41 protein-coding genes and 2 other annotated features (1 of these 43 only partly in view) are annotated in these 40646 nt (G+C 38.4%); of the genes, 5 read left to right on the top strand and 36 right to left on the bottom strand.

The window, feature by feature from the left end; all coding sequences use genetic code 11:
- Positions 1–358 (bottom strand): dUTP diphosphatase (locus tag AC4NPH_RS24245; RefSeq protein WP_491939027.1); only part of this gene is annotated, 358 nt, incomplete at its 3' end.
- 132 nt (positions 359–490) lie between these two features.
- Here AC4NPH_RS24245 and AC4NPH_RS24240 point away from each other — a divergent pair.
- Entirely contained in the window at positions 491–868 is a 378-nt protein-coding gene (locus tag AC4NPH_RS24240) for a hypothetical protein (RefSeq protein ID WP_063672753.1), read from the top strand.
- A gap of 18 nt (positions 869–886) precedes the next feature.
- Here the strand turns inward: AC4NPH_RS24240 and AC4NPH_RS24235 are convergent, their stop codons facing one another.
- From AC4NPH_RS24235 to AC4NPH_RS24125, 23 genes are all read right to left on the bottom strand, one after another.
- Positions 887–1147 carry a DUF1294 domain-containing protein gene (locus tag AC4NPH_RS24235; RefSeq protein WP_013059424.1) on the bottom strand — a complete coding sequence of 87 codons (261 nt, stop codon included), beginning with the start codon at positions 1145–1147 and terminating at the stop codon, positions 887–889.
- A 60-nt stretch (positions 1148–1207) separates the two neighbouring features.
- Entirely contained in the window at positions 1208–1567 is a 360-nt protein-coding gene (rplT, locus tag AC4NPH_RS24230; protein ID WP_013059425.1) for a 50S ribosomal protein L20, read from the bottom strand.
- Positions 1568–1606: 39 nt separating this feature from the next.
- On the bottom strand, positions 1607–1807 hold the full coding sequence (gene rpmI / locus AC4NPH_RS24225; protein ID WP_013059426.1) for a 50S ribosomal protein L35: 201 nt from the start codon (positions 1805–1807) through the stop codon (positions 1607–1609).
- Between the two features lie 21 nt (positions 1808–1828).
- On the bottom strand, positions 1829–2332 hold the full coding sequence (gene infC / locus AC4NPH_RS24220; protein ID WP_013059427.1) for a translation initiation factor IF-3: 504 nt from the start codon (positions 2330–2332) through the stop codon (positions 1829–1831).
- 69 nt (positions 2333–2401) lie between these two features.
- Positions 2402–2524, bottom strand: a sequence feature (ribosomal protein L20 leader region).
- Positions 2525–2695: 171 nt separating this feature from the next.
- Entirely contained in the window at positions 2696–4654 is a 1959-nt protein-coding gene (thrS, locus tag AC4NPH_RS24215; RefSeq protein ID WP_194719240.1) for a threonine--tRNA ligase, read from the bottom strand.
- 44 nt (positions 4655–4698) lie between these two features.
- Positions 4699–4947: a binding site (T-box leader), on the bottom strand.
- A gap of 60 nt (positions 4948–5007) precedes the next feature.
- A complete protein-coding gene (gene ytxC, locus AC4NPH_RS24210) occupies positions 5008–5868 on the bottom strand; it encodes a sporulation protein YtxC (protein ID WP_013059429.1) in 861 nt (286 codons plus the stop codon).
- Between the two features lie 96 nt (positions 5869–5964).
- Positions 5965–6897, bottom strand: a complete 933-nt coding sequence (gene dnaI, locus AC4NPH_RS24205) for a primosomal protein DnaI (RefSeq protein ID WP_013059430.1) — start codon at positions 6895–6897, stop codon at positions 5965–5967.
- Positions 6898–6929: 32 nt separating this feature from the next.
- Complete coding sequence (locus AC4NPH_RS24200) at positions 6930–8357, bottom strand: replication initiation and membrane attachment family protein (RefSeq protein WP_013059431.1); 1428 nt, start codon at positions 8355–8357, stop codon at positions 6930–6932.
- A 72-nt stretch (positions 8358–8429) separates the two neighbouring features.
- Complete coding sequence (gene nrdR, locus AC4NPH_RS24195; protein ID WP_013059432.1) at positions 8430–8891, bottom strand: transcriptional regulator NrdR; 462 nt, start codon at positions 8889–8891, stop codon at positions 8430–8432.
- Between the two features lie 243 nt (positions 8892–9134).
- Entirely contained in the window at positions 9135–9521 is a 387-nt protein-coding gene (locus AC4NPH_RS24190) for a hypothetical protein (RefSeq protein WP_013059433.1), read from the bottom strand.
- A gap of 93 nt (positions 9522–9614) precedes the next feature.
- The gene (gene speD / locus AC4NPH_RS24185) at positions 9615–9995 is read right to left on the bottom strand and encodes an adenosylmethionine decarboxylase (RefSeq protein ID WP_013059434.1); all 381 of its coding nucleotides are present in this window, start codon (positions 9993–9995) and stop codon (positions 9615–9617) included.
- Positions 9996–10420: 425 nt separating this feature from the next.
- Positions 10421–11452: a glyceraldehyde-3-phosphate dehydrogenase gene (locus tag AC4NPH_RS24180; protein ID WP_013059435.1), complete on the bottom strand. Its 1032-nt coding sequence runs from the start codon at positions 11450–11452 to the stop codon at positions 10421–10423.
- A gap of 218 nt (positions 11453–11670) precedes the next feature.
- Positions 11671–12267: a dephospho-CoA kinase gene (coaE, locus tag AC4NPH_RS24175; RefSeq protein ID WP_013059436.1), complete on the bottom strand. Its 597-nt coding sequence runs from the start codon at positions 12265–12267 to the stop codon at positions 11671–11673.
- 23 nt (positions 12268–12290) lie between these two features.
- Positions 12291–12920: a sporulation membrane protein YtaF gene (gene ytaF / locus AC4NPH_RS24170; protein ID WP_013059437.1), complete on the bottom strand. Its 630-nt coding sequence runs from the start codon at positions 12918–12920 to the stop codon at positions 12291–12293.
- Between the two features lie 60 nt (positions 12921–12980).
- Positions 12981–13814 (bottom strand): DNA-formamidopyrimidine glycosylase, encoded by an 834-nt coding sequence (gene mutM / locus AC4NPH_RS24165; RefSeq protein WP_013059438.1) that lies wholly within the window; start codon positions 13812–13814, stop codon positions 12981–12983.
- Positions 13815–13835: 21 nt separating this feature from the next.
- Positions 13836–16463: a DNA polymerase I gene (gene polA, locus AC4NPH_RS24160; RefSeq protein ID WP_013059439.1), complete on the bottom strand. Its 2628-nt coding sequence runs from the start codon at positions 16461–16463 to the stop codon at positions 13836–13838.
- 328 nt (positions 16464–16791) lie between these two features.
- Positions 16792–18564 (bottom strand): two-component system histidine kinase PnpS, encoded by a 1773-nt coding sequence (gene pnpS, locus AC4NPH_RS24155; RefSeq protein WP_013059440.1) that lies wholly within the window; start codon positions 18562–18564, stop codon positions 16792–16794.
- Positions 18557–19273, bottom strand: a complete 717-nt coding sequence (locus tag AC4NPH_RS24150) for a response regulator transcription factor (protein ID WP_013059441.1) — start codon at positions 19271–19273, stop codon at positions 18557–18559. Before AC4NPH_RS24150 ends, pnpS begins: the two co-directional genes overlap by 8 nt.
- Before the next feature lie 178 nt (positions 19274–19451).
- Positions 19452–19928: a MaoC family dehydratase gene (locus tag AC4NPH_RS24145; RefSeq protein WP_013059442.1), complete on the bottom strand. Its 477-nt coding sequence runs from the start codon at positions 19926–19928 to the stop codon at positions 19452–19454.
- A 133-nt stretch (positions 19929–20061) separates the two neighbouring features.
- Entirely contained in the window at positions 20062–21000 is a 939-nt protein-coding gene (mdh, locus tag AC4NPH_RS24140) for a malate dehydrogenase (protein ID WP_013059443.1), read from the bottom strand.
- Between the two features lie 28 nt (positions 21001–21028).
- Entirely contained in the window at positions 21029–22321 is a 1293-nt protein-coding gene (icd, locus tag AC4NPH_RS24135; protein WP_255255780.1) for an NADP-dependent isocitrate dehydrogenase, read from the bottom strand.
- 75 nt (positions 22322–22396) lie between these two features.
- Positions 22397–23515, bottom strand: a complete 1119-nt coding sequence (gene citZ, locus AC4NPH_RS24130) for a citrate synthase (RefSeq protein WP_013059445.1) — start codon at positions 23513–23515, stop codon at positions 22397–22399.
- Between the two features lie 360 nt (positions 23516–23875).
- Positions 23876–24337, bottom strand: a complete 462-nt coding sequence (locus AC4NPH_RS24125) for a DUF441 domain-containing protein (protein ID WP_013059446.1) — start codon at positions 24335–24337, stop codon at positions 23876–23878.
- Positions 24338–24450: 113 nt separating this feature from the next.
- Between AC4NPH_RS24125 and ytvI the strand changes: the two genes are divergently transcribed.
- On the top strand, positions 24451–25560 hold the full coding sequence (gene ytvI / locus AC4NPH_RS24120) for a sporulation integral membrane protein YtvI (RefSeq protein ID WP_013059447.1): 1110 nt from the start codon (positions 24451–24453) through the stop codon (positions 25558–25560).
- A gap of 39 nt (positions 25561–25599) precedes the next feature.
- Here the strand turns inward: ytvI and AC4NPH_RS24115 are convergent, their stop codons facing one another.
- From AC4NPH_RS24115 to dnaE, 7 genes are all read right to left on the bottom strand, one after another.
- Positions 25600–25995 carry an FxsA family protein gene (locus tag AC4NPH_RS24115; protein WP_429582122.1) on the bottom strand — a complete coding sequence of 132 codons (396 nt, stop codon included), beginning with the start codon at positions 25993–25995 and terminating at the stop codon, positions 25600–25602.
- A 76-nt stretch (positions 25996–26071) separates the two neighbouring features.
- Entirely contained in the window at positions 26072–27832 is a 1761-nt protein-coding gene (gene pyk / locus AC4NPH_RS24110) for a pyruvate kinase (protein WP_013059449.1), read from the bottom strand.
- Positions 27833–28311: 479 nt separating this feature from the next.
- Positions 28312–29289 carry an acetyl-CoA carboxylase carboxyl transferase subunit alpha gene (gene accA / locus AC4NPH_RS24105; protein ID WP_063672759.1) on the bottom strand — a complete coding sequence of 326 codons (978 nt, stop codon included), beginning with the start codon at positions 29287–29289 and terminating at the stop codon, positions 28312–28314.
- A complete protein-coding gene (gene accD, locus AC4NPH_RS24100) occupies positions 29283–30164 on the bottom strand; it encodes an acetyl-CoA carboxylase, carboxyltransferase subunit beta (protein ID WP_013059451.1) in 882 nt (293 codons plus the stop codon). The genes accA and accD overlap by 7 nt, the downstream gene beginning before the upstream one ends.
- A 227-nt stretch (positions 30165–30391) precedes the next feature.
- Positions 30392–30994 (bottom strand): FadR/GntR family transcriptional regulator, encoded by a 603-nt coding sequence (locus tag AC4NPH_RS24095; protein ID WP_029320009.1) that lies wholly within the window; start codon positions 30992–30994, stop codon positions 30392–30394.
- Positions 30995–31073: 79 nt separating this feature from the next.
- Positions 31074–32303 (bottom strand): NADP-dependent malic enzyme, encoded by a 1230-nt coding sequence (gene ystJ, locus AC4NPH_RS24090; protein WP_013059453.1) that lies wholly within the window; start codon positions 32301–32303, stop codon positions 31074–31076.
- 200 nt (positions 32304–32503) lie between these two features.
- Positions 32504–35860, bottom strand: a complete 3357-nt coding sequence (dnaE, locus tag AC4NPH_RS24085; RefSeq protein WP_029320008.1) for a DNA polymerase III subunit alpha — start codon at positions 35858–35860, stop codon at positions 32504–32506.
- Positions 35861–36001: 141 nt separating this feature from the next.
- Between dnaE and ytrH the strand changes: the two genes are divergently transcribed.
- Together ytrH and ytrI are read left to right on the top strand one after the other, a co-directional pair.
- Entirely contained in the window at positions 36002–36337 is a 336-nt protein-coding gene (gene ytrH, locus AC4NPH_RS24080) for a sporulation membrane protein YtrH (protein ID WP_013059455.1), read from the top strand.
- Complete coding sequence (gene ytrI / locus AC4NPH_RS24075) at positions 36334–36852, top strand: sporulation membrane protein YtrI (protein WP_029320005.1); 519 nt, start codon at positions 36334–36336, stop codon at positions 36850–36852. Before ytrH ends, ytrI begins: the two co-directional genes overlap by 4 nt.
- Before the next feature lie 38 nt (positions 36853–36890).
- On the opposite strand, the gene AC4NPH_RS24070 is transcribed toward ytrI, so the two are convergent.
- Positions 36891–37829, bottom strand: a complete 939-nt coding sequence (locus tag AC4NPH_RS24070; RefSeq protein ID WP_013059457.1) for a DHH family phosphoesterase — start codon at positions 37827–37829, stop codon at positions 36891–36893.
- 251 nt (positions 37830–38080) lie between these two features.
- Here AC4NPH_RS24070 and AC4NPH_RS24065 point away from each other — a divergent pair, with 251 nt between their 5' ends.
- Complete coding sequence (locus AC4NPH_RS24065; RefSeq protein WP_013059458.1) at positions 38081–38377, top strand: YtpI family protein; 297 nt, start codon at positions 38081–38083, stop codon at positions 38375–38377.
- Between the two features lie 25 nt (positions 38378–38402).
- Here AC4NPH_RS24065 and AC4NPH_RS24060 read toward each other — a convergent pair whose 3' ends face one another.
- The 4 genes from AC4NPH_RS24060 to AC4NPH_RS24045 form a co-directional block, all read right to left on the bottom strand.
- Positions 38403–39719, bottom strand: a complete 1317-nt coding sequence (locus AC4NPH_RS24060) for a CBS domain-containing protein (RefSeq protein ID WP_013059459.1) — start codon at positions 39717–39719, stop codon at positions 38403–38405.
- 81 nt (positions 39720–39800) lie between these two features.
- Positions 39801–40037 carry a hypothetical protein gene (locus tag AC4NPH_RS24055; protein ID WP_013059460.1) on the bottom strand — a complete coding sequence of 79 codons (237 nt, stop codon included), beginning with the start codon at positions 40035–40037 and terminating at the stop codon, positions 39801–39803.
- A gap of 98 nt (positions 40038–40135) precedes the next feature.
- Positions 40136–40315 carry a hypothetical protein gene (locus AC4NPH_RS24050; protein WP_155727973.1) on the bottom strand — a complete coding sequence of 60 codons (180 nt, stop codon included), beginning with the start codon at positions 40313–40315 and terminating at the stop codon, positions 40136–40138.
- Between the two features lie 134 nt (positions 40316–40449).
- Positions 40450–40646: the end of a metal-dependent hydrolase gene (locus tag AC4NPH_RS24045; protein ID WP_013059461.1), read on the bottom strand. It continues 481 nt past the right edge of the window; only the last 197 of its 678 coding nucleotides appear in the window; the start codon falls outside the window, past its right edge — the gene reads right to left on this strand; the stop codon is at positions 40450–40452.

Raw genomic sequence — 40646 nt, 5'->3', positions numbered from 1 at the left:
CTTTCGACTGATCCTGCTCGAAAGCAGCAACTTGTGCAAATACCTGTAAAAATTGTGCTGTTTTTGAATCACTTGCTTTTGCATTTGGTAATTCAGTTAAATCATCGTATCCTTTTTCAATCCCTAAAGAAAGGATAAAATGTACGCCGTCCACAAATTCTTCTAAAATAACAGCGTCTTCAGCCGGAGGTTTGACGCTCCAAAATTTGAAGCAGCGCGTTTCGTTTGCCAGTTCTCCCATTTCGACAAGCAGTGCTAAAAGCTTTCTCGGAATCAAATCTTCCTTATGAAGCTCATGCTTATCCTCTATATGCTGATCCAGCTGGCGCTGCATGGTAAATAGCTGTTGTAAATTCAATGTAATCACTCCTGTAATTATGTATATCTTCTTCTTTTTAAACCAATAAAGAAATTATATCAAAAATCATGAAACTTTTTAGAGACTCGAACGTAAAGTAAGAAAACTGTGCCTTGTAAAGGAGGGAGCGTTATGTTTGTTATTGTTATCGTTCGCGTGTTCATTTTCGCGCTTGTTGCTTACACACTATTAAAGCTGGTTCAGCATTTTCGCAGTCCAAAGCGGAAGCTTGTATCAGCTCAGGAACATCAGCAATTTTTTGTCGTTGATGAAAAAACGAATATCCGCAAAAATTTTCTACTAACGTATAAAGGTATTTTATTTGAAGGAGAAAAATACAGCAATCCCAATGAACCAGAATCTTTGTCAATTACAATGGTGTTAACAGATCCAGCTCGATTACATGAACTGCAAAAACAAGATTTCAAGCTGCTGGAAAGCCACGTACACGACATGTATCCAAATGCTCCTATTCGCTGGAAAAGCCCCGTTCGAGAATTTTTACACTGAGCACAAAATCATTTGTGCTCAGCTGATAACAAAAAAGAAAAGTAAATCAAGAGCAGCAAGAATAGGAAAACCTACTGTAAACGATGTGTGCTTCGTTTTATGACGATAGCAATACATACCAATCAGTCCTCCAAGAGCTCCTCCGATAGCAGCTACCGTCCACAGTGTGCTTTCGGCAATTCTCCACTCATGTCTTTTCGCTTTTTGTTTATCTCTATACATCATTCCTACCCCTACTATATTAATAACAATAAAATAGGTAAGCAGCAGTTCATTCATGATATGTCCTCCGATAGCAAAAAAGCCTCATCATCTAAAGATGACGAGACTTTATATTCATTACTTATCTAAGCCTTTTTTAGCAGCAGTTGCTAATTCAGCAAATGCTTTTTCATCAGCTACAGCTAAGTCAGCAAGCATTTTGCGGTTAACTTCAATACCTGCTAATTTTAAACCGTGCATTAAACGGCTGTAAGAAAGACCGTTCATACGAGCAGCTGCATTAATACGTGTGATCCATAATTTACGGAAGTCACGTTTTTTCTGACGACGGTCACGATAAGCATACATGTGAGATTTCATAACTTGCTGATTAGCAACTTTATATAATCTATGCTTCGAACCGAAGAAACCTTTAGCTAATTTTAAAACTTTTTTACGACGTTTGCGTGTTACTGTACCGCCTTTTACGCGTGGCATAATTGTTTACCTCCTGTATTGTTTCTATCTCAACCCAAATTACTTAATGTTATCTAATAAGTGACGGATACGTTTGAAGTCACCTTTGCTTACTAAAGAACCTTTACGTAATTTACGCTTTTGTTTTGTAGATTTGTTAGCGAATAAATGGCTTGTGTAAGCACGAGCACGTTTTAATTTACCGCTTCCAGTCTTTTTGAAACGCTTTGCAGCGCCACGATGTGTTTTCATTTTTGGCATGGGGTGTTCCTCCTCGTTCTATTACTTTTCGTTTTTAGGTGCCAAGACTAAGAACATGCTGCGGCCTTCCATTTTAGGAGCCGATTCAACTGAACTTACATCTTCGCAAGCTTGTGAAAAACGTTCAAGTACTTTTTGGCCAATCCCTTTATGAGTAATGGCACGACCTTTAAAGCGAATAGACGCTTTCACTTTGTCACCTTTTTCAAGGAACTTGCGTGCGTTACGAAGTTTAGTGTTAAAATCATGTTCATCAATTGTTGGACTTAAACGAACTTCTTTTAAGTTTACAACTTTTTGGTTTTTACGAGCTTCTCTTTCTTTACGTTGTTGCTCATAGCGGAATTTACCGTAGTCCATAATACGACATACCGGCGGTTTCGCATTTGCAGCAACCATTACTAAGTCAAGATTTACTCGTGAAGCAATTTCTAATGCTTCATTTTTTGATTTAATTCCTAATTGTTCACCGTTTTGATCAATTAGACGAACTTCGCGAGCTCGAATGCCCTCGTTTACCATCATGTCCTTGCTAATAAGTAGCCACCTCCAAGGTTTAATGAGCGAATACGCTTGCTTAGACCGATTATTAACTCACACAAAAAAGTGTGAGTACATACTGCACCCACACTTCTATCGTTTTAATTAAGATACGATGTACCTGCTAACTGCTCTATGCGTCACTCAGGTGAGAAGCGGGTGCTTCTTCTTCTGTATAAACAAGTATTCAATTACTTAAGCTATTATAGTATCAACAAAGACAAAAGTCAATGATTTCGTTCTTTTTTCACAACAAAAATTATTGTATCAAAGGAAAAACATTTATGCAACAGTTTTTTATAAATGTTGCATAAAAAAGCAGAGAATTTCAATTCTCTGCTTTTTTCATTAGCGAGATGCTTCTGCTTTTACATTTTGTAAAAAGGCTTGGAAGTCCACTGTTTCTGAATTCTGCTCACCGTATTTACGTACGTTTACTGCTTTATCCTCTACTTCTTTATCCCCTACAACAAGCATATAAGGAATTTTTTGCATTTGAGCCTCACGGATTTTATAGCCGATTTTCTCATCGCGAGAATCAAGTTCCACACGAATACCCGCCAGCTGAAGCTGTTCTTGCACTTCTTTTGCATACTCAAGGTGAACGGTAGGTGATACCGGAATCACTTGAACTTGTACAGGTGCTAACCACGTTGGGAAAGCTCCTTTGTATTCTTCGATTAAGAAAGCTACAAAACGTTCCATTGTTGACACCACGCCGCGGTGAATAACAACCGGTCGATGTTGTTTTCCGTCTTCTCCTACATACGTTAAATCAAATCGTTCAGGAAGTAAGAAATCCAATTGAACCGTAGATAGCGTCTCTTCTTTACCAAGAGCTGTTTTAACTTGAACGTCTAGTTTTGGACCGTAGAATGCCGCTTCTCCTTCAGCTTCATAATAATCAAGGTCAAGCTCATCCATCGCGTCTTTTAACATGCTTTGTGCTTTTTCCCACATTGCATCATCATCAAAGTATTTTTCTGTATCTGCAGGGTCACGGTAAGATAGACGGAATGAATAATTTTCAAATCCAAAATCTTTATAAACCGCTTCAACTAAGCGAACTACACGAATAAATTCTTCTTTGATTTGGTCGGGACGTACAAAGATATGCGCATCATTTAGTGTCATGCCTCGAACACGCTGAAGTCCTGATAATGCTCCTGACATTTCGTAGCGGTGCATCGTTCCAAGCTCAGCAATACGGATTGGAAGCTCGCGATAGCTGTGAATACCTTGTTTGTAAACCATCATGTGATGAGGACAGTTCATCGGACGAAGAACCAGGTCTTCGTTATCCATTTCCATTGCAGGGAACATGTCATCTTGGTAGTGCTCCCAGTGACCAGACGTTTTGTAAAGTTCTACACTTCCGAGCACTGGAGTGTAAACGTGCTGATAACCAAGGCTTACTTCTTTATCTACGATATAACGCTCGATAATACGGCGGATCGTCGCACCTTTTGGAAGCCATAAAGGCAGACCTTGTCCTACTTTTTGAGAATTTGTAAATAAGTTTAGCTCTTTACCAAGTTTACGGTGGTCACGTTCTTTTGCTTCTTCAAGAAGACGAAGATGCTCGTCTAAATCTGCTTTTGTAAAGAATGCTGTACCGTAAATACGCTGCAGCATTTGATTATCGCTGTCTCCGCGCCAATAAGCACCCGCCACGCTTAATAGTTTAAATTCTTTAATTTTGCCTGTTGACGGCACGTGCACGCCTCGGCAAAGGTCAAAGAATTCGCCTTGTTGGTAAATCGTAACCTTTTCACCTGCTGGAATCGCATCGATCAATTCAAGCTTTAGTTCATCGCCAACTTCTTTAAAAAGTTGAATGGCTTCTTCACGAGAAACTTCTTTTCGTTCAATTTCAATATTTGAATTAACGATTTTTTTCATTTCTTTTTCAATTTTACCTAAATCTTCAGGAGTAATTGATTCTTCCATATCGATGTCATAGTAAAAACCGTTTTCGATAACTGGCCCTACACCTAGCTGTACTTTTGTATCTTTGTACAAACGTTTGATTGCTTGAGCCATTAAATGCGCTGTACTGTGACGCATAATTTCAAGCGCTTCAGGAGCATCTTGCGTAATGATTTCAAGACTGCCATCTTGTTCAATTGGCGTACGTAAATCCAGCAGCTCGCCGTTTACTTTGCCTGCTAATGCTTTCTTCTTTAATCCCGGGCTAATAGAAGCCGCAATATCTTCTGTTGATGATCCTTTTGAATACTCTTTAACAGCTCCATCAGGAAATGTCATTTTGATTACTTCTGACACAACTTTCCACTCCTTTAACATAACTGAATAAACTTTTTGTAAAAACAAAAAACTCGTCCCTTATCAAAAGGGACGAGTTGTGTATACACGCGGTACCACCCTTGTTTCCTCTTCGTATCTTGGATAACCCAAAGAACCCGAAGCGGCTCGAGGTTTTATAACGGAAATTCCGTCAGTAATTACTAGAGGCTCTGCTCGTTTACTACTGAAGTTTAGAGGTGGTAAGAATATATTCCGTGTTAGGAGATTTTCAGCCTGGATCTCCCTCTCTACAAACCGTAAATATACACTCATGTCCTCATCATAACTTGTAACATATAGCTGTTTTTCAATATGCATTTATTATATTCATTTTCAAAATAGAAATCAACCTTTCACGTTATATTTTGCTTTTGATCAAACGGAAATTCATTTTTCTCGTATAACATAACTTTTTCTTGGAAGATATTTTGAATGGTATAAACAAAATCATGATCATGCTGGTCGCTATACAGATGAATAGCAGCTGGAGATAAACTTAGCAAAGGCGCGATAATAGTTGAGTCTATGTATAATGATTCTTGTTCAGATAAAAAGGCCTCTGCTAGAGCTGCACATTCACGTTCAGGAACATATCTACTATTGTGGTCGTACAACACAAACTTGTTTTTATTCAAGTGCATTACATACACATCGCCTGTAGATAACTGTCTTTCATTAGCTGCTTGACGCAGCTGATGAATAAGAATTTGATAGTCTTGTTCAAGCTTATATTCATCAATCGCCAGCTCGGCATAATAGCGCAGCCGCTCTTGATATTCTTTTAAGCGGAATTGGAGAAAAGACTCAAAGGTGAATGTTACATTATGAATGAAGAAGTCTTGAAGAGCCTGGCGGATAAGTAATTCTCTTGGAAGAGAAAATGTTTTTTGCGGAATTTCGCCTCTCTCTCCTTCCATAATCCCCCCCATAATTTGAAGCAGCAAATCTTGCTCTTCCTCTTCTGAATAGAAAAATTGTTCTTTTAATATGTTTACCATCATCTTTTTTTCTTTCTTTTTTAAAATTACGTGGGTTAATACCGGTATCACCATGTCTTGTAAAACGGCCTCTCTATTGTATGTCTCATCAATGACTAAAAGCTGATTATTCACCAGCTTCAAGCACTGTGAACCATATGATAAAGCGCTTCGCTTCGCGCATAAAGACTCATATACAACGACTGCGTCTTCTACATATTTAAAGAATATTTTCATTCCTCATAGCCCCCCTTTGGACACGCTTTATTAATGTATATGGGGCAACATGCAAAAAAATGAGCAAGTCGTTACAAGAAATGTAAAACGACCTGCTCATCTATTTCGTTTATTCTCTCCATTCATTTCAACAGGAATGGCTAGAGACTTAATTCGTTCCATGACACGAGCGGCTTTGAGCTCTTCCTGCTCGCCTCTTTGGGTATAAGTCAAATGATGTTGAAGCTCTTTAAAATTTAAATTCGAGCTGAAAAATGTCGGCAAATTTTCGAGCATACGGAATTGTAAAATGGTTCCGAGCACATCGTCTCGCATCCAGCTCGTTACGGATTCTGCTCCGAGATCATCAAGCATAAGAACCGGTACTTTTTTGACATACTCTATTTTCTCATTGAAACTTTGATCTTGAAACGAACCTTTTAACTCACGCAAAAACTCCGGGACATACAGAATGGTAGATTTCACTTTCTTTTCGGCTAACGCATTGGCAATTGCTCCAAGAAAATACGTTTTCCCCACACCAAACGAACCGTGTAAATATAAAGCTTTCATTTTCTTATTTGGCTCATATTCTCGCACAAAATCTCTTACTAGTTTAATGGCTTCAAATCTTCCCTGCTCAATTTCAATATCAGACATTGTTGCCTGTAAAATTTCTTTAGGCACGTACATACACTGAATAAAAGATTCTTGTTCTTTTCGCTCATCTTCTTGTACTTTTCTAGGACAGCGTTCATACTGTAAATCAATATTACGGCCTTTTACAACCAGCTGAGGGTGGTATCCTTTCACCATGTTGACGCAGCTTTGCAAAGAAGGACACTTGTCACAGCATTTGCTTTGGTCGATAAATTCATGCATCTTCATCAGACCTCGGTCGACCATTTGCTCATCTAACTCATGGCGATGCTCTTGCAAAAATGTTTTAACTTCGGGATTAGACAGGATACTGTTTCTTAATGCTTCTAAGCGTGCTTTAAAATCCTTTTTGTTCACTAACTGATTTAGTGAATCATTGATAGGCTTCATCTTTTTCACCTCACCTCTATCATACCTGCTTTTTATTCTTTATGCTTTTGTTTTAGCTCTTGATCTAACTGCTTGAGCTCTTCTTGTAGCTTTCGTTTTTCTTCTTCAAATCCGTCCACTTCTTTTGAAGGCTGCTTTTTCTCTTCTTTTTCTTCATCACTCAGCCACTCTGGCACCATTTCTTTACGCACAATTTTTCGTCCAGCCGTTTTTTTATTTTGCTTTGCTTCGGTCCAATTCTGATATTCTTTCTGTTCATTTTTAGCTAAATTCATGGCATCTTGAACAGTTTGTACCTTTTTGCGCGCCCAGTGTCCAGCAATTTTCTCTACATAGCTCTTAGATAATTTCATATCGGATCTTAGCATAACATAGTAAATAAGAACATTTACTACCCCTGGTGAAAGCTTTTGGTTAAACATCACTTCTTCGATCATTTGCAAATCTGCTTTTGAAGGCTCTGCTCCCCCGGAAAACTCGATCAAAAGCTGTCGAGGAGAAGTCACTTCAAGCTGTTGAATGAGCTGCTCTTCCTTTGTCTGCGGCTGCTTTTCCTGCATAGTACGAAGCATAGGCGGCTGAATTTGTTCGCTTAGATTTGGAAGTGCTTCTCCATTTTCAAATTGGTAAAAGGACTGTGCCGCTTTTCTAAGCAATTCAATATCAACTTGATCGTTCTCATTTAGCGAATCGAGCACCACGTTTTTCATTTGAAGAGGATCGATACCGTATAAAAAGGCTAGCTTTTCAATCGCTTGTTTTACTTTAGATGTAATAGACCTTTTCGAAATCATTGAATCTGTTAGACCTGCTAAAAATAAATCAAAATCAAAGGAATCCGGGCTCATCTCAATAGAAGCGCGTTTGGAGGAATCCACAAAGTCCGTTTGAGCATCAGGAGAAAATACATCCTTGCTTTCAGACTGAAAACTTGGAGCCAGCTCTGTTGCTTTAACTGATTTAAATACATCGTTAAATGAATGCGTCACATCTGTGAACGATTGGTCATCGACGAGTGAATCAGAAAAATAATTTTTTACTTTTTGAAAGATAGATTTTCCGAGTCGGTTATATAAATATACATTTAACACGCCATCGTTAAAAAACTGATGGGGCGTAAGAGGAGGAATGAGCTCATAAATGAACACACGAACATCATCTTCTTCCTTAATATATGTTTTTAACAAACCAATGCCTTCTAATTTTAACCGCTCATGGTAAATAGCTTTCAAATTAATTTGCATCATTGACATTAGATGATGATGCGTAGACTCTTTCCCCCATAAACGATCTTGTTCCAGCTCGCTCCATAGCGTCATATACAGACCAAAGCACGTTGTACCCACCAACGGCTGATAGAGCATGGTTAAAATCTTTCGGTCGTATTCCTGCAGTATGCCGTTCGAACGAACAACATAACGATCGACCGGTATCATTTCTTTCCAATGTTGTTCTTTCATGTCGTTCCCTACCTACTTTTAAAGTAATAGAAATGACAAAAAAAGAGCCTAAAGAATACTTCAATAGCTCTTTTACAGTCGTTCCTTCTTAATTAAATCTTTTAATTCATCAATAAATACATTGATGTCTTTAAATTGTCGGTATACAGAAGCAAATCGAACATAAGAGACTTCATCGATAGCAGCTAATCGCTCCATCACCATTTCTCCTACCACATCTGACTGCACCTCTGATGTACCCTGACTGCGCAGCTCTGTTTCAATATCGTGTACGGTATCTTCTAATTGTTTTAAGCTTACTTGGCGTTTTTCACACGCCTTAATTAACCCTCGAAGGATTTTGTCTTTGCTGAACTCTTCTCTCGCTCCATCTTTTTTTACAACAATTAACGGAAGTTCTTCTACTTTCTCAAAAGTTGTAAAACGATAGTGACACTCTTCGCATTCACGTCTTCTACGAATAGAGCGGCCTTCTTCTACAGGGCGCGAGTCCAGCACTCTCGTTCCATTGTAATGACAGGATGGGCACTTCATATTCTCAGCTCCAATAATAAACCTTGTTTTTCTTTTTATTTTCTCTTATATAAGTTAATTTCCATCTATGTTAGCCGGCTATTCGCCATTTATTATGATTTTTATCATCATTTCCTTTAACAAACACGATGCTGTATTAAAGGATTTGCTTTATTCCATCTTATAGAAAACAAGGCTTGAATACAAGTAAAGGAAAAGGAATTTCCCCATTTTATTTCCTGAAATTCAAAAATGATAAGGAACTTACGAAGAAATAGGAATAAGTTTTTGATCAAAGCTCTTATAAAGCGTACGTACAAGTTCTTTACTAAAACCAAAATCAACCGGCACCACTTTTGATTCTGTTGTAGCAGAAAAATCGATAGCGGTTTCAAGAGGACGTACGTTAATAATAGTAATCACAACAAAAGCTTTTCTTCCTTTTACAACGTTTAAGCTAATTTCTCCTCGCTCTTCATACGCAGCAAGTATCTCTATCCCTTGCATGTGCTTCAACATTTCATGAACTTGCTTAAATGCATTCCCGGCCGTTGTTTTGTAATAATGCGTTTTTAGAGTCGGATCTGAATGGTGATCGCTTGTTTCTACATGATTAGAAAATAAAGATTTAACTGCTTGTACTACCCCCATGTTGTTATCCCCTTTGTTTTTGCGTATTAAAAATTTATATACTAAAAAGAGGTGTGTAATACACCTCTTAACTTACGTAATCAATCGACACTATTAAAGTGCATTCGCTTTAGTTTGTTTTACCTGAACAGGACCCATTCCACGTGGTAATTCAATTGTTTCACGTGTCTGTGCACTTAGAGCATCTGCAATATAATCTGCTGCGATTGTAGGATCTAAATGACCACAAGTATAAACATCGATACTTGCATAACCATGCTCTGGGAAGCTGTGAATCGTTAAATGTGATTCTGAAATAATAACAACGCCACTTACACCTTGAGGTGCAAATTTATGGAACGCTACTTCGCGAACTTCCGCACCAGATTTTAAAGCTGCATCAACAAACGTTTTTTCAATATAATCAATATCATTTAACTTATCGAAATCGCATCCCCATAATTCTGAGATGACATGACGACCCATTGTTTCCATAATGATATTTCCCCCTTTAACAATTTTTAATCGTTAAACATGAAGTTCTTTCGCCATATAGCATGTTAACTACCACGGGGGAAAGTTAGTCCAAAGAGGTCCTAACCCTTTAAGTAGCCACATCACCGAAAGGTACACAAGAAGTTCACGAAACATAGTATACTTTGTTTACATTTATTTTGCAATACGTGTTTTGATTTTATTAAAGATTGTTCTTGCAGATAGACCTATACAAATTACCCCTGTATTCTCGTGAGAAAGTGTGTAAAAGCTGCTAAACGACTATTAATTTTTTATTAAAATTGAGGAAAATAAACACCCCTTTGCATGCTTATCTTATTGCTTTTCCCTATTCTTTTGAATAAAAACAAAAAAAAAACAGGGCGATAGCTCCCTGTTTTTTTTAAAAGCAATCAATAGCTTTCTTAGCTTACTCTTATTTTTGATCCATTACGCATTTCTGCAGCAATATATCTTACCAAATCGACTACGCGCTGAGAGTAGCCCCACTCGTTATCGTACCAAGCTAACACTTTAATTTTATGATCTTCCATTACGATGGTGGATAGTCCATCTACAATCGCTGAATGAGGATTTGTATTAAAGTCAATTGATACGAGTGGTTCCATTGTTAAATTTAAAATATTCTTTAATGGTCCTTCAGCAGCTTTAATAAACGCTAAATTAACATCTTCCATCGTCACAGGTTTCCTTACATCCACAACTAAATCGACAAGCGATACGTTCGGCGTTGGCACACGAAGCGCCATCCCATGAAGTTTTCCTTTTAAATGAGGAAGAACTAATGAAAGTGCCTTGGCTGCTCCAGTTGTTGTAGGAATAATTGATTGAGCACACGCACGAGCTCTTCGCAAATCTTTATGCGGATTATCGATATTCTTTTGATCATTTGTATATGCATGAACGGTCGTCATTAAACCGTTTTCAATTGTGAACGCTTCGTCTAGTACCTTGACAACTGGAGCTAGACAATTTGTCGTACAAGAGGCATTAGAAATAATGTTATGCTGATTCACATCAAACTCTCGTTCGTTTACGCCCATCACAATGGTGATATCTTCTTGTTTACCCGGTGCCGTTAAGACAACTTTTTTCGCACCTGCTTCAATATGTAACTGCGCTTTTTCTCTTGAATTAAATTTTCCCGTTGCTTCAACAACTAGATCAATCCCAAGCTCTTTCCAAGGCAAATTCAGCGGATCACGTGAATTTAATAGCTGAATTCTTTTACCGTTAACAATTAGCGCATCATCATCACATTTGACATCTCCATTAAATGGTCCGTGTATAGAGTCATATTTGATTAAATGTGCTAACGTTTCTGCTGGATAAGATGCATTTATTGCAATAATATCTAAATTTTCCTCTATAATCGCTGTGCGAAACACCATTCTTCCTATTCTCCCAAAACCATTAATGGCAATACGTGCTTTCATGGCTATACCCCTCTCTATATGTGTTATACTATTTAACTTTTTATATTGAATAGTATAACATAAATATTTAAAAAGTGAATAATATTAATTTTTTTTAATAAATTATTTTAATTAAGTTTTACTATATGTATATAGCGAGAACAGATATTTAACACATTCTTTTTTAGAAGCCCTTAAATATTCCCAATAAAAAAAGAGTGAATGCAATCATTCACTCTTTAATCTAGCCATAGGGCTAATATACTTAAAAGCTGTTGTTTTGTTTCCTCTACAGGACCGTTGTTATTGATCACCGCATCGGCTAAGGCTACTTTTTGAATCAAAGGCAGCTGTGCATGGATACGCGCATAGGCCTCCTCCGCCGAGAGGTTATTACGCGACTTTAACCTTTCTAGCTGCACAGACTCATCGACATATACAACCACTACTTTATCCACTAAGTGTGTCAAATCGCTTTCAAACAGCAGCGGAATATCTAATACAACGGCTTCGTAACCTTCCTCTATATAGCTTTCCTTTTGAGAAAGCATTTCTTTTCTTACGGCAGGATGTACAATTGCATTCAACTTTTTACGTTCTTCCTCTTGATAAAACACAATTTCCCCTAAAGCCGCTCGATTGATCTCCGCGTTCTCGTGAAGAATAGAACGGCCGAACGTCTCGACAATTTGTTTGTATGCTTCTTTTCCTGGTTCTACGACTTCTTTTGCAATGTGATCAGCGTCGATTACTGGAATATTGATATCTCGTAGCATTCCGGTTACCGTGCTTTTTCCGCTTGCAATTCCGCCCGTTAATCCAATTACAATTGACATTGGTCTCTCCTTTATCCCTTTATTTAAAATCTAAAAATACCTAAAATAATGAGCAGAACTCCTGGTACAAACGAGAACATTTTCATCCATGATAAACGTGAAAAAACCTTGCCAAACTGTATGCCCGCACTTAAAAAAAGAGAACTCATAAGAGCTACAGCAATTGCTAGAGCATACGGCGAATAACCTAATAAAGCCGCTCCAAACCCTGCTCCAAATGCATCCAGAGATAATGCAATTCCAAGTATAAATGCTTCAATTCCATTGATGGAACCTGAATTATCTAAATCTGCTGCAATTGGCTTTTTCAATACGTTGATGACTAGGCCAATTGACTTAATTTCAATTTTCACTAATGTTTTTTCTTCTTTCACTCGAGATGAATTTGCCGGACAAAAAAACTGGTATAAAATCCACATCCCAAGCAGAACAAGAATACCTCCGCCTACTTTATTTAGTACATCCACTGAAAATAGATGCGTAAGTACTTTTCCTAAAAACATAGAAAACATTAAAGAAAATGCTGAGCAACATGAAATAATAAAAATGGATTTCAGCGGGATTTTCACCTTTCGAAGTCCGTATGTCAGGCCAACGCTAAAGCTGTCAAGACTTACGGCAAAAGCAAGAATAAGTAAAGAAAATGTTATCATGATGAGAGGACTCCTTTCCTTTCTGTCTATACGTAGTATATGAAAGGAGCCCATCCATTGTTATTTTTTAGCCGGCTGACAATTTGGGCAGATATGTGTTCCTCTACCGCCTACAACAAATTTTTCAATTGGAGTACCGCACATTTTACAGGATTCGCCTTTTCTTCCGTACACATAAAGCTGCTGCTGAAACATGCCTATTTGTCCCTGTGTGTTTACATACGTGCGAATTGTGCTGCCTCCTTGCTTCACAGCTTCTTGAAGAGTCGCTACAATTTCTTCGTACAATTTTTCATACTCTTCGTCTGTTAATTGGCTGGCCACTCGTTCAGGATGAATCCCTGCGCGAAACAGTGCTTCATCTACATAAATATTTCCCAGCCCAACCACGACATTTTGATCGAGTAAAACCGGCTTGATTTTTCGAGAGGTTTTGCCGATTCTCATTTTTAATTGACTAGGATTAAATGTTTCGTCAAACGGTTCAGGTCCAAGGCCAATAAGAGGAGGAAACAGATCTTCCTCTCCCTTTTTAAATAAGTGCATAGTACCAAACTTCCTTACATCCCGGTATCGCAATTCCGTTCCATCCGTGAAGTGAAAAAAGACGTGTACATGCTTATCTGGTTCTTCTGCATTCTCATGGAGAGCATATTTCCCTTCCATGCGCAAATGAGAAACCATCGTATAATCATCGAGCACAATTTTCAAAAACTTACCTCTGCGTTCAACATCTCGAATGGTTTGTCCAACAAGCGCATCACAAAACTGTTCAACTTGTTCAGGACGTTTGATAATATTAGGCCATTTAACTGTTACACGCTCAATGGTCTTTCCACTGGCTAATTCAATTAACGTACGTCTGACGGTTTCAACTTCTGGTAATTCTGGCACGTTTTTCACATCCTTTTTCCACTACTTTGCTTCGTACCAAGTCTTTCCGTAAGAATAATCTACTTTCAACGGAACTTCTAGCTCTAAAGCGTTCTCCATTACTTCTGGTACGATTTTCTCTAAAATTTTAATTTCTTCTTCTGGGGCTTCAAAAATCAGCTCATCGTGTACTTGAAGCAGCAGCTTAGCCTGAAGATTTTCATCTTTTAAGCGCTTATCCATTTCAATCATTGCTTTTTTAATAATATCAGCTGCCGTCCCTTGGATAGGCGTATTCATAGCCGTACGCTCAGCAAAGCTGCGGAGGTTAAAGTTTCGGCTCGTGATTTCAGGCAAGTAACGTCGGCGGTGCAAGAGCGTTGTTACATATCCCTTTTCTTTTGCATCGCGTACAATCGTATCCATATACTCCTGTACACCAGGGAAGCTTTTTAAATAGCGCTCAATAAAAGTAGCCGCTGCTTTTCTTGTAATTCCTAAACTTTGCGATAAACCGTAATCACTGATGCCATAGACGATTCCAAAGTTAACTGCTTTAGCCTGGCGGCGCATATTCGACGTTACTTCTTCTCTTTCGACGTGGAACACATCCATCGCTGTTTTCGTATGAATATCTAAGTCATGCTTAAACGCATCGATTAGCTTTTCATCATCTGCAATATGAGCCAGTACGCGCAGCTCAATTTGTGAATAATCCGCCGCAAATATTAACCAATCAGGCTGTGAAGGCACAAACGCACCTCTTATTTTTTTACCTTCTTCAAGACGAATCGGGATGTTTTGCAAGTTAGGATCTACTGAGCTTAACCTCCCCGTTTGAGTTAACGTTTGATTAAAGCGGGTATGAACTTTTCCATCGCTTTCATGAATAACCTTTTTTAATCCTTCAATATACGTAGACTGTAATTTTCCTAGCTGACGGTATTGTAAAATCTCTGGGATAATATCATGGGTACTAGCTAATTGCTCTAATACATCGGCTGATGTGGAATAGCCTGTTTTTGTTTTCTTTATGACTGGAAGCTGCATTTTTTCAAAAAGAACAACTCCTAGCTGCTTTGGCGAATTAATATTGAATTCTTGTCCAGCGTATTCGTAGATTTTCGCTTCAATTTTTTCAAGCTGCTCTCGAAGATCTTCGCCCATTTCATCCAAACGCGCGCGGTCAATTTTCACCCCTTGATATTCCATATCAGCAAGGACAATGGCAAGAGGCATTTCAAGCTTCTCAAACAGCTCAAACTGTTCATTTTCAACCAATTCTTTTTCTAACACTTCTTTTAAATAAGCTACGGCGGCTGCTTTTCTTATAACATGCTCAGCTAGCTGAGCAGCTTCCGCAATGCTTCGCTTAGCTCCTTTTCCATACACAGCTTCATCTGATTGCACTTGATGGTATCCTTTTAATTTTGCAATTGTCGCTAGGTCATCATTTGCCTCAGCAGGATTCAAGATGTAAGAAGCAATCATTACATCATGTTCAATTCCTTTAATTTCATGCCCCGCCCATTTTAACGATACAATCGTACGTTTCCCATTAAACACAGTCTTTTTTACACGTCCATCTTCTAACCATGCTTTAAATTTAGAAGATGAAAGAGCTGTATCTTTATCAATAAAATAGTGGCCATTCTTGTTGCTGATTCCAAAACCGAGCAGCTGATTGTGATGGTAGTTTTCTTCATACCCTTCTACGATCAGAGCTGCTTCGCTTGTTAACATATCATCGTGAACTTCCTGCGCTATTTCAAACGTCAGTTCTTCAAAATCTGCTTCCTCTTCTGCTGATTCACCAAATTTAGCAAGCAGAGAATTAAACCCAAGCTCTTTAAATAATGAGATGACCTTTGAAGATTCAAACCCGTCATACTTTGCATCTTCTACAGATACTTCAAGAGGCGCTTCGCAATAAATAGTTGCAAGCTTTTTACTCATGATGGCTGATTCACGATTATCTTCTAGCTTTTCTTTTAATTTTTTACCGCTGACTTGATCGATAGATTTCAATACATTTTCAACCGTTTCGAACTCTTTTAATAGCTTTAAGGCTGTTTTTTCGCCGACTCCGGGCACGCCTGGGATATTATCCGAGCTGTCCCCCATAAGGCCCTTCATATCAATAATTTGTGCAGCCGTAATACCATACTTTTCATCAATGGCTGCAGGCGTATAGGAATCGACATCCGTAATTCCTTTTCTCGTAATATCTACGGTTACATGTTCTGACACAAGCTGAAGTAAATCTTTATCCCCGGAAATGACTTTTACGGCCATTCCTTTTTTTTCAGCTTGTTTTGAAAGCGTACCGATAATATCATCTGCTTCATAATCAGGCAGTTCATAGCGCTTAATCCCATATGCATCTAATAACTCACGAATAAAGGGAAACTGCTCTGAAAGTTCAGGAGGCGTCTTTTGTCTGCCTCCTTTGTATTCTGTAAATGTTTTGTGGCGAAACGTTGTTTTCCCTGCATCAAATGCCACAAGTAAATGCGTCGGCTTCTCTTCCTCTAAGATACGTGTCAGCATTGTAGTAAAGCCATATATGGCATTTGTATGTATTCCTTTATCATTGTTTAAAAGCGGCAAAGCAAAAAATGCACGGTAGGCAATACTATTCCCGTCAATTAATACTAGTTTTTGTGTCATTCATGTTCCTCCATTTCGCTCTCTTCTTATCTTACCTTTATTTTAACAAACAATAAGCTTTAAGGACAAAAAGTAATCTTGAGTTCAACGTTTTATTTTCATGTGGTGATAAGATCTGTACATCATAAAATAAAAACACCGCCTAGTTATTTTAGGCGGTGTAACATGTGAATGGATAGAAATTGTCAAAAAGAATCGGCGAAAATAGCACGGTTAAAGCTATTTTCGCCTTACACATTGGCTCCTTGGATGAAGGGGTTTCCATGAAAAATTGTATCAATTAATTATTAAGCTACATTAAATAAATTGTAAAAGGAACGTAAACATTTTACATCTGCGGCAAATACTTGTGCAGCTTCACTGAAAAAGTTGTCCCTTTATTGACTTCACTTTTCACTTCAATTTCCCCTCTATGAGCTTCAACAAGATGTTTAACAATTGCTAATCCAAGACCTGTTCCTCCGGAATTACGGCTTCTTGCCTTATCTACTCGGTAAAAGCGCTCAAAAATACGTGAAATTTCATCAGAATCAATACCGATACCTGTATCTTGAACATGAACCGTAATCGTTTCTTCTTCCTCTTCAAGCGAAACGTGAACAGTTCCTCCAGGCATTGTATACATGAGCGCATTGCCGATTAAGTTAACAAACACTTGCATAAGGCGCTGACTGTCACCATCAATCCACGCTTCTTCAGGAAGCGTATCTAACGTTAGCGTGATTTCTTTTTCAGTTGCTCGGTTTGATAGCACTGTCGTCACTTCGTAAAGAAGCGTATTCAAATCTACTGAATGAATGCTTAGTTTAAAGCCTTGCTGTTCAACTTTAGACAAATCTAAAAGATCTTGAATCAAGCTCTCCATGCGCTGACTTTCCGTTAAAATGATAGATAGAAACTGCTGGCGCAGCTGTGGATCTTCCATGGCACCGTCTAACAATGTCTCACTAAACCCTTTTATAGACGTAATAGGAGTTTTTAGTTCATGAGACACATTCGCTACAAAGTCACGGCGAACTTGTTCTAGTTTTTTTAGCTCGGTAATATCATGGAAAACAAGCACAATCCCTTTCCATTCATCATTTAAGCCAATAATCGGCGCTCCATAAACATCAAAATATCTTCGTTCAATATTTAAAGGCAGAACCACTTGTTTTCGAACCTTTACTTCCGTCATAAATATTTTTTCCACAAGCTTAATGATTTCTTTATGCTCAAATACCTCGTAATACAAATGATAAAGGAAGTCATCCGGATGTATATGAAACTGCTCTTTATAAGCTCGATTCACTAAGTTTATATAGCCTCGACTATCGATAAGAAGCATGCCGCTTCCCATATTTTCAATTAGCGTGCGCAGCCTGTCCTGCTGCATTTCTTGATTAGTGATAGACTCTTGCAGATTACGAGCAAGTGCGTTAATAGACTGACTCAGCATCCCTGTTTCATCTACATAATCTTCATATGTACGAGCTTTATAATTCCCTTTTGCAAGTTCCATAGCCACCTTGGTTGCCGATTCAATAGGACGGGTATAGCGTCCCATAATCTTTACACCTAAGAGTAAAATCACAATCAAAGCTAGACCTAAGCTTCCAATAAGAAGGCCCCAAATTTGCTGATTTACTTGTTTTAATGAATCAAACGATGTACTTAGCACAACAAATCCCTCTTGCTTACCTTCTATAATCAGCGGGATACCATAGTAATATAAGTCATAATCTTCTTTAATTTGATCAAAGCTTTTTTTACTGTTTAACTGCTTTTTTAATACTTGTTGGATTACGATACTTTTTTCGATTCTTTGCTGCTTGCTGCCTGGATTTGAGTCAACTAATATTTTTCCGTCTTTTTGAACGATAGTCGTTCTTACACTTAACGAATGGCTGATTTGATCAACTTTAGATTTTAAAGCAGGACTTGTGATACCTTCTTCGCTAATGTACATTTCTACAAGCTTTGCCTCTTTTTCCATTCGCTCTTGAAACGTCTGAAAATAAAAGTTTTTAAACAACTGTCCCAGCAGCAGGCCAAGACCTACTAATACAATAATAATAAGTACTAATAGAGCCAAAAGTAGCCTTGAACGAAATTTATTCATCTACCTTTGGTTCCTCCAGCTTATATCCTAATCCTCTAATCGTTTTTATATAAACAGGTTTTCGCGTATTTTGTTCAATTTTCTCACGCAAATGGCTGATGTGCACATCTACAATTCGCGTATCTCCGGCAAAATCATAATTCCACACTGCACTTAGCAGCTGATCACGAGTTAATACCCGTCCTTTGTATTTTGCCAAATATAATAACAACTCAAATTCTTTTGGAGTAAGCTCAAGCTGCTCTTGATTAAAGTAGGCCTCATAATGATCTGGAAGAATTTTTAAATCACCGATCATGATGCGCTCGCCATCTTCCTCTTGTTCATTTTCCTGAGCAATGATTTGTGTTCTGCGTAAAATGGCTTTTACACGTGCTACTACTTCTCGAGGGCTAAATGGTTTCGTCATGTAGTCATCTGCGCCAAGCTCTAGCCCTAATACTTTGTCGAACTCATCGTCTTTTGCAGTTAACATTAAAATAGGCGTCATCACTTTTTGCTGACGAAGCTTTTTACAAACTTCAATTCCATCCATCTTAGGAAGCATCAAGTCTAACACAATTAAATCCGGTTTTCCTTCTAGTGCCTTGTTGTATCCTTCTTCCCCGTCTTCAGCTGTTTCTACTGTAAAGCCAGCTTGTTGTAAATTATATTGTAATAATGTTGAAATTGATTGTTCATCATCTACGACTAATAATTTCTTACTCATATTAACGATATAAGCCTCCATCTAGTTAAATTAAACCGCAGCTTCATCCAAATGATATTATTTTCTATTTATCTTCTCTTATCATACAATGTTTTAGCCTCGTTCTCCAATACATTTCAACATTTTCAGAAAATATGATCAAACAGTTTCTTCTATATTTATAAATATTTAAGGCGTTTTAAAAATTTTCAAAGTCGTGTGTCTCTACTGATGGAAGTCTAAACGGCGGATACACAAGAAACCGCGCCGTTACTACTTTCTCATTTTGCTCATTGACCGCTTCCACCTCAACCGTAACAGTTCTAGAAGAAACATCTACCTCTGTCACTTCAAATAAAAATTCAATCGTGCTATAATGATGAATCTTTTTGGGGAAGGCTACCGTATGTTCTGCAACGTGGCTTCCAGGTCCGGGCAAATACTTTGAAATGGCTGCTGTCATAATACCGGTAATCATAATACTTGGCACAATAGGTTTTTTAAAAGGGGTCTGAGATGCGTAATCATGCTGAATGTATAAAGGGTTAGAATCATTTGTCAGCCCTAAGTACAATAAGATATCCTTATCTTCAATTCGTTCCGTTAGCGTTAATTTTTCTCCAACTTTTATATCTTCAATACTTCGGCCTATTTTTTGTTTTTTACCTAATACCATCATCATTCCACCTTTTGTATAAAGTAATAGCTTTTCTTTATATACAAGAAAAATTCGAGGTTTCCCTCGAATTTTCCTTGTGACTATTGTTTGAATATTGATAAAAACCTATACTCAAACCTATTTTATTGTATTAAGCTAATACACCCATGACAGTTTTAACTGATTTTGCTGATTGATCTAACGCAGCTTTTTCAGAATCAGTCAGTTCTAATTCAATTACCTGCTCAATTCCTGCAGCTCCTAATACGGTTGGAACACCTAAGTAGATGCCGTTATAACCATATTCACCCTCTAGGTAAGCAATCGCTGGTAAAATACGACGCTGATCTTTTAAGATCGCTTCTGTCATTTCCACTAAGGAAGCAGCAGGCGCGTAGTATGCACTTCCGTTACCTAATAAGTTAACGATCTCGCCGCCGCCTTTGCGTGTTCTTTCAACAATTGCTTCAAGACGCGCTTTTGGAATAAGCGTTTCAAGAGGAATACCGCCAGCATATGAGTAGCGTACAAGAGGTACCATATCGTCGCCATGTCCACCAAGTACAAAACCTGTGATATCTTTTACTGAAATGTTTAACTCCTGCGCTACGAACGTACGGAAACGTGCAGAATCTAATACGCCTGATTGACCGATTACGCGGTTTTTAGGAAAACCAGATTCTTTAAATACTGTATACGTCATAGCATCTACCGGGTTTGTCAACACGATGATGTGACAGTTTGGCGAGTATTTAACAACTTCTTGAGTAACAGACTTCATGATTTTTTGGTTCGTTGTTACTAAATCATCGCGACTCATACCTGGCTTGCGCGCGATACCAGCTGTAATAATGACAATGTCAGAATCAGCTGTGTCTTCGTAGTTGGCTGTTCCTGTAATGTTAGCGTCAAAGCCTTGTACAGGACTTGCTTCTAACATATCCAGCGCTTTACCTTTAGCTGGATTTTCTAATTGCGGAATATCAACTAATACAACATCAGCTAATTCTTTTTGACCAATTAAAAAAGCAGTTGTAGCTCCTGTAAAGCCCGCTCCGATAACAGATACTTTTTTACGCATATTTGCCATTATAATTCCTCCCCTAAATGAATAGCTATTAAACTGTTACTTGTTTTCCTAGATTGCTAATTAATTCATCAGCAAACTCTGAACACTTCACTTCTGTTGCGCCGTCCATTAAACGTGCGAAATCATATGTTACTACTTTTGAAGCAATTGTTTTTTCCATTGATTTCATGATTAAATCCGCTGCTTCATTCCAGCCAAGGTGTTCAAGCATTAACACACCTGATAATAATACAGAAGATGGGTTTACTTTATCTAAACCAGCATATTTAGGTGCTGTACCGTGAGTTGCTTCAAAGATAGCATGTCCAGTTTCGTAGTTGATATTTGCCCCTGGAGCAATTCCGATACCACCAACTTGTGCTGCTAATGCATCTGAAATGTAATCTCCATTTAAATTCATTGTTGCTACTACATCGAATTCACGTGGACGAGTTAAAATTTGTTGTAAGAAGATATCTGCAATTGAATCTTTTACAATAATTTTTCCTGCTGCTTCCGCTTCTGCTTGAGCTTTGTTTGCAGCCTGTGCACCTTCTTTTTCAACGATGCGGTCATATTGAGCCCAAGTAAATACTTTATCGCCGAATTCTTTTTCAGCTAGCTCATAGCCCCAATTTTTAAATGCGCCTTCTGTATATTTCATAATGTTACCTTTGTGTACAAGCGTAACAGACTTGCGGCCTTGTTCAATTGCATAGTTGATTGCTGCACGCACAAGACGCTCTGTTCCTTCAGAAGAAATAGGCTTAATACCTAATCCAGAAGTTTCAGGGAAACGGATTTTATTTACGCCTAATTCCGTTTGTAGGAATGAAACAAGCTTTTGTACTTCTTCAGAACCCTTCGCATATTCAATACCAGCATAAATATCTTCAGTATTTTCACGGAAGATAACCATATCTGTATCTTCAGGGCGCTTAATTGGAGAAGGTACGCCGTCAAAGTAGCGAACAGGACGTAAGCATGTGAATAAGTCTAATTCTTGACGCAATGCCACGTTTAGAGAACGAATTCCACCGCCTACTGGTGTTGTTAATGGTCCTTTGATTGCAATTATGTATTCGCGAATTGCATCTAACGTTTCTTCCGGTAACCATTCGCCAGTTTGATTAAATGCTTTTTCACCTGCTAATACTTCTTTCCAAACGATTTCTTTTTCACCATTGTATGCTTTTGCAACCGCTGCTTCTAATACGCGAGAAGCTGCTGCCCAGATATCCGGACCAATTCCGTCACCTTCGATAAATGGAATGATTGGGTTATTTGGTACGTTTAATACGCCGTTTGCTACAGAAATTTGTTCACCTTTTGTCATGAGAATGACCTCCTTAAAAAATTTGTCTACTTTCACTTATGGAAAAGTGCTCAACGAACGTGAGCACCTTCGTCACATTGTTTAGCTGCGCTCTTCAAGCGGAATGTACGTTTGTTTTCCAGGACCGATATAATCAGCTCTTGGACGAATCAAACGATTGTTTGAATACTGCTCTAAAATGTGAGCAATCCATCCTGATACGCGGCTTACGGCAAAGATCGGAGTAAATAGATCGTGATCAATCCCTAAGCTGTGGTATACAGAAGCTGAATAGAAATCAACGTTTGGCGGAAGCTTTTTCTCGCCTGTTACGATCTCTTCAATTTTCACTGACATATCGTATAGCGTTGTATCTCCTGCTTGTTTGGTAAGTTTTTCAGACATTTCTTTCAAGTGCTTGGCACGAGGATCACCCTGCTGATACACACGATGTCCAAATCCCATAATCTTTTCTTTTTTCGCGAGCTTTTCGCGAATATAAGGTTCCGCGTTTTCAACTGTTTGAATGTCAGACAACATTTTCATAACAGCTTCATTCGCTCCCCCGTGAAGAGGACCCTTTAACGCTCCAATAGCGGCTGTAATTCCTGAATAAATATCGGATAACGTTGCCACACAGACACGAGCTGTAAAAGTTGAAGCATTTAGCTCATGGTCAGCGTGTAAGACAAGTGCTTTATCAAATGCCTCTACTTGGATATCAGTTGGCTCTTCGCCGGTTAACATATATAAAAAGTTAGCGGCAATGCTATAGTTTTCGTTTGGTTCAATTGGCTCTAATCCGTTACGGACTCTTGAAAAAGCCGTTACCACCGTTGGTAATTGGGCTTGCAAACGAACAGCTTTGCGATAATTTGCTTCTTCATCCATTAAATCAGCTTCAGGATCGTACAACCCCAATAGTGATACGACTGTTCTTAAAGCTGCCATTGGATGAACATCTTTAATTGGATAAGTTTTGAAATGCTCTAAGACTTCTTGGGGTAATTTAGCGTTTTCTGCTAGTAATCTAGAAAACACAGATAATTCTTCTTTGTTAGGTAATTTTCCGTGCCATAGTAAATACACCACTTCTTCAAATGTTGCATAATTCGCTAAATCATCAATATTGTAGCCTTGATATGTTAAAGTGTCATCAATAATTGAACTTACTGCTGACGTTGTAGCGACTACCCCTTCTAGACCTCGAGTTGCTGTCATAAATCTCCACTCCTTTACAGAAAAAATTCCCCATACCTTTCTGTGTAAAACGTGAAAAACAAAATTGAGCCTCTGCTCAACTAGACATTAAATGATATACGAAGCGCCTCTTTTGAATATATATCTTGGAAGAACATTTCTTCACCCCACGCAAAGAAAATGCTTACATTTCCATTTGTTTCAATAACACACAAAATCAAAACATCTGCATGTGTCATTGCTTTGTTACAGCCCTATAGGTAAAACATACAATTGTATGTAAAAAGATGCGGCCTCAAAATATATTATAAACAATTATCTGACTTTTGTGAATCAAAAGAGAGAAGAAATTTTAAAAAAATTATTATTATACAAAAATTTCTACGAAAAAAGTTCAGTTAATTTCATAAATAAATAAGCGATTCCAGCACCGATTAACGGACCTACTGCTACCCCTTGAAACAGCGCCACAGCAAGAATTGTGCCAAAAACTAAAGCGGTCGTAATATGCGGATCATCTTCCAAGAGTGTAAGTCCATATTTAGCAATAATTGCCACAGCAATTCCGGCCCCTAGAGCAATCCAGGCATAAGAAGATTTCACGGCCTCTCCTAATTGTTTGAATCCTATGTCTCCTGTTGCAATTGGCACAAGAACAGCAATTGTAATAACCGTTACTCCAATATTAATTCCTTTTGATTGTAGAAACGGAAAAACCTTACCGTCTAACCCGATTAATTTTAAAATAAGTAAAAATGCAACTGCAATGATTAATGATTGATTTTTAGCCACTAATCCAATTACGAGTAAAACAGCTAAAAAAAGCATGGGTTGTGAGAACATTTTACTCATCCTTTCTTTTTTTATTGTGATAAATCTAAAGCGTATTACGTAAATATTTTATGAGTAGCTTTTTCTTTTGTTGACTATCGTTTACAAGGAGGCCTCTATTTATTGTGTACAAGCTTCATTTACATCGACTATTTCGCTTAGCTTGTGTGTTGACAATTATTGCAGCATCTATATTTCTTAGTTATTATGTCTCTTCTCTCATATATCCATTTATTATCGCCTGCTGCATCGCTTTTTTTATAAATCCTATGGTTAATCTATTTGAATTGAAGCTGCGCTTACCCCGCTACTTAGCTGTTTTACTGTCAATGGTTCTTATCTTCTCTCTTTTAGCCGGACTTATTACGTTACTTATCACAGAAATCATTGCAGGAAGTACGTATTTAGCGAAAGTTGTTCCCACAAATTTCAAAGAAGTGGTCATATTTATTGAAAATATTGCTACAGAACAAATACTTCCGTTTTATGAACGCATTACTTCTATGTTTAATAACTTAAATACCGGTCAGCAAGCAACTATTTTATCGAACATTAAAGGGGTAGGCAACCATATCGCTCAAACGGTGGGCGATTTTTTGCAAAATGTATTGCAAAGCATCCCAGTACTTTTATCCGTATTGCCTAATGCAGCTACTGTGATTATTTTTTCATTACTGGCTACTTTTTTTATTAGTAAAGATTGGTACAAGCTGATGGCTAAAAGCAGCGTGTTTATTCCTAAAAAAGTAAGGGAAAATGGACAGACAGTTGTTGTGGAGCTTAAAAATGCACTGTTTGGTTTTATTAAAGCTCAGCTTACGCTTATTTCGATTACCACAATCATCGTTCTTTTTGGTTTACTTGTTCTTAGGGTTGATTATGCTATTACAGTCGCTTTATTGATTGGCTTAGTAGATATTCTTCCTTACCTCGGAACAGGACTGGTTTTTGTTCCTTGGATGATTTATGCCTTTGCCACAGATAACGTGTCATTTGCTGTAGGGCTTTCGGTACTATATGCTGTAGTACTTGTGCAGCGACAAATTATGGAACCAAAAATTTTGTCATCAAGCATTGGTCTTGATCCTCTCGCTACATTAATTGCTTTATTTGTAGGATATCAATTGATTGGATTTTTCGGATTAATAGTTGGCCCTGTTATTCTTGTTATTCTAAAAACACTTCATACAACGGGGGTTTTTAAAGAAACGTGGCAATTTATTATAGGAAAATGAAAAAGTGTGTGAAAGAAGCTTCTTTCACACACTTTCTAGTTAACGAATAATCGTCATTCGATTACGTCCTTGAAAAAATCTTCTTAGCCACGTTAAAAGAAAAGGCTTAACGATTCTGCGTGTAAACGGCAGTAAAAAGATAAAGCCTACAACATCTGTCAAGAAGCCTGGAAACAGCAGAAACAGTCCGCCAAATAGTACACACATACCATCAAAGATTTCACCGCTTGGAACATGTCCCTGGCTCATCTGACGCTGTGCCTTTTGAAAAAGAGATGTTCCTTGTTTTTTCGCTAGAAACGCACCCATAAAACTGGTAGCAATAATCAGTAAAAATGTTGACATTACACCAATGAGATGACTTGAATAAATCAAAATCATTACCTCAACAGCAGGTACAATAAGAAGGAGCGGAAGAAGCTTCCTCACCATCATCACCTCTTCGCTTATTGAATTGCCTAAACAAAAAGAGAAGGATTACCCTTCTCTTTTTTCTATCATCTACGTGTTCTTACAGTACGCTTGCGTGTCCGTTGTATACGACACCACGTGAAGCATCAACTGTAATATCTTGATCTTCTGAGAATACGCTTGTTGCGTTTTCTACGCCTACAATGACAGGAATGCTTAAGTTTAACCCTACTACAGCTGCATGGCTTGTTAGACCGCCTTCTTCTGTAATAAGAGCTCCAGCTTTTTCGATTGCACTGATCATATCGCGATCTGTGCTGTTTGTAACAAGGATAGCACCTTCAGTCATTTTTGCATTTGCTTCTTCAGCAGTTTTAGCAATAACTACTTTACCAACTGCTGCTTTACGACCAATTCCTTGTCCTTTAGCAAGAACGTCACCTACAACTTGAACTTTCATTAAGTTCGTTGCACCTGATTCTCCAACTGGAACACCAGCTGTAATAACCACTAAGTCGCCGTGTGCTACAACGCCTGTTTTCACTGCGTCATTTACAGCGTGATCTAACATATCGTCAATTGTATTTACGCGCTCACCAACAACTGGTGTAACACCCCATACTAGAGACAGACGACGTGCAACAGAATCGTTTGCTGCAACAGCTACGATTGGAGATTGCGGACGATATTTAGAAACGATTTTCGCTGTATAACCACTTTCTGTTGGCGCTACGATTGCACTAGCGTTTAAGTTAAGCGCTGTGTGTACAACAGATTGTCCAATTGCATCTGTAATAGATGGGCCAACTTGCTTGCTGCGCTGTTGTAAAATCTCAGAGTAGTTTAGAGCTTGCTCAGCACGAGAAGCGATTGAATGCATTGTTTGTACAGCTTCAACTGGGTAAGAACCTGCAGCTGTTTCACCAGATAACATAATTGCATCTGTACCATCAAAGATAGCATTGGCAACGTCACTTGCTTCCGCACGAGTCGGGCGCGGGTTGCGTTGCATTGAATCAAGCATTTGTGTAGCTGTAATAACTGGTTTGCCAAGCGCATTACATTGTTTGATTAGATCTTTTTGTACTAATGGTACTTCTTCAGCAGGAATTTCTACTCCTAAGTCACCACGAGCAACCATTAAACCGTCTGAAACTTCAAGAATTTCCTTGATGTTATCTACGCCTTCTTGGTTTTCGATTTTTGAGATGATTTGAATGTGAGCTGCATTGTGTTTTTCTAGTAGTTCACGAATTTCTAATACATCAGATGCGCGACGCACAAAAGAAGCAGCGATAAAATCAATGCCTTGTTCGATACCGAATACAATATCGCTTGCATCTTTTTCAGTGATACCAGGAAGGTTTACACTTACATTTGGCACGTTTACACCTTTTTTATTTTTTAATGTACCAGGGTTAAGTACTTTTGTTTTGATTTCACCATCAGTTTTATTGATGTCTAGTACTTCAAGACCGATTAAACCGTCATCTAAAAGGATTTTTGATCCTACGTGTACGTCATCGATTAGACCTGGATATGTAATTGAGAATTTTTCAGTTGTTCCCACTACTTCTGTCATAGAAACAATGATTTCAGAGCCTTCTTCTAACTCAATTGCACCATTTTCCATTGTATTTGTACGAATTTCAGGTCCTTTTGTATCAAGTAAGATACCTACTGTTTTACCTGTTTGTTTCGCAGCTTCACGAATGTTAACAATACGTGCACCGTGCTCTTCAAAGTCACCGTGAGAGAAGTTTAGACGACAAACGTTTAAGCCTGAGTTAATTAGTTCAACTAATTTTTCTACACTTTCACTCGCTGGTCCAATAGTACATACAATTTTAGTTTTACGCATTCAAATTTCCTCCTATATATTTACTATTTACTCTTTAGATAGGGCAAATAGCTATTTCTTTTACTAACCTTGTACTAGCAGGCTATGAACAAATATTTTGTTGCCCTGACTTGTTCACCTTGCTTTACGTGTAACTTATGAAATACCTACGTAGCGCTGAATCAAATAGCAAACAAATAAACAGCACTTTAACGATGAATTTCTTCATCGTTTGCTTCTTGTTTTACTATTCCCTGCAATTCATACAGCAATACTTGCTGCCTGATTTGTCTTATATATCTCACGTTTTAGAGAAAAGACAAACGCTCGCACAGCTGCTAGTAACCATAGGAAATTTTTTAAAAACACTCTTTTTCTACTTTTACTTAAAGGTTTTTGCTGTCTATAAAATACCACGAAGAACTTGTAAACACAATAGAGAAGGGCTATACAAAGCGCACAAAAACGCGCACCCTTATTTTTCAAGAGTGCACGTTTCTTTATTTTATAGTAATGGCATCGTTTTCAGCTGCAAATTGTCCGATTTTTTTGTATTTTAAATAACGCTCTTCCACTAGCTCTTCTTTTGATAAATTCATCAGCTCTTTTAATGATTTCTTGATAATGCCCTCCATGTATCCAGCTTGTGCATCGATATCTCGGTGAGCTCCGCCTCTTACCTCTGAAACCATTTCATCTACAATACCCAGTTCTTTCAAATCTGGTGCTGTAATCTTCATCGTTTCAGCAGCTTTTTTCGCAAGAGAAGAATCTTTCCAAAGAATGGCTGCCGCTCCTTCTGGAGAAATAACTGAATACGTCGAGTTCTCAAGCATATGAAGGTGATTTCCTAAACCTAATGCCAAGGCTCCTCCGCTTCCTCCTTCTCCAATTACAATGCAAATAACAGGTACAGTTAAGCCAGCCATTTCGAAAAGATTTTTCGCAATAGCTTCGCTTTGTCCGCGCTCTTCTGCCGCTTTCCCTGGATAAGCTCCTTTTGTATCAATAAAGCAAATAATTGGGCGGTTAAATTTCTCCGCTTGCTTCATTAGACGCAGTGCTTTACGGTAGCCTTCAGGATGAGGCATACCAAAATTACGGCGAATATTTTCTTTCGTATCTTTACCTCTCTGATGTCCAATCACGGTAACAGGCACGCCATTAAACTTGGCAATTCCTCCTACGATTGCTTCATCATCTCCATAAAAGCGGTCTCCATGACACTCTAAAAAGTTTGTAAACAAGCGAGAAATATAATCGAGTGTTGTAGGACGCTCAGGATGACGAGCAATTTGAACACGGTTCCATGGGCTTAGATGATTGTAAATATCGTTTTCTACTTTTTCTAAGCGATTTTCTAACTTATCAATTTCGCTAGATAAATCCACTTCTGTATTTTTAGCAAACTCTTTAAGCTCTGCAATCTTGTTTCGCAACTCAACAATTGGACGTTCAAATTCTAATTCGCTTACCACTCGATGTCACCTCCTGCTACGTGTATATCTAAAATAGTTGTTAACGTTTCTTTTAAATCATGACGGTCAATAACTCCGTCTAGCTGACCATGCTTCAACAGAAATTCCGACGTCTGAAAATCTTCTGGAAGCTCTTCTCTAATTGTTTGTTCAATAATACGTCTTCCAGCAAAGCCAATTAACGCGCCCGGCTCGGCTAAATTATAATCACCTAACGAAGCAAAGCTTGCTGACACGCCTCCTGTGGTAGGATGTGTCATAATCGAAATGATTAAGCCGCCTTCATCACTGAACATTTTAAGAGCTGCGCTAGTTTTAGCCATTTGCATCAAGCTCAGAACACCTTCTTGCATACGTGCACCGCCTGAAGCTGTGAAAATAAGGAATGGAACATGCATTTCCTTCGCTTTTTCAATGGCGCGAGTAATTTTCTCGCCGACTACAGACCCCATGCTTCCCATACGGAAGTGTGAATCCATAACAGCAACTACTACTTTAATGCCTTCAATATCTCCTTCACCCGTAACAATCGCTTCACTCAAATTAGTTTTCTCACGATCTTTTTCGAGCTTTTCAAGATAATCAGGGAACCCAAGAGGATTTTCTGACGTCATATCTTTGTCGTATTCAACAAACGTTCCACTGTCGATTAAGCTTTCGATACGCTCTGGTGCTGTCATTTGATGATGATATCCACAGTTTAAGCATACTTTTAAGTTTTTATTTAACTCTTTCGTATACATTATTTTTTTACACTTTTTACACTTGGTCATAATTCCTTCAGGTACATCTTGTCTCATATGCTCAGAAGGAATCGTAGCATATTTTCGTTTTTTTGGAGTTTTTGTGTTTTTTGTAAATAAATCTCGTAACAAGGTGTAACCTCCTTTTGGTTCTTTTCTTTATCATAAGAACCTTTATTCTTCCTCTTCTTCTACTATTTACAAGTTGTGAAAATCCGCCTCAAATACAAATCAAGTGACGGATAGACAAAAATTGGACGAATTGTTCGCTTCACTTCATTAGTTGCTATTTACTTTACTAGATGACTGTTTGATTTTGTGTAGAAAGATGGCATGTCTCTTTCGACAAATTCCTTCTTTCACACTTGTTTGTAGCACTGATGGTGAAGATTTAATACAGCTGCTTCATCTTTTTTAGCTAACGCCTCTACTAATTCACTTATCAGAGTGTCGCTTGGCGCTGAGTTTTGTTGAAAAGTTTGAGAAAAGCGGCAAATAATCAGCCAGATTCGGTGTAATAGCCGATTAGGCTGCAAAGAAAACAAATAGTCAAACAAGTTCTTCAAACAATCGTCATTCTGCTTTTGAATTGCTTTCGAAACATTGATTTCGTCCTGTTCCGCTAAAACAAAATACAAACAGCTCTTTTCAAGAATATATCTCGTCTGAATTAAATCTGATTTTGTTTTACCGTCTTGTACTAAAAAAGTAGCTAATAAATCAATAAATTGATGATCCCCTACTTCTTTAATAAACGTACCTTCACCTCTTCTAGTTTCAATCAACCCAATTAGCTCTAACGCTCTGAGCGCTTCTCGAACGGAAGAACGTCCTGCGCCTAACCGTTCAGAAAGCTCTCGTTCTGACGGGATTTTATCCCCCGTAGTTAAACGATCGTCTTCCATTAGCTGGCGAATTTGTTTTAGAATTTCTACATATACTTTTGAACGTTCATTCTTCAAGTTTACTACCACTCACTTTACATTACTTTAACAGGCATGCTTGAAGCATCATGCCTGTCAAAGAACAGTTGATGTAACCTTATTCAATAATCGCTAAGCGACGTGTATTTTCAGCTACGGCTTCTGGCTTTACTTTTATTCGGGCAACGCCTGTTTCCATAGCTGCTTTTGCAACAGCGGCGGCTACTGCCGGAGCCACTCGTGCATCAAATGGACCTGGAATCACATAGTCTGTATTCAAGTCCTCTTCCGTAATTAAATTAGCAATGGCCTCAACTGCAGCCATTTTCATTTTTTCATTAATATGAGTAGCACGTACATCTAGTGCACCTCGGAATATCCCCGGAAACGCTAAGACATTGTTCACTTGATTAGGAAAATCAGAACGTCCGGTGCCGATTACTTTCGCGCCAGCTTTTTTAGCTTCTTCTGGCATAATTTCAGGCACCGGATTTGCCATTGCAAAAATGATTGGATCTGGATTCATCTTTCCAATCATCTCCGGTGTGAGTGCTCCTTCAACCGAAACTCCAATAAATACGTCCGCTTCTTCTAACGCATCAGCTAACGTACCTTCTACTTTGCTTCGATTTGTATAGGCTGCAACTTCATCTTTTATACGGTTCATGCCGTGAGGACGCTTGTCATAAATCGTTCCTTTGGAATCACACATAATGATATCGCGCACTCCATAGCTGTATAATAATTTAATAATAGCAATGCCAGCAGCTCCTGCTCCATTCGCTACCACTTTGATTTGTGACATTTTTCTTCCTGTCAGCTTCAGGGCATTAAGAAGGCCCGCTACCGTAACAATAGCCGTCCCATGCTGATCATCATGAAAAACCGGGATATTTGTTTCCTTTTTCAACCGCTCTTCAATTTCAAAACAGTTAGGAGCCGCAATATCTTCTAAATTAACGCCTCCAAAAGTAGGTTCTAGCAATTTAACAGTTTCTATAATTTTGTCCACATCTGTCGTGTTTAAACAAATTGGGAATGCATCTACGCCGGCAAAACTTTTAAAAAGGACAGCTTTCCCTTCCATTACTGGCAGAGCAGCTTCAGGACCTATATTGCCCAAGCCCAATACGGCAGTGCCATCAGATACAACAGCTACCATATTTCCTTTCATCGTATATTCATATACATTGTTTACATCATCATATATTTCTTTGCAAGGTTCTGCTACACCAGGGGAATAAGCAAGGCTTAAATCCTCTGCGTTTCGAACAGGAATTTTGGACTTTGATTCTAGTTTACCTTTGTTAATGCGGTGCATATGCAATGCTTCTTCACGTAAAGACAATGAATTTCACTCCCAATAAACAAAATGATAACAAATACTGCGCCTGAACCATGTTCTTTCCCACACTCATATGATGTTATAAATCCAATTGCATTTCATTTCAAGAAAAACGCATCTAATTCGTATATTTCATAAAAAACGGTGGTCAGACCACTTTTTTAACTATTTTACCATATAACATCACATGAAATCTGTAAAGACTATATCTTCTTGAACACAACGTGCTTCTCTCCTAGCATTGCTTTTAAAGTTTTTATTAACTCGTCGCTTCGTTCAATAGAATAGTGAACGGGAAGCTTGACCAATTGACGTTCTGCCTCATAATAAATTTTCACGGGGATTTTCCCTCTATGAGACTGAAAGTGCTGGTAAATAGTATGAAGCAGCTTTTCTGTACCTTGCTTTGTTTCTATACGTAAGTATAATTCTTCTGACGGTAGTTTTTGAACCGCCTCGCTAGCAGCTTCAGCACGTTGACAAACAATTTGCTGCTGCCCATTTCTTTCATCTATCTTTCCTTGTATCAGTAAAACCTTACCTTGTTCAAACAGCAGACGATTCTGCTCAAATACGCGGGGAAACGCAACAACTTCTCCTTCTCCACTTTCATCCGTGATACGTAAAAAGGCCATTTGCTCTCCTTTTTTCGTTCGAATGACGCGAATTTCCAACACAAATACTAAAAGAGAGACCGCTTTTCCTGAAGCGTATTCTTTCATATCGTGAAGAGAAACAACAGAATAAAAGGAATTCAGTGCTTCATACTGAGAAGCAGGGTGACTTGATAAATAAAAACCTAGCATATCTTTTTCATACTGAAGCCGATCTTCTATTTTCAGTTCCTCTTTTTCCATGTATTTAGGCTTTAACGAAAATTCAGCTCCAAATCCAAAGTCATCATCTGGGAGTACCAAGCTTGCATGTTCAAACGCTACATCAATCGTTGCTAATAAAGTAGCTCGATTTTCTCCAAACTCATCAAAGCCTCCAGACAGAATCAAAGCTTCAAGCGCCTTTTTATTCACGGCTTTTTGTGAAACACGGGCACAAAAATCAAATAAGTCTTCAAATCTTTTTTTCTTTCGCTCTTCTGTTATTTCCTGCATAGCTGCTGCACCAATATGTTTAATCGCTGCAAGGCTATACCTTATACTTTCACCTTCTACGTTAAACGAATACATGCTCTTGTTAATAGAAGGCGGGAGAACTTGTATTTTTTTTCTTTTTAGTTCATTAATGTATTGAGCAATTTTCCCTTCGTTTCCAATAACGCTCGTTAGTAAAGCTGAAAAGAACTGTAGCGGGTAATGTGCTTTCAAATAAGCTAACTGATAGGCTACCATACTGTAAGCAACAGCATGACTTCGGTTGAAGCCATAATCAGCAAAACGCACAATAAGGTCATACACTCGATTAGCAACGGATAGGTCATATCCTTTCTTCTTGCTTCCTTGGATAAAATGAGCTCGTTCACGATCCAGCACTGCCCGTTCTTTTTTACTAACTGCTCTTCTCAACAAATCTGCTTCTCCAAGAGAAAAACCGGCCATTTTTGAAGCAATCTGCATAATTTGCTCTTGATACACGATAACGCCGTGCGTGGATTGTAAAATGTCTTTAAGCGTAGGATGATCATATATTACCTTCTCCACTCCATGCTTGCGCTTAATATAGGTTGGAATATTTTCCATCGGACCAGGTCTATACAGCGCGTTAACTGCTACAATATCTTCTAGCTCTGTAGGTTTTAATTGCTGAAGCACTCTTCTCATTCCATCTGACTCTAGCTGAAAAATACCGGTCGTATCCCCTTTACTCAGCAGTTCAAAAGTTTTCTGATCGTTAAATGGTATATGAGACAGTGACAGCTTTCGATTCATGTCCCGCTCAATTTTCTTTAAAATATGATCTAAAATGGTTAAGTTGCGCAAACCTAAAAAGTCCATTTTCAAAAGCCCAACGTCTTGCAGAGCTTCCATTGGATATTGAGTCAGATATACATCATCATGCCCTTCTTGTACAGCTACAGATTGCGTCAGCGGCTTCTCACTAATCACAACGCCTGCTGCATGCGTAGAAGTATGCCTTGGCAGTCCTTCTATCTTCATGGCAATGTTGTACCATTGTTTTCTGGCTTCATTTTCAGATAAATAGTCTTGAAGAACTCTTGAATCACGAAGAGCGCTTTTTAACGTTGTACCTGGTTTAGTTGGAATTGCTTTGGACATTTTGTTTAGCGCCTCTTGATCAAATCCCATCACTCTCCCTACATCACGTACGGCTGCTTTAGCTGCTAATGTTCCAAATGTAATGATTTGAGCTACATGCAGCGCTCCATATTTTTGAGCCACATACTGAATGACTTGATCTCGTTTGTTATCAGGAAAATCAATATCAATATCAGGCATCGAAATACGTTCAGGGTTTAAAAAGCGCTCAAATAAAAGCTGATGCTGAATTGGATCAACATTTGTAATTCGCAAGGCGTATGAGACCAGTGAGCCTGCCGCTGAACCACGGCCTGGGCCCGTTAAGATACCGTGTTCATGAGCATAATTCATAAAATCCCATACGATAAGAAAGTAATCACTAAAGCGCATATTTTCAATAATGTTCAGCTCATAATCCAAGCGTTCCTCGTATTGTTCCGTGATCACTTGAAATCTTTCTTGCAATCCTTTTTCGCAGAGAGTGCGCAAGTAGGCTGATGATGTAACAGACGGGGGAACAGGATATTTTGGAATGGACATTACGCCTAGAGAAATTTCGAGCTCGCATCGTCTTGCGATTTTTATACTTTCTTCTATTAAAAAATGCTGGTCATGAAAGAGATCTTCCATTTCGTCAGGTGATTTGAAATAGTACTCGCTGCTCTTACTTTTTACCTCTTCATCTTCATCGCTATGTAATTTCTCTCCGTCTCGAATAGCTGCTAAACACTCATATGCATCCCGATCTTCTTTTTTTAAATATTTCACTTGATTCGTCGCAACAAGCGGGATATTTTCTTCAGCAGCAAGTTCCGTTAACTGCTGATTTATAAAAGCTTCATCCTGTCCGTGGCGCTGTATCGATATATACAAAGACTGCGAATATACTTTTTTAAAGAATTGAAGGACTTGCTTGGCATCTTGAAGTTTGTTTTCTGCTAGCAGGGTTTCAATCTCTCCAGTTACACCGGGTGTAATAGCAATCAACCCGCCGCTGTAATGATGGAGCCATTTTTTATTTACACCGTGTTTTTCCTTGGTTTGAACTAAACTGCTTAGTTTTAATAGATTTTCATATCCCTTATCATTTTCCGCTAACAAAACTAAAGGGTACGCTCGCTCGCTTTCTTCATGTTCTAGGATTGATAATGTGAGCCCAATAATTGGCTTGATCCCCGCTTTCACGCAGGCTTTATAAAAAGGAATGACTCCGTACATCACGTTTTCATCAGTCAAAGCTATCGCTTCATAGTTCATTTTCTTAGCTGTTTCTACAAGTTCATGAATACGAACGGAACTGCTTAGTAAGCTATAAGAACTTTGAAGCTGCAAGTGAACAAAAGGCACAGGACTTCCCACCTTTCTTTAATTCTTTATTCTTATTATAAATTTTGTTGCCGGCGTAGACAAATTACATAACTCTGAGCGTTTGTCCATATATATGTAGGAAGCGTGATTCATTGATAAAATAGTAAAGGAGGACACGTCATGACAAAAGAGCCTTTTATGTCTCTTTTCATTTGGAGTTACTTCACTTCATTAGGTATTATTTTAGGTGGTTCATTAATTGGAGCATTTGCGGGGTTTTTAATTGGAAAATCTCCTTTATACGTCATGCATACCCTCAGCAATAGTTTGAAAATCTGGGCAATTGTCGGAGCAATTGGAGGAACATTTGATACGTTTTACAGCTTTGAGCGAGGACTCTTTGAAGGAGCCACAAAAGATGTATTCAAACAAATCCTTTTAATTCTATCCGCTATGGGAGGAGCTCAGACCGGGGCTCTTATCATCAAGTGGTTAACTCAGGAGCATTTTGTATGAGGGTACCCAGCGAGCGAATGTTCAAGCGCTCCGACTGGCAGCGTTTTTTTGCCGGTATAGTCATTGGAGCAATTGTTAGCTGGGGGGTGTTTTTAACGATTTATGGCGTTTCAAGAGATAAAGAGCTAGAAGAAGTTCGAATTGCTAATGATAAGCTAGAAAAAGCAAATTTGCAAATTAGCGCATGGCAAGAAGATGTAAAAGCATTAAACAAGGAAATGAAGCAGCATTTGATTATTCAGAATGTGAAAGTAAAATTAGTAAACGGCAATCGTTATAAAGTAAACTCTGTGGTTGAATACAATATTCAAAAAAGCGTCGACGAAGAAGCACAGCACTTAATTGCCCAAGATATTGAAAGTGCGTATCGAAGCAGGGATATCTTAAAAAAAGCAATTGAAAATAAAAAATACGAATTCGATAAAACGATTTATGAAGTTGAAGTTCATCAAATTTATTTTTATACAACGCTTTCGATTGAAGTTCGAATTAAAAAGATGGAAAAAGTACTATAAAAAGCCGCTGATTTAAAATCAACGGCTTATTTTACAGATTACTCCTGACTGCAGAGCTCTTCTAAATCAAGTAGTAAAGGCTTTACTTCTTCCCATGAATAAATGGAAGCGCCGGACGCAAGAGGATGGCCTCCTCCGTTGTATTTTCTAGCAATTGTATTAATGACAAGCTCTTTTGAACGAAGGCGAACACGAATTTGATTTTCTTCCTCCACAAAAAACACCCACGTTTTTACTCCATCAATTTGCCCTAACGAACCGACTAGCTGAGAGGCATCAGCTGGTGTCACATCATATTTGCGAAGAATTTCATTTGGAATTTTCATATGAGCAACTCCTGCTGGAGACATCGTAAAGTTTTGTAGCACATATCCATGTAAGTGAGCGACGTTTTCTTTTGTTTTGTATAACTGATCATATACATCTTTAAAATTGAAACCATATTGAATCAATTCACTTGCATAGCAAAACGTTTTCGGCTTTGTATTTGGAAATAAAAATCGCCCCGTATCTCCGACGATACCGCTGAAGATCAGCTTTGCTCCTTCATCATTCAGAGATAATCCTTTTTCTTTTCCTTCCAAGTAAAATTCATAAATCATTTCGCTTGTTGAAGAAGCAGACGTCTCAACCCAAAGCAAATCACCATAAGGAGTTTGGTTTGGATGGTGATCAATTTTAATGACCATTTTTCCATTTACGTAGCGCTGATCTGATACTCGTGCTTCATTAGCCGTATCACAAACGATGACAAGCGCATCCTTGTAGGTGTCATCAGCGATGTCATCCATACGGTATAAAAATTTTAATGACTCCGCTTCTTCTCCCGTTACGTATACCTTCTTCTCCGGAAAAGATGTTTTTAACAATTCCGCTAATCCGCACTGAGATCCGTATGCATCTGGATCTGGACGAATGTGCCGGTGAATAATGATGGTGTCAAACTGCTTAATAGCTTCTAATATTTGTGCTTTCATTTTCTCTCTCCTGTCAATACTGTTCTTGTTTTATGTACGCACCACATGCACTTACACTTCCACAGCGCTGTATCCATATTATTTATTAAATCATATCTCTTCTCTTTTTTAAAAGAAGAATCAATCACTAGTAGAATTTTCTGTCATCGACCTGTAAAATAATAGATACTACTGTAAACACTTTCAACACTACGCATTACTAACATCTAGAAACATTACAGATAGAAATACACCGGACTGGAGGGGCGTCTGTGCCATTTTTTATGATTTTAATCGTTGTGTCCTTTGTTTTCTACATGTATTTAAAAGTAAAATACGTACGTTCGAAACGCCCAATGGAACGAAAATGGATTTCCGCTAAGTCAAGTATTTGTCTTGGCTCTTTTGTATTATTTTTTGGAATCAATCAATGGTTTATTTACGAAACAAGCCTTTCGCTTATCATCGGCATACTATTTGTATTATTCGGTTCAGGCAGCATATTAGCCGGTATCAAAGCTTACAAGTACTATCAGCCTTATGCAATAAAAGAAGCTGATCAAATGTAAAAGAAGCTGCAGAGCAGCTTCTTTTTTATACTCTTTCCAATAACTGAGCCATCATCATCGCTTTCCCTACTACAACCCCGGCATTGTAGACTTCTACATCTAATTTAGCAAACTTCCGACCAAGTTCTAATAGCTTAGGACGAATTTCAATTACGCTTTCAATTTGAACTGGCTTAATAAAATAAACGGTGATGTTTTCAATAACCAAATCACCTTTTTTATATAAGCGAAGAACACGATTGGCGGCTTCCGTTACAATAGTAGTGAAAACTCCGTATGAAATAGTCCCCATATAATTCGTCATTTGCGGCGTTACTTCACAGCGATACACCGGTGCTTCTTTTGTCTCTTGTACATCCATAAATTGATTGGTTACAATGTCGTCAATGGTTTCTCCTACCTGCGGTTGACGCTGAATCATTTGCAGCGCCTTTAAAACATCTTGACGGCTGATAATGCCCTCTAGCCGGTGGTAATCATCCACTACAGGCAGCACTTCAATCCCTTCCCATACCATCATATGCGCAGAAGAAGCGACCGATGTTTTCCCATGAACCGTCATGGGATTTTTCGTCATTACTTTTTCAATTGAAGTAGAAAGGTCATATCCAATAACATCTTTTGAGGTGACCATACCGTGAACTTTCATATGCTGATCCACTACAGGAAAACGACTGTGGTGAGTCTTATCGTTACATTCATGCCATTTTTCAATCGTATCGGTTAACTGCAAGCTAACCGCTTCAGAGATAGGTGTTAAAATATCCTCTACAAGCACAATTTCTTTTTTTATCAGCTGATCATAAATGGCACGATTAATCATCGTTGCAACTGTAAACGTATCATAGCTCGTTGAAATAATAGGAAGCTTAAGATCATCCGCAAGCTTCTTAACCCATTCTTCCGTATCAAAGCCGCCCGTAATTAACACGGCTGCTCCTGCTTCAAGAGCTAATTCATGAGCGTTTACTCGATTCCCTACGATAAGAAGGTTTCCGGCCTCGGTATATCTCATCATAGCATCAAGCTTCATCGCTCCAATAACAAACTTGTTTAACGTTTTATGCAAACCTTCACGTCCGCCCAGCACTTGTCCATCTACGATGTTTACTACTTCAGCAAACGTGAGCTTTTCAATGTTTTCTTTCTTCTTTCGTTCAATTCGAATGGTCCCAACTCGTTCAATCGTTGAAACATATCCTTTATTTTCCGCGTCTTTTATTGCTCGGTACGCCGTGCCTTCACTGACATTCAGTTCTTTGGCAATTTGGCGCACTGAAATTTTTTCACCAATTGGAAGCGAATCGATATACTGTAAAATTTGCTCATGTTTTGTCGCCACGTGTACTTCACCCTTCTAAAACGTTTTTACGTTTCATATGTCTTTTCTTTTATTATACGGGGGAAGTGAAATGGATTCAATCTAACCTCTTTGACGCAAAGGCTTTCTCGCACTATTTTTTTGAATACCTGCCTTCTTGCGGCGCGGTGCATAAAGCAGTGATGACAAATTTCCTCCGGCTACAAAAAGAGCAAAGGTAAGCCAGCTTATACTAAAAATCCCTTGCAAACTCGAAGTTGTTAACACTAAGTGCGGCATTGCATAGTAAAGCATCACTCCGCATAATAAAAGCGATAAAATAACTCGATTTTTTTCCATAGCTCTCCCTCCTTATTATTACTATCGTATGCAGGGAAGTAAAAAAAGCAGAACGTTTCTTTACAAATAAAAAGAGATTAAGACATAACTGCATCGATTCAATCTAAAGACGAACAAACGTGAGACATGAGCTGAACCGCTTGTGACACCGCAGTTGATTTCCGTGCAAGACTTCGCTTTCCGCGGGCGGCCGGTGAGCCTCCTCGTCGCTTGCACTCCTGCGGGGTCTCACCTATTCCGCTTTTCCCGCAGGAGTCTTCGTCTTGCCCTCCAATCAACAGCTAGAAGCCGCTACATATATGAAACCTACGTTCACCATAACAATAAAAAAAGAACGAGTGATCGATATTATCGATTACTCGTTCTTTTTTAACTTTAACTGAAATCGTTTTGTCCCAGCCTCTATTTATGATTAAAGATCCAATCCTTCTCCAACTTTTAATACTTTTCCTTCAATACCAGATAAAGACTCAATAAATTGATGAGGATCTTGCTTAATTACAGGGAATGTATTGTAGTGAATCGGCACAACAAGCTTTGCCTGCACCCATTCCGCCGCGATAGCCGCATCTTCAGGTCCCATTGTAAAGTTATCTCCAATTGGAAGAA

The organism is Priestia sp. MDV22-iso46 (assembly GCF_058629175.1).
Note: the sequence above shows the minus strand (reverse complement) of the source record. Positions and strands in the feature narration are given on the sequence as shown.

Bases quoted from the DNA above. Each gene is read 5' to 3' on its own strand.
- AC4NPH_RS24240 (WP_063672753.1), top strand. From the start codon at position 491: ATGTTTGTTATTGTTATCGTTCGCGTGTTCATTTTCGCGCTTGTTGCT.
- AC4NPH_RS24235 (WP_013059424.1), bottom strand. From the start codon at position 1,147: ATGAATGAACTGCTGCTTACCTATTTTATTGTTATTAATATAGTAGGG.
- rplT (WP_013059425.1), bottom strand. From the start codon at position 1,567: ATGCCACGCGTAAAAGGCGGTACAGTAACACGCAAACGTCGTAAAAAA.
- rpmI (WP_013059426.1), bottom strand. From the start codon at position 1,807: ATGCCAAAAATGAAAACACATCGTGGCGCTGCAAAGCGTTTCAAAAAG.
- infC (WP_013059427.1), bottom strand. From the start codon at position 2,332: ATGATGGTAAACGAGGGCATTCGAGCTCGCGAAGTTCGTCTAATTGAT.
- thrS (WP_194719240.1), bottom strand. From the start codon at position 4,654: ATGTTAAAGGAGTGGAAAGTTGTGTCAGAAGTAATCAAAATGACATTT.
- ytxC (WP_013059429.1), bottom strand. From the start codon at position 5,868: ATGAAAATATTCTTTAAATATGTAGAAGACGCAGTCGTTGTATATGAG.
- dnaI (WP_013059430.1), bottom strand. From the start codon at position 6,897: ATGAAGCCTATCAATGATTCACTAAATCAGTTAGTGAACAAAAAGGAT.
- AC4NPH_RS24200 (WP_013059431.1), bottom strand. From the start codon at position 8,357: ATGAAAGAACAACATTGGAAAGAAATGATACCGGTCGATCGTTATGTT.
- nrdR (WP_013059432.1), bottom strand. From the start codon at position 8,891: ATGAAGTGCCCATCCTGTCATTACAATGGAACGAGAGTGCTGGACTCG.
- AC4NPH_RS24190 (WP_013059433.1), bottom strand. From the start codon at position 9,521: ATGGGGGTAGTACAAGCAGTTAAATCTTTATTTTCTAATCATGTAGAA.
- speD (WP_013059434.1), bottom strand. From the start codon at position 9,995: ATGGAAACAATGGGTCGTCATGTCATCTCAGAATTATGGGGATGCGAT.
- AC4NPH_RS24180 (WP_013059435.1), bottom strand. From the start codon at position 11,452: ATGAAAGCACGTATTGCCATTAATGGTTTTGGGAGAATAGGAAGAATG.
- coaE (WP_013059436.1), bottom strand. From the start codon at position 12,267: ATGTCAATTGTAATTGGATTAACGGGCGGAATTGCAAGCGGAAAAAGC.
- ytaF (WP_013059437.1), bottom strand. From the start codon at position 12,920: ATGATAACATTTTCTTTACTTATTCTTGCTTTTGCCGTAAGTCTTGAC.
- polA (WP_013059439.1), bottom strand. From the start codon at position 16,463: ATGACACAAAAACTAGTATTAATTGACGGGAATAGTATTGCCTACCGT.
- pnpS (WP_013059440.1), bottom strand. From the start codon at position 18,564: ATGAATAAATTTCGTTCAAGGCTACTTTTGGCTCTATTAGTACTTATT.
- AC4NPH_RS24150 (WP_013059441.1), bottom strand. From the start codon at position 19,273: ATGAGTAAGAAATTATTAGTCGTAGATGATGAACAATCAATTTCAACA.
- AC4NPH_RS24145 (WP_013059442.1), bottom strand. From the start codon at position 19,928: ATGGTATTAGGTAAAAAACAAAAAATAGGCCGAAGTATTGAAGATATA.
- mdh (WP_013059443.1), bottom strand. From the start codon at position 21,000: ATGGCAAATATGCGTAAAAAAGTATCTGTTATCGGAGCGGGCTTTACA.
- citZ (WP_013059445.1), bottom strand. From the start codon at position 23,515: ATGACAGCAACTCGAGGTCTAGAAGGGGTAGTCGCTACAACGTCAGCA.
- AC4NPH_RS24125 (WP_013059446.1), bottom strand. From the start codon at position 24,337: ATGTTCTCACAACCCATGCTTTTTTTAGCTGTTTTACTCGTAATTGGA.
- AC4NPH_RS24115 (WP_429582122.1), bottom strand. From the start codon at position 25,995: ATGATGGTGAGGAAGCTTCTTCCGCTCCTTCTTATTGTACCTGCTGTT.
- pyk (WP_013059449.1), bottom strand. From the start codon at position 27,832: ATGCGTAAAACTAAAATTGTATGTACTATTGGACCAGCGAGTGAAAGT.
- ytrH (WP_013059455.1), top strand. From the start codon at position 36,002: ATGACAAAAGAGCCTTTTATGTCTCTTTTCATTTGGAGTTACTTCACT.
- ytrI (WP_029320005.1), top strand. From the start codon at position 36,334: ATGAGGGTACCCAGCGAGCGAATGTTCAAGCGCTCCGACTGGCAGCGT.
- AC4NPH_RS24070 (WP_013059457.1), bottom strand. From the start codon at position 37,829: ATGAAAGCACAAATATTAGAAGCTATTAAGCAGTTTGACACCATCATT.
- AC4NPH_RS24055 (WP_013059460.1), bottom strand. From the start codon at position 40,037: ATGGAAAAAAATCGAGTTATTTTATCGCTTTTATTATGCGGAGTGATG.